This window comes from Robbsia sp. KACC 23696, assembly GCF_039852015.1.
Taxonomy (GTDB): Bacteria; Pseudomonadota; Gammaproteobacteria; order Burkholderiales; family Burkholderiaceae; genus Robbsia.
The window spans coordinates 1,440,755-1,498,425 of sequence record NZ_CP156626.1 but is presented as its reverse complement, the minus strand read 5'-3'; the positions used below and the strand labels follow the sequence as shown (position 1 = coordinate 1,498,425).

Annotated in this window: 36 protein-coding genes, 1 tRNA gene and 1 pseudogene (2 of these 38 running past the window's edge); 14 read left to right on the top strand and 24 right to left on the bottom strand. The window is 63.4% G+C overall.

The features are described 5' to 3' along the window. Positions 1 to 629: the 5' end (the start) of a lipid A export permease/ATP-binding protein MsbA gene (msbA, locus tag ABEG21_RS06205; RefSeq protein WP_347556356.1), read on the bottom strand. The gene continues 1,168 nt to the left of window position 1, outside the view; the window shows 629 of its 1,797 coding nt (coding positions 1-629); it begins with the start codon at positions 627 to 629; its stop codon lies beyond the left edge, outside the window. Positions 630 to 788: 159 nt separating this feature from the next. Here msbA and ABEG21_RS06200 point away from each other — a divergent pair, with 159 nt between their 5' ends. Next, positions 789 to 2,348, top strand: a complete 1,560-nt coding sequence (locus ABEG21_RS06200) for an O-antigen ligase family protein (protein WP_347556355.1) — start codon at positions 789 to 791, stop codon at positions 2,346 to 2,348. An 8-nt stretch (positions 2,349 to 2,356) separates the two neighbouring features. Continuing rightward, entirely contained in the window at positions 2,357 to 3,262 is a 906-nt protein-coding gene (locus ABEG21_RS06195) for a glycosyltransferase family 2 protein (protein WP_347556354.1), read from the top strand. A 61-nt stretch (positions 3,263 to 3,323) separates the two neighbouring features. Here the strand turns inward: ABEG21_RS06195 and ABEG21_RS06190 are convergent, their stop codons facing one another. After that, positions 3,324 to 4,490, bottom strand: a complete 1,167-nt coding sequence (locus ABEG21_RS06190) for a glycosyltransferase family 4 protein (protein WP_347556353.1) — start codon at positions 4,488 to 4,490, stop codon at positions 3,324 to 3,326. 28 nt (positions 4,491 to 4,518) lie between these two features. Further along, a complete protein-coding gene (gene dnaE / locus ABEG21_RS06185) occupies positions 4,519 to 8,322 on the bottom strand; it encodes a DNA polymerase III subunit alpha (RefSeq protein ID WP_347556655.1) in 3,804 nt (1,267 codons plus the stop codon). Between the two features lie 195 nt (positions 8,323 to 8,517). On the opposite strand from dnaE, the gene ABEG21_RS06180 reads away from it, so the two are divergent. Together ABEG21_RS06180 and gluQRS are read left to right on the top strand one after the other, a co-directional pair. Further along, the gene (locus ABEG21_RS06180) at positions 8,518 to 9,366 is read left to right on the top strand and encodes a sulfurtransferase (protein WP_347556352.1); all 849 of its coding nucleotides are present in this window, start codon (positions 8,518 to 8,520) and stop codon (positions 9,364 to 9,366) included. A 37-nt stretch (positions 9,367 to 9,403) separates the two neighbouring features. Next, a pseudogene (gene gluQRS, locus ABEG21_RS06175) lies at positions 9,404 to 10,249 on the top strand (tRNA glutamyl-Q(34) synthetase GluQRS); the annotation flags it as partial. 283 nt (positions 10,250 to 10,532) lie between these two features. Here gluQRS and ABEG21_RS06170 read toward each other — a convergent pair. The 14 genes from ABEG21_RS06170 to ABEG21_RS06105 all read right to left on the bottom strand — a co-directional run bounded on the left by ABEG21_RS06170 (position 10,533) and on the right by ABEG21_RS06105 (position 30,924). Further along, on the bottom strand, positions 10,533 to 12,044 hold the full coding sequence (locus ABEG21_RS06170) for a DEAD/DEAH box helicase (protein ID WP_347556654.1): 1,512 nt from the start codon (positions 12,042 to 12,044) through the stop codon (positions 10,533 to 10,535). A gap of 495 nt (positions 12,045 to 12,539) precedes the next feature. After that, complete coding sequence (purT, locus tag ABEG21_RS06165; RefSeq protein ID WP_347556351.1) at positions 12,540 to 13,787, bottom strand: formate-dependent phosphoribosylglycinamide formyltransferase; 1,248 nt, start codon at positions 13,785 to 13,787, stop codon at positions 12,540 to 12,542. Positions 13,788 to 13,847: 60 nt separating this feature from the next. Continuing rightward, on the bottom strand, positions 13,848 to 14,894 hold the full coding sequence (locus ABEG21_RS06160; RefSeq protein WP_347556350.1) for a peptidase: 1,047 nt from the start codon (positions 14,892 to 14,894) through the stop codon (positions 13,848 to 13,850). A gap of 97 nt (positions 14,895 to 14,991) precedes the next feature. Next, complete coding sequence (locus ABEG21_RS06155; protein WP_347556349.1) at positions 14,992 to 15,867, bottom strand: transglutaminase family protein; 876 nt, start codon at positions 15,865 to 15,867, stop codon at positions 14,992 to 14,994. Positions 15,868 to 15,885: 18 nt separating this feature from the next. Then, positions 15,886 to 16,839: an alpha-E domain-containing protein gene (locus tag ABEG21_RS06150; protein WP_347556348.1), complete on the bottom strand. Its 954-nt coding sequence runs from the start codon at positions 16,837 to 16,839 to the stop codon at positions 15,886 to 15,888. 118 nt (positions 16,840 to 16,957) lie between these two features. Further along, positions 16,958 to 18,379, bottom strand: a complete 1,422-nt coding sequence (locus tag ABEG21_RS06145) for a circularly permuted type 2 ATP-grasp protein (protein ID WP_347556653.1) — start codon at positions 18,377 to 18,379, stop codon at positions 16,958 to 16,960. A gap of 214 nt (positions 18,380 to 18,593) precedes the next feature. Beyond that, a complete protein-coding gene (locus ABEG21_RS06140; RefSeq protein ID WP_347556347.1) occupies positions 18,594 to 20,654 on the bottom strand; it encodes a hypothetical protein in 2,061 nt (686 codons plus the stop codon). A gap of 83 nt (positions 20,655 to 20,737) precedes the next feature. Further along, positions 20,738 to 22,810, bottom strand: coding sequence for a hypothetical protein (locus ABEG21_RS06135; RefSeq protein ID WP_347556346.1), 2,073 nt, complete (start codon positions 22,808 to 22,810; stop codon positions 20,738 to 20,740). A gap of 223 nt (positions 22,811 to 23,033) precedes the next feature. Continuing rightward, positions 23,034 to 23,747 (bottom strand): haloacid dehalogenase type II, encoded by a 714-nt coding sequence (locus ABEG21_RS06130; RefSeq protein ID WP_347556345.1) that lies wholly within the window; start codon positions 23,745 to 23,747, stop codon positions 23,034 to 23,036. Between the two features lie 127 nt (positions 23,748 to 23,874). After that, positions 23,875 to 23,953 (bottom strand) — tRNA-Ile (locus ABEG21_RS06125). Positions 23,954 to 24,033: 80 nt separating this feature from the next. Next, positions 24,034 to 26,109, bottom strand: coding sequence for an RNA polymerase sigma factor RpoD (gene rpoD, locus ABEG21_RS06120; RefSeq protein ID WP_347556344.1), 2,076 nt, complete (start codon positions 26,107 to 26,109; stop codon positions 24,034 to 24,036). 708 nt (positions 26,110 to 26,817) lie between these two features. Next, positions 26,818 to 28,917, bottom strand: coding sequence for a CHC2 zinc finger domain-containing protein (locus ABEG21_RS06115; RefSeq protein WP_347556343.1), 2,100 nt, complete (start codon positions 28,915 to 28,917; stop codon positions 26,818 to 26,820). A 50-nt stretch (positions 28,918 to 28,967) separates the two neighbouring features. Beyond that, positions 28,968 to 29,414, bottom strand: coding sequence for a GatB/YqeY domain-containing protein (locus tag ABEG21_RS06110; protein ID WP_347556342.1), 447 nt, complete (start codon positions 29,412 to 29,414; stop codon positions 28,968 to 28,970). A gap of 88 nt (positions 29,415 to 29,502) precedes the next feature. Continuing rightward, the gene (locus ABEG21_RS06105; RefSeq protein ID WP_347556341.1) at positions 29,503 to 30,924 is read right to left on the bottom strand and encodes an aminoacetone oxidase family FAD-binding enzyme; all 1,422 of its coding nucleotides are present in this window, start codon (positions 30,922 to 30,924) and stop codon (positions 29,503 to 29,505) included. A gap of 97 nt (positions 30,925 to 31,021) precedes the next feature. On the opposite strand from ABEG21_RS06105, the gene tsaD reads away from it, so the two are divergent. After that, positions 31,022 to 32,161, top strand: a complete 1,140-nt coding sequence (gene tsaD, locus ABEG21_RS06100; protein ID WP_347556340.1) for a tRNA (adenosine(37)-N6)-threonylcarbamoyltransferase complex transferase subunit TsaD — start codon at positions 31,022 to 31,024, stop codon at positions 32,159 to 32,161. Between the two features lie 107 nt (positions 32,162 to 32,268). Here tsaD and dxs read toward each other — a convergent pair whose 3' ends face one another. Both dxs and ABEG21_RS06090 read right to left on the bottom strand, forming a co-directional pair. Next, on the bottom strand, positions 32,269 to 34,221 hold the full coding sequence (gene dxs / locus ABEG21_RS06095; protein WP_347556339.1) for a 1-deoxy-D-xylulose-5-phosphate synthase: 1,953 nt from the start codon (positions 34,219 to 34,221) through the stop codon (positions 32,269 to 32,271). Between the two features lie 145 nt (positions 34,222 to 34,366). Then, positions 34,367 to 35,245: a polyprenyl synthetase family protein gene (locus tag ABEG21_RS06090; protein ID WP_347556652.1), complete on the bottom strand. Its 879-nt coding sequence runs from the start codon at positions 35,243 to 35,245 to the stop codon at positions 34,367 to 34,369. A gap of 579 nt (positions 35,246 to 35,824) precedes the next feature. On the opposite strand from ABEG21_RS06090, the gene ABEG21_RS06085 reads away from it, so the two are divergent. Then, positions 35,825 to 36,928, top strand: coding sequence for an aromatic ring-hydroxylating dioxygenase subunit alpha (locus ABEG21_RS06085; RefSeq protein WP_347556338.1), 1,104 nt, complete (start codon positions 35,825 to 35,827; stop codon positions 36,926 to 36,928). Positions 36,929 to 37,068: 140 nt separating this feature from the next. Further along, on the top strand, positions 37,069 to 37,962 hold the full coding sequence (locus tag ABEG21_RS06080; RefSeq protein WP_347556337.1) for a sulfurtransferase: 894 nt from the start codon (positions 37,069 to 37,071) through the stop codon (positions 37,960 to 37,962). A gap of 36 nt (positions 37,963 to 37,998) precedes the next feature. Here ABEG21_RS06080 and polA read toward each other — a convergent pair whose 3' ends face one another. Next, positions 37,999 to 40,794, bottom strand: a complete 2,796-nt coding sequence (gene polA, locus ABEG21_RS06075) for a DNA polymerase I (protein WP_347556336.1) — start codon at positions 40,792 to 40,794, stop codon at positions 37,999 to 38,001. On the opposite strand from polA, the gene ABEG21_RS06070 reads away from it, so the two are divergent. After that, entirely contained in the window at positions 40,795 to 41,553 is a 759-nt protein-coding gene (locus ABEG21_RS06070) for a TIGR00730 family Rossman fold protein (protein WP_347556335.1), read from the top strand. It begins immediately after the preceding gene. 115 nt (positions 41,554 to 41,668) lie between these two features. Here ABEG21_RS06070 and ABEG21_RS06065 read toward each other — a convergent pair whose 3' ends face one another. Then, entirely contained in the window at positions 41,669 to 43,213 is a 1,545-nt protein-coding gene (locus tag ABEG21_RS06065; protein ID WP_347556651.1) for an AMP nucleosidase, read from the bottom strand. Between the two features lie 347 nt (positions 43,214 to 43,560). On the opposite strand from ABEG21_RS06065, the gene ABEG21_RS06060 reads away from it, so the two are divergent. The 3 genes from ABEG21_RS06060 (at position 43,561) to ABEG21_RS06050 (ending at position 46,428) form a co-directional block, all read left to right on the top strand. Then, positions 43,561 to 44,064 carry a hypothetical protein gene (locus tag ABEG21_RS06060; protein ID WP_347556334.1) on the top strand — a complete coding sequence of 168 codons (504 nt, stop codon included), beginning with the start codon at positions 43,561 to 43,563 and terminating at the stop codon, positions 44,062 to 44,064. A 323-nt stretch (positions 44,065 to 44,387) separates the two neighbouring features. Beyond that, entirely contained in the window at positions 44,388 to 45,374 is a 987-nt protein-coding gene (locus tag ABEG21_RS06055) for a homoserine kinase (RefSeq protein ID WP_347556333.1), read from the top strand. Positions 45,375 to 45,597: 223 nt separating this feature from the next. Then, entirely contained in the window at positions 45,598 to 46,428 is an 831-nt protein-coding gene (locus ABEG21_RS06050) for a BPSS1780 family membrane protein (RefSeq protein ID WP_347556332.1), read from the top strand. Positions 46,429 to 46,531: 103 nt separating this feature from the next. Here the strand turns inward: ABEG21_RS06050 and ABEG21_RS06045 are convergent, their stop codons facing one another. Next, entirely contained in the window at positions 46,532 to 48,907 is a 2,376-nt protein-coding gene (locus tag ABEG21_RS06045; protein ID WP_347556331.1) for a UvrD-helicase domain-containing protein, read from the bottom strand. 208 nt (positions 48,908 to 49,115) lie between these two features. Here ABEG21_RS06045 and ABEG21_RS06040 point away from each other — a divergent pair, with 208 nt between their 5' ends. The 3 genes from ABEG21_RS06040 to ABEG21_RS06030 all read left to right on the top strand — a co-directional run bounded on the left by ABEG21_RS06040 (position 49,116) and on the right by ABEG21_RS06030 (position 55,925). Continuing rightward, positions 49,116 to 52,109, top strand: a complete 2,994-nt coding sequence (locus tag ABEG21_RS06040) for a valine--tRNA ligase (protein WP_347556330.1) — start codon at positions 49,116 to 49,118, stop codon at positions 52,107 to 52,109. Positions 52,110 to 52,322: 213 nt separating this feature from the next. Beyond that, positions 52,323 to 53,207 carry a UTP--glucose-1-phosphate uridylyltransferase GalU gene (gene galU / locus ABEG21_RS06035; RefSeq protein ID WP_347556329.1) on the top strand — a complete coding sequence of 295 codons (885 nt, stop codon included), beginning with the start codon at positions 52,323 to 52,325 and terminating at the stop codon, positions 53,205 to 53,207. 498 nt (positions 53,208 to 53,705) lie between these two features. After that, a complete protein-coding gene (locus tag ABEG21_RS06030; protein WP_347556328.1) occupies positions 53,706 to 55,925 on the top strand; it encodes a TonB-dependent siderophore receptor in 2,220 nt (739 codons plus the stop codon). A 63-nt stretch (positions 55,926 to 55,988) separates the two neighbouring features. On the opposite strand, the gene ABEG21_RS06025 is transcribed toward ABEG21_RS06030, so the two are convergent. Both ABEG21_RS06025 and ABEG21_RS06020 read right to left on the bottom strand, forming a co-directional pair. Next, positions 55,989 to 56,867, bottom strand: coding sequence for an amidohydrolase family protein (locus ABEG21_RS06025; protein WP_347556327.1), 879 nt, complete (start codon positions 56,865 to 56,867; stop codon positions 55,989 to 55,991). Between the two features lie 27 nt (positions 56,868 to 56,894). After that, a protein-coding gene (locus ABEG21_RS06020) for an MFS transporter (protein WP_347556326.1) crosses the window boundary here: on the bottom strand, positions 56,895 to 57,671 show its 3' portion. 558 nt of this gene lie beyond the right edge of the window; 777 of the gene's 1,335 nt are visible here — the last part of the coding sequence; its start codon lies off the right edge, out of view; it ends in the stop codon at positions 56,895 to 56,897.

Sequence of the window (57,671 nt, the reverse complement as noted above, 5' to 3'; positions counted from 1 at the left end):
TGGGTCTGGAAGTCGCGGTTCAAACGTCGCAGCCGGCGATTGATCTTCCGCACCAGCCAGGCGATCACCGGCAAGATCACCGCGATGATCAAGGTCAGCCGCCAGTTGCGATAGAACAGCAAGCCGAGCAAACACAGCACCGTCATCGAGTCCCGCACCAGCGTGACCATCACGCCGCTGAGCGTGTTCAGAATGTTGTTCACCTCGAAGACGATCGCGTTGATGATCGTACTCGCGGTTTCGCGTTGGAAAAACGCAACACGCGCGTGCAGCATCTTTTCGAACATCTCCTGTCGCAACTTCAACAGGATCTGCGTGCTGATGCGATTCAACAGATAGCCGGACGCATATTGTGCCGCGCCACGGAGCAGCGCGAGGACGACGACGGCGACCGGGATGACCCATTTCGGCAGACCGTGCGGGTTCGAGCCGAAACCGTCATCGACCAGCGGTTTCAAAAGCCAGGGAATACCGGCCTCACTGGCCGCCACCAGCCCCATCGCCAGGGCCGCGGCAATCAGCACCAGCAGATGCGGCCGAACGTAGGCACGCAGGCGCCGGAACACGGCAGTGTTCGCAATGGGTTTGGCCGTGGTACTGCCGGCGGGAGGAGGAGCGCTTGTGGTCATCGGCTGTCTGTCAGGGAGCCGACCCGCAAGTCTGCTCCGAACGAAAGGAGGCCCATTATATAGGCCCCCCCCTGCGGTGCAATCCCGGCCGGTACGTGCGGACAGGGCAAAGAGGCAATATCGCTCATGCTACACTTGGCGTGCCAAACAGACTCCCGCATGATCCGGAAAACAACATCCCCCTCGACGTCCACGGATACCGCCGAAGCCCCCGCGACGCCGCCGTACTCCTTGCCTGTTCCCCCCACCGGTGCCTTGTCGGCGCACGATACGACCTATGTCGCCGATGCCCGACGAGGCGGCGACACGGGGCGCGCGGCGCATGAGCCGGGCATCGCGAGTCCGACAGGCACGATGCGCCGCCGGCTGTCGATCGGCCTCGTGGTGCTGGCCTGCGCTTACCCCGTCGCCAGCCTGAACGTGCAAGGCGTCGCGAATGGCATGTTGTTCCTGTTTGCCTTGATCGGCTTGTTCTCCCTCCCGACATTGACGGGGCGCGGCATGCCGCCGCAGGTGCGGGGCTCGCTGGTCGGCATCGCCATACTGGGCTGGCTGCCCTTCGTGGCCGCGCTCGCCAACGAGGTCGCCCGTGTGCACTGGGTGCCGCGCAACCTCGATCTGCCGCTCCGCTTCGCCCTGCTGGGACCGTGCATTGCCTGTGCCTGCCGGATCGGTGTACAGCGGGGGCGCCATCTGCAATGGGGGCTGATCGGTGCGTCGATGTTCTGCGGCGCCCGTGAAATCTACGTGAACTTCGGCGTGGCACGGGTCTCCGAAGTCGGCTTGATCAATACGATTCCATACAGCGACGTCACGTTGACCTTCGGTTTTCTGACGCTGATGACGCTCGGTTGGACGCTGGCCGGCCCGCAACGTCCGCGTCTGGCCGCAATCGAGACGCTGCTGAAGGTGCTCGCCTTCGTCGTGGCACTCGGCGGCTCCGTTGCCAGCGGCTCGCGCGGCGGCTGGCTCGCCATCCCCGTCCTGGGCGCCCTGTCATGGTATGCGCTGGCATTGCGCGCCACGCCAGGCAATGGTGCGGCGTGCAGCGATACTCCCATCGTCGCCCACTCCCGCCGCGCGCTGCCCGTCCTCATCGTACTGGGCGCGGCACTCGGGCTCTGGCATGCCTGGCCCCGCTTGACCGAAGCGTTTTCCAATATTGCCGTCTTTCTGCAGGGCGGCCACTTCAATACGCCCATCGGCATCCGCTTCGAGGTGTGGCGCGCATCGGTGATGATGCTCGCGCAGCATCCGCTCGTCGGCGTGGGATACGACCAGTTCATGCCGACATTGGCCGCATTGATCGGCGAAGGGAAAATACCCGCCGTCCTGCTCGGCCTTCCGCACTCCCACAACGATATGCTGTTCGCACTGGCGACGACAGGAAGCCTAGGCGGGATCGCACTACTCAGTCTGTATCTGGTGCCCTTTGGAAAATGTCTCCGCTGGACGCTTGAAGCACGTACGCGCGAAGCGCGTTGCCTTGCCGCGATGGGTACGGCACTCCCCCTGTCCTATCTGGTCTACGGCTTGACGGAAACGATGTTCATCATCTCGATGGATACCGCCCTCTTTGTCTTTATGAGCGCGCTGTTGCTGGCACTGGCGCGTGCGGCCACGCTCGTATCGGTCGCGTCCGACACGTTGCCGGACATCGACGCGCGGCAACGTGATTCGCGCGTCCGCGCAGCCGCAGACCGACGCACCGGGGGATGATGGCCGCGATGCAGAAACCGTCGATTTCGCCCACGCCGAACGGCACGCCGACCACCCGTAGCACGCTCGGCGTGGCCCTGATCACCCGCAATGCCGCACAGCACCTCGCGGCCTGCCTCGACGCGGTGCGTTTCGCGGACGAGATCGTCCTGCTCGACCAAAGCAGCACCGACGGCACCGTCGCGCTTGCCGAGATGCGCGGCGCACGTGTCGTGACCGCAGCCGACTGGCCCGGGTTCGGCCCGCAAAAAAATCGGGCGATCGCCCTGTTGGAGACGGATTGGATTCTGGTTCTGGACGCCGATGAAGTCGTCTCGGAAACGCTGGCAGCGTCGCTCGTGCGCCAATGCCAGCGCGCGAGCACGGATCAGGTCGTCTATGCCCTCGACCGCGTCTCATCGTTCTGCGGCCATTGGATCCAGCATTCGGGCTGGCGTCCCGACATCATTCCGCGCGTTTTCCGCCGCGGTACCGCGCGCTTCTCCGATGACCGTGTCCACGAACGTTTGCTGTACGACACGCCCGTGCAGACGCTGGACGGCGAGTTGTTGCATTACAGCTATGACAACGTCGATACGGTGCTGCGAAAGATCGATCAATATGCGGCCGAAGGGGCACGGCAGCGTTTCGAACGCGCGCCGCATGCACGCCCCCCCACCGTCGCCAAGGCCTGGTGGCGTGCCGTATGGGCCTTTTTCCGTACCTTTGTGCTGAAGCGCGGCTTCCTCGATGGGGGCGCCGGATTATCGATCGCGGCCATGAATGCGCAAACCGTCTTCTATCGTTTTCTGAGACTGCGTGAGCGGCTGGTTGCACCGTCATCGACACGACGCGAAGACGGCGCCTCCAGCTCGACGAGCGCGTCAATCACGTCGACCTTATCGCCAGACCGATCGAACACGACCGCTGACTAGCCACAAAACACAACGTGCCCACTCGCCAGCGGCAGCCGCCGCAGCAGCGCTAACGCGCTACTTAGGCTGTGGCGCGCGGCCGAAACGCCGTGGCGTCGTCATGTTTGCCCACCGGTGTATGCCGACGCGGGCGGATCAACGCCAACAGCGCAGCAACATGGTGATCGATATTCGGGTCATAGCCGACCGGCAGATTGTCCGAACCCGCTGTCAACGCCGCAGGCACGCCAGCCTCGCACGCGCCCACGGCGTTGCGCCGTGCGAGGCATCGCTCTGCCGCCTCACCCACCGCGCGTGCCAGATCGTCGGGGCGATCGCCATCGAAGACATAGCAATCGGCGGGCGGGAGTACCTCGGTACAGGCAATGCGGCTATCCAGCACGACCGGCGTTCCGCAAAGCACGGATTCCACGCCGACCAGGCCGAACGGTTCGTATCGCGATGCGAGGATCGTCACATCGGCGGCACGATAGGCTTCGGCGATGTCCGAGGCATAACCGAGATAGCGAATCGCCTCGCACGCATCGGGGATCGGGCGACCCACCACGGCCAGCACCACCGGCAAGCGCGTGTTCGCAAAAAACGCCGCGAGACGCGCATAGCCTTTACGCTGATGACTGCTCGACGGGAACAGAAAAACCACTTTGTCCTCGCCGATGCCGTGCTTTGCGCGCCATGCCTGGCGCTCGCCTAAGGCAGCGGCGGGATCGAGTGCTTTGAAATGGGTTTGATCGACCGGCGGGTACAACACGTTGATCTTGTCTTGCGGCACCTGATAAAGCTCGTGCAGCTCGTTCGCCATCATGCGCGAGTGCGCGACGACCATCTGCGCGTGCGCATACTGCGACGCTTCCAACGTGATCTGACGGCGATCGCTCCACGTCGCCTCCCGCTCGGAGGCACGCAGGAAGCCCCGATGGGTGCCGCCGCAAATCGCGATCTCGGCGCAATCGGTCCGATTGACGCCCAGCAATAAATCGACACGATATTGCTGACGCAGCGCCGCGACCCGACGCGCGAAATAATGATCGCGCAATTTGCCTGGCAGCCATTTGACATTGATCGGGACCGGCGTAACGTCGTGCGTCTTCAGCAAGCCCTCATCGAAGCTGCGCGCGAAGACAATCGGCCGAACGTTTGCACGATTCAGACCGCGAACGAGGTCGAGCGCGTAGCGCTCCAGGCCACCGCTCTGCTTGAAAGCGTTGCATGCGATTGCAATGTTCATGCTTGCCTCGCGGTTCCGAGAGAGGAGGTCAATAGGAGATTTCCGCTGCATCTCGACCAAATGCCGCCGTCAATGCCGCCATCAATTCGTCGTTCGGTTTCACGCACCAGGCGTGCCCCAAGGCTAACTCGGTCGCAGCATCTCTGCTTGTATAGCGTATCTCAACCCGCAATCCCGTGCGCGCCGGCGTCACATCCCGCGGCTGACGGCCCCGTCCGCCCGTGGCGCCGTTACCACCCCGGCCCGCACCATTGCCGCCACCATTACCACCGTAACCGCCGCCGCCCTGGCGGAAGCCGCCCGCGCTACCCCCACCGCCATTACCGCCACCGTCGGCCCATGCGGCCTCGCCCGACTCGGCCATCATGTCCGGCGCCCGATAGGCGATCAAAATATCCTTCAATCGCCCGATATCGGCCGTCGCCGGCAGCGCGCCCTTCGTTTTGCCGTTCGTCGGGGCGTCGGACTTGCCGTTCTGCGCACCCACCGACTTGTCGGTCGATGCCACGTTCGACGGCGCGTCTTCCACGGGCGCGTCTGCGCCGCGCAGCGACAGACGCACCGACCGCGCATAGCGACTACGCGCCCGCTCCAGATCCATCAGCGACTCGGCGGTGAAGCGCAGACCGCCGGTGAACGCGTCGTTGCGTGCGCTACCGCTGACGACGAGCAACTCGTCCTCTTTCAGCAGCGCGCGATTCGCATCGTATAGCTCGTTGAAAATCGTGATCTCGCACTGTCCGGTCGTGTCGTCGAGCAAGGCCACCACCATTTTGCCGCGCTGCGTCATCTGCGTACGCAGGCTGACGATAATGCCGGCGATCACTTTGTCGCGCCCTTCCGTCAGTTCACCGATGGTCTGACGCATGAAGCGTTTCGCCTCGACCTTATACGCATCGAACAGATGGCCCGACAGGTAGAAGCCCAAGGACGACTTCTCTTCCTGCAAACGTCGCTTGTCGTTCCACGGCGCCGTCTTGACCATGTCATGCGGCGGCGCTTCGCCGCCCATATCGAACAAGCCGACCTGCAAGGCGTTCGCGGCGGCCTGATCGGCGGCTTCCATCGCCAAGGGCACGGAGGCCAGCAACTGCGCGCGGTTGTCGTGCAGCGCGTCGAAGGCACCGGAACGGATCAGCGTTTCCACCGTGCGTCGATTGACGACGCGTCGATCGATACGTTCGCAGAAGTCGAACAGGTCCACGAAGGGCCGTTCCTCGCGCGCCCGAATGATCTCCTCGATCGCATTCTGCCCACTGCCCTTGATCGCGCCGAGACCATAGCGGATCGTGCGCGAACGTTGCAGCGCGCCATTCGCTGCCGGCGGTTCCGCCACCGGCTCGAAACGATACGCGGACAGATTGATGTCGGGCGGCAGCACCTTGAGATTGTTCGTGGCGCTGATGCAGTCCTCGTACAGGATCTTCACCTTGTCGGTGTCGTCCATCGCGAGGCTCATATTGGCCGCCATGAATTCGGCCGGATGGTGCGCCTTCAGCCAAGCCGTGTAATACGCGAGCAAGGCATAGGCCGCCGCGTGCGACTTGTTGAAGCCGTACCCGGCGAACTTTTCCATCAAGTCGAAGATTTCGCCGGCCTTGTCGGTCGTCAGCCCATTCTTCGCCGCACCTTCGGCAAACAAGGCGCGATGCTCGGCCATTTCCTCGGCTTTCTTCTTCCCCATCGCGCGACGGAGCAAGTCGGCGCCACCCAGCGAGTAGCCGCCGATGATCTGCGCCATCTGCATCACCTGCTCCTGGTAGACCATGATCCCATAGGTCTCCTTGAGCACGGTCTCGACGCGCGGGTCCGGGTAATCGACATTCTCGCGACCGTGTTTCCGTGCACAGAAGCTCGGAATCAGGTCCATCGGCCCCGGTCGGTACAAGGCGACCAGCGCGATGATGTCTTCGAAGCGGTCCGGCTGCGCGTCTTTCAACATGCCTTGCATGCCGCGACTTTCCAGCTGGAACACGGCGACGGTATTCGCCTTTTTCAGGATATGAAACGAGGCCGGGTCCGTCAGCGGAACCTGCGCCAGCGACCAATCGGCCTTCGAGGGGTCGAGTCGGCGAATATAGCGTTCCGCCCAATCGAGGATCGTCAGTGTGGTCAGACCGAGAAAGTCGAACTTGACCAACCCGACCGCTTCGACATCGTCCTTGTCGTACTGGCTCACGACGCCGCCGCTTTCGCCGTCCGCGTCGCCGCCAGCGCCCTGCGTGTAGAGCGGACAGAAATCCGTCAACTTGCCGGGCGCGATCAATACGCCGCCCGCGTGCATGCCGACGTTACGGGTCAAGCCCTCGACCCGCTGCGCGAGATCGAACAACTGCCGCACTTCTTCTTCGGATTCGTAGCGCTCGGCCAGCTGCGGCTCTTCCTTCATCGCATCTTCGAGTGTCACGTGCTTGCCCGGCTTGAACGGGATCAGCTTGGCGACGCTGTCGGTGAAGTTATAACCGAGGTCGAGCACGCGACCGATATCGCGCACCGCCGCCTTGGCGGCCATCGTGCCGAACGTGGCGATCTGCGACACCGCATCGGCGCCGTATTTGCGCTTGACGTACTGAATGACGCGATCGCGCCCTTCCTGGCAGAAGTCGATATCGAAGTCGGGCATCGATACCCGTTCCGGATTCAGGAAACGCTCGAACAGCAGGTTGTATTCGAGCGGATCGAGGTCCGTGATGCCCAAGGCATAGGCGACCAGCGAGCCTGCGCCCGACCCCCGACCCGGGCCCACCGGCACACCGTTCGTCTTGGCCCAGTTGATAAAGTCGGCAACGATCAGGAAGTAGCCGGGGAACCCCATCTTGATGATGGTGTTGGCCTCGAAATCCAGCCGCGCCTCATAACGGGCACGCTCCGCTTCGCGCTTCGTTTCGTCGGGATACAGGAAGGCCAACCGCTTTTCCAAGCCGCCCCGAGATTCGGCGACGAGGAAATCGTCCAGCGTCACACCGTCGGGCGTCGGAAACAGGGGCAGCTTCGGCTTGCCGAGTTCCAGCACCAGATTGCAGCGCTTCGCGATCTCGACCGAATTCTCCAGCGCAGACGGCAGATCGGCGAACAACGCCGCCATATCGGCCTGGGTCTGGAAATGCTGCGTCTGCGTGAAGCGCTTGCTGCGCTTCGGATTCGCCAGCAAATCGCCTTCGGAGATACAGACCCGGGCTTCGTGCGCCGTAAAGTCGTCCGGCGTCATGAACTGCACCGGGTGCGTGGCGACTACCGGCAGCGCCAATCCCGCCGCCAGTGCCACTGCCTGGGCAATATAACTCTGCTCGCCCGGCTGTCCGGCGCGCTGCAGTTCGATGTAGAAGGCATCGGGGAAAATCGACTGCCACTGCGCCGCACAGCGACGCGCCGCCTCGGCGTTGCCCGCAGCCAACGCCATGCCGATATCACCGCCCTGCGCGCCGGACAGCGCCAGCAGGCCCTCGGCAAATCCGTTGGCGAGCCACTCGGCCTTGACCTCGGCGCGCCCCTTGTATTGATTCGTCAACGAAGCCCGCGACAACAATTCGCACAGGTTCAGATAACCCTGGCGGTTGCGGACGAGCAGCAACAGGCGGTGCGGCTTCTCCCGGTCGGCGGCATTCGTGATCCAGACGTCGGCGCCGGCAATCGGCTTGACGCCGGCGCCACGCGCGGCTTTATAGAAGCGAACAAGGCCAAAGGCGTTGCTGAGATCCGTGAGCGCGAGCGCGCCCTGGCCGTCTTTCGCGGCGGCTGCAATCGCGTCATCGAGGCGGACGATACCGTCCGCGATCGAATATTCGGAATGGAGGCGGAGATGAATAAAGCGTGGTTCTGACATACCGCGTATTGTACCTGCCACGGAAAACCGGGAACACAATTTCAGTTACAAGCGGTGACGCGCGGGGCGGACGACGCGCCTGCCCCGCGGCAGCCGATGCGTCGCCAGTGCGCCGCGCCACGTCTGCGGGCGGCCCATTCCCGCCCGTGCGCGGCCCGGTTGCGAGATAATGCCGGATTAAGTCCTGATTTCTGTTCCTCTCCGATGCGTATCGTCAATCTGGCCGGCTATCTTTTCGTCTCCATCCCGGATCCTGCCGCGTGGCGTGCTCCGCTACGCGAGCGCTGCGACGCCTTGCAACTGCGGGGGACGATCCTGCTGTCGCCGGAAGGAATCAATCTCTTCATCGCCGGCGAGCAGGCGCAGACCGACGCGCTGCTCGCCTATCTGCGCGACGATCCCCTGTTCGAGGGCAAGCTCGCGCCGCTGACGGTCAAGATTAGCCACTCCGACGACCAGCCATTCAAACGCATGCTGGTCAAGCTGAAGCGCGAGATCATCACGATGCGGCATCCGACGATCCGCCCCGAAGCGGGACGCGCGCCGTCGGTGTCGCCGGAAACGCTCCGCACCTGGCTCGATCGGGGACAGGACGACGACGGCCGACCGGTGGTGCTGCTCGATACGCGCAACGGTTTCGAGATCGATCACGGAACATTTGAAGGCGCAATTGATTGGCGACTGGAGAAATTCGGCGATTTCCCCGATGCGGTGGAGAGCCATCGGCAGACCTTTGACGGCAAGACCGTGGTCTCGTTCTGCACCGGAGGCATTCGCTGCGAGAAGGCTGCGATCCATATGGCCAACACCGGCATTTCGCACGTGTATCAACTCGAGGGCGGCATTCTGGGCTATTTCGAGCATGTCGGCGGCGACCATTACAACGGCGCCTGCTTCGTCTTCGATGAACGCGAGGCGCTGACGCCGACGCTGCAGCCTACCGCCGGGCCCGACGCCGCCCAGACCGGCAATGCGGAGACGACCGCTTCGCGTTCCAGCGCGTCGGCAACGGCACCGGCCACGGGCTCGACGACGAACACGGCCAGCCGCTGACTCGCTCGGACGATGGGTGCAACAGAGGAGCCGGGATTTGACTGAGCCGAATAAGCCGGCGGATCGCCCCCGCGCCGCGGCACCCGCCTATTGCGGACGGTTCGCGCCCTCTCCTACCGGCCCCCTGCATGCCGGCTCCCTGATCAGCGCGCTGGCCAGTTGGCTGGATGCGAAAGCGCACGACGGCATATGGCTGGTACGGATCGAGGACGTGGATCGGCCACGCACGGTGCCGGGCGCCGACCATGACATTTTGGAGACACTGGCAGCATACGGATTACACGCCGATGCGCCGCCCGTCTGGCAGCGTGACCGCGATGCCGCTTACGCAGCCGCATTCGCGCAACTGCAGCAAGCCGGCTTGGTCTACCCATGCGGCTGCACGCGCCGGGAAATCGCCGAGGCCTTGGCGCAATCGTCGGTACATCGACGCCACGCGACGTTGGCCTACCCCGGCACCTGTCGCGACGGGCTACAAGGGCGCGCACCGCGCGCATGGCGCCTGCGCGTCCCGGACGGTCCCGCTGCCCGATTCGGTTTCACCGATCGCTTTCACGGCACGGTCTCGCAGGATCTGTCGTCCGAGGTCGGCGACTTTGCCTTGCTGCGCGGGGACGGCCTGTGGGCCTATCAACTGGCGGTCGTCGTCGACGACGCCGAGGCCGGTGTAACCGATATCGTGCGCGGCGCCGATCTGCTCGACTCCACGCCACGGCAGATCTATCTGCAGCAGTGCCTCGGCCTGCCAACGCCGCGCTATCTGCACGTGCCCGTCCTGAACGACGCCCACGGCGACAAGCTCAGCAAGCAAACCGGCGCACTGGCATTGCCGCGAGACCCAGCCGGCATCGACGCTGCGCTACGCGATGCCTTGCGTTACCTGCAAACCCGAATGCAGTTGCCGACGATTCCGGCGCTGGACGCGCATGCCGGGCCAACGGCAATGGTCGGCACGCGATCGGCAGCGCGTGATGTCGCAGAGGGGAAAATCGAGGGGAAAGCGGCGCCGCGAACCGCGCTGTTACAGCAGGCGCTGTCCGCCTGGCGGCAGCGCTTCGTCGATGCGGGCGCCCCACCTGCCGTTCCGCGGTAAAACGACAGCCTGGCGGCAGCGGCCGCCGGCCCGACAGCAAGGATCCCGCCAGCGCCCGCTGCCCGATGGACGCTCAGTCAGGCTTGCGGGGCATGCCCAAGCCACCGAGCAAGGCCGCCAGCGGACGCTTTGCCGCCGCGCGCTTGTTCGACTCGGACGCGTCCGACGACGATGACGATTTCTCGAAATCGGCCGGCTTGACCGAGGGCTCGTACGGACGGGTGAAGATATCGTCGATCGGTGCCGAGCGACGCGGGCGGCGATCCGCGCCACGGCTAGCGGCATCGCCGTAGATACCGCGATTGGGATAGCCGGGCGTGGCATCGCGACGGGCGCGGCTGTCGGCGCCATCACGCGGCGTGTCGCGGCTCGCGCTAGGGCGTGCATCCCGTTCACCGCGACGCTCGCCGTCACGCTCGCTTCGTTCACTGCGTTCACCGCGTTCGCGTCGTGCGGGCAAGGTCAGCGCTGCGCGTTCGAGCGGCCGCTCGATCAACCGCTCGATATCTGCGAGCAGACGCAGATCTTTCGCGGAGCAGAGCGACAAGGCATCGCCCGACGCTCCGGCACGGCCGGTCCGGCCGATACGGTGCACATAATCTTCGGCGTTGAACGGCAGATCGTAGTTGATCACGGCCGGGAGATCGGTGACATCGAGACCGCGCGCGGCGACATCGGTCGCGACCAAGGCCGTCAGCGTGCCCTTCTTGAAGGACTCCAGCGCCTGCATCCGCTCCGTCTGCGACTTGTCGCCGTGAATGGCGGAGGCGATGATGCCGTCGCCTTCGAGCGTCCGCGCAAGGCGCCCCGCCCCTAGCTTGCTGTTGCAGAACACGATGACCTGCTTTAGATCGCGCTCGCGAATCAGTTGCGTCACCGCCCGCGGCTTGTCGGCTTCGTCGACTTCGAACAGGATCTGACGAACATTCGTCGCCGTGGCGTTTCGGGCGACTTCGATCGTCGTCGGATCGGTCAGATAGGTGGCGGCGAGCTTCTTGATGTCGTTCGAGAACGTCGCCGAAAACAGCAGCGTCTGACGGCCGGCCGGCAACAGGTTCAGGATGCGCTGCAAGTCCGGCAGGAAGCCCATATCGAGCATCCGGTCCGCCTCGTCGAGCACCAGCATCTGGACTTGCCCCAACTGGACGTTTTTCTGCTGCACGTGATCGAGCAGTCGGCCTGGCGTCGCGACGAGAATCTCGACGCCGCCGCGCAGCGCTTGAGCCTGCCCCTGCATGTCGATGCCGCCGAAAACGACCAGACTGCGCAGGTCCGTATGCTTGGCATAGGCCGCGACGTTGTCGGCGACCTGATCGGCCAACTCACGCGTGGGCGTCAGGATCAAGGCCCGCACCGGATGCCGTGCCGGCGACGTGCTGCTGTTCGCATGCGGCATCAGCCGTTCGATGATCGGCAGCGAGAAACTGGCGGTCTTGCCGGTTCCGGTCTGCGCCGCGCCCATCAGATCGCTGCCCGCCAGCACGACCGGAATCGCCCGCGCCTGAATCGGCGTCGGCTTGGTATAGCCTTGCTCGGTCACCGCCCTCAGGATCTTCGCGTGCAGACCGAAGGTCGCGAATGTCATATCGTCCGGCACAGCGGCAGGCACGATGGCGACGGGCGTCTCGAGGGTCGGGGCCGACTCGGCGGCTGGCGCAGCGTCGGCGGACGTAACGGAAGCAACGGACGCAGTGTCATCGCGCGGCGGTGGCGACGCGGGCGAAGCGGCCGACGGCGTGGGGGAAGCGGAGAATTCGGGCAAGGCGGACGGGGTATTCGATGCGGACGTCGTGGATACGGCATTCGCGGGACTGGCCTCGGACGGCGCGGCAGATTCGCCGTTGCCGTGGGCCGGAAAGGTTCCTGACTCGGACATGGAAATAGGTATCGGGCGGTCAGCGGTGGATCGGAGACGCTTCACAGTCGAAGCGAGAAAAGATCGGCGCCGGCCCTGAAATCATCGAAATTGCGCGCCATCCAGCCGGATGGGCGCGGGCATGCCGTCGGCATGCGGGATATGCCGCTATTGTAACACCGGCATTTTCAAATACTTGCGAGCGCGGGTATTCGCCGATGCCGATCAATCGGCGCGCCTGGGTTTCACGCACGCCGCCGCCGCACGGGCGCGCTCACGCGCCTCGTCGGTAGTCGCACCGGTGGCGACGGCCACGCCCATGCGTCGCTTCTTGAAGCTTTCCGGCTTGCCGAACAGACGCAAGTCCGCGCCCGGCACCTTCAAGGCGTCGACCAAGCCGTCGTAGACGATGCCTTCCGCTTCCATGCCGCCATAAATCACCGCCGACGCACCCACTTCGCGCAGCGAAGGATCCACCGGCAGACCCAGAATCGCCCGTGCATGCAAATCGAATTCCGAGTAGCGCTGCGTGCAGAGCGTGACCAGACCGGTATCGTGCGGGCGCGGGCTGACTTCGGAGAACCAGACGTCGTCGCCCTTCACGAACGCTTCCACCCCGAACAGACCAGAGCCGCCCAGTGCCTCGGTGACCTTGTGCGACAGATCGCGTGCCTTGGCCAAGGCCACCGGGCTCATCGGCTGCGGCTGCCAGGACTCGACGTAGTCGCCATCCACCTGGCGGTGTCCGATCGGCTCGCAGAAGAAGGTTTCGACACCGCCCGAGGCACCCACCGCACGCACCGTCAATTGCGTGATTTCATAGTCGAAATCGATGAAGCCCTCGACGATGATGCGGGTGCCCGCCACGCGACCACCCGCCATCGCGTATTGCCAGGCGCTGTCCAGATCGGCGGCGGAGCGCAGGACCGACTGTCCCTTGCCCGACGACGACATCACCGGCTTCACTACGCAGGGATAACCGATGCCGGCATTGATCGCCGCTTCCAATGCTTCGCGGGTATCGGCGAAAGCATACGGCGACGTCGGCAGCGCCAGTTCCTCGGCGGCCAGGCGGCGGATGCCTTCGCGATTCATCGTCAATTGCGTCGCGCGCGCGGTCGGCACGACGCGCGCCAGGCCATCCCGCTCGATTTCAGCGAGCGTATCGGTCGCGATCGCCTCGATTTCCGGGACGATCAGATGCGGACGCTCGGCTTCGACCAAGGCACGCAGGGCGGCACCGTCCGTCATCGCGATGACGTGCGAGCGATGCGCGACCTGATGCGCCGGCGCATTCGGATAGCGATCGACGGCGATGACCTCGACGCCCAGCCGCTGCAATGCGATAACGACTTCCTTGCCCAGTTCCCCGGAACCGAGCAGCATGACCCGCAACGCGGACCCGCTCAGCGGCGTGCCGAGCGCAGGCAAGGCGGGGGACGACGGGGCGGAGGCGTTCGGCAATTGGCTCATGGCAGCGATAGCGTGATCAAAGTGTTTCGGAATGGGCGGATTGTACCCGCTCCCGAACGATCAGTACTGAACCGGTGGTTCCTGATCGGATTGCGCGAGGGTCTGCGCCGGGGCACTGTCCGCTTCGCCGCTGGCGTGCGCACCGGCCGGCACGGCGCCGTCCTGCCCCCCGCGTCCGGTATGCGAGCGCAGCGCCTGACTCACGCCTCCATCGAGCCGTTCATGAAACGGCGCGCTCGCGACATCGGTCCAGACCGGGTTGGGAATTTCGCCGAAGACCTGGCGCAGACGCTCGCCCCAGCTACGGTGGATCATTTGGTAGTAGGCATTGTCCTGGTCGAGCACGGCAAAGCGGCTGACCCGCAACGCATCGCGTTCGTAGACCAGCAAATCGAGCGGCAGCCCGACCGACAGATTCGAGCGCAGCGTCGAATCCATCGAGATCAACGCGCACTTGGCCGCTTCGTCCAGCGACGTCTTGGGCGTGACCACGCGGTCGATGATCGGTTTGCCGTATTTCGATTCGCCGATCTGAAAAAACGGACAGGCATCGGTCGATTCGACGAAGTTGCCGGCCGCATAGATCATGAACAACCGCGGCTTCTGCGTGCCGATCTGGCCGCCCAGAATGAAGCTGCAATTGAATTCGACATGAAAATCCGACAGGGCCTGTGCATCGCGCTTGAACACGTCGCGCACCGCCTGCCCGACGACGCGCGCCGCTTCCACCATCGACGACGCGGTCCATAACGTGGCCGCCGGCGCAGCTCCTGCCGCGTCCGCGGCGGGGACGTTCGTCCGTTGCGCGGATGCAACGCGCACGTCGGCCGCATGGCTGTTCGCAGCGCTGTCGAGGCATGCTCCCTGCCCCGCTGCGCGCCCCGCATCCTGGACTACCTCGACCGAAGCCCCTTCGGTCAAACGCTGGACGACCGACTGAGTCAACGCCAGATTTCCGGCGCACAGCAGCGTGAGCACCCGGTCCCCGGGCTGCTCGAATACCGCCATTTTTCGGGCCGCGCTGACATTGTCCACGCCCGCATTGGTGCGCGTGTCGGACAGGAAGACCAAGCCCTCATCCACACACAGCGCCACACAATATGTCATTTCCGCCTACCTCACCGCCAACATTCGATCAATCATTGTACGGCGGCAGACAGGCAGCTTACCGACGCGATGTGTCACACCCTGCGTTCGGTGACGATCACTGTTGCGCCATGCCGACGCTGGCCGCCATTCCATTGCCGAGGCCAGAATCGGATCCGTTGCGGGGGGTGCCGTTGACATCGACAAACACTGATACATCAAGTGTTTCATCTCGACCGCCGATGCGAGAGCCGCGCACCGGGGACGCCGGCTGAAAATCGCGGGCCACGGCAAGGCGACAATACCGCTCGCTGGCGAATACCGCGTGCGTGACATCGACCGTCACCCAGCCGGCGCCCTGAGGGCCACCGTCGAGCCAGACATCGACCCAGGCATGACTGGCCGCGTGCGGGACATCGCCCGGATCGATATAGCCGCTCACGTAGCGCGCCGGCACGCCCAATTGGCGGCAGCAGGCCAACATCAGATGCGCGTGGTCCTGGCATACGCCATTCCCCAGCGCCAGCGCCTGGGCCGCGGTGCTGGTGACCATCGTGATCCCGGGCATATAGCGCACCCGTCCCGAAATCGACTCGGCCAAGGCAAGCAGATCCGACGGCGTCTTCAATGTCCGCTGCGCATGCGCCAGCGCACGAATCGGATCGTCGGCCTCCGTCAGCGGCGTGGCGCAAGTGTAGTGTTCGATCGGGATGCGCCCGGGGCCGTCCGACAACCAGCCGTCGCGCAGCGGCACTGTCTCCACCTCGCCGCTGACGGCGAACACAATCTGGTCGTGCGGCCGGTTCAACACCAGCGTGTGCAATACATTGCCATAGGCGTCGCGCGTGGCGTCGAGCTTGCCGGGCGCATCGATCGACCAGTGACGCACATGTTGCGCACTATTCGTCTCCGGCGTCAGGCGCAGTTGCTGGATCGAGTACTGGACCGGCGTGGCATAGTGGTAGCGCGTATCGTGACGAATATTCAACTGCATGGTTCCGTCTCCTGTCGCTCAGACCAGTGGCAACATCAAATAGGTGCGCATGACGCGCATGCCCAATTCATCGACGTGTTTCAAGAATTGGGTCAAATAGGTGTGCAACCCGGTGGCGTAGATCTGCTGGATATCGGTGTACACCAGATCGGCGCGCAGCTTTCCGGCAAAGCGCTCGCAATCGGCCGAGCCCGGCGTCCGCAACAACGCCAGCATCTCGCAGACGACATCGAGCGATGCCAGCAACGATCGCGGCATCTGCGCATTGAGGATCATCAACTCGACCACGCGCGACGGGGTTACGACATCCCGGTACACCTTTCGATAAATCTCCAGCGCCGACACCGAACTCAGCACCGACGTCCAGTAATAGAAGTCTTCCAACTGCCGCGCGTTATCGCGGGTCAAGGTGCTGTCGGACAACCGTACATCCAGAATCCGCGCGGTATTGTCGGCGCGCTCGAGGAAGGTGCCGAGCTGGATGAAATACAGCGCATCGTCTTTCAGCGCCGTGGCCGACACCACGCCACGCGTCAGATGCGAGCGGTATTTGACCCACTCGAACAAGGCGTCCGGGTTCGCCATCAACTCGCCGTTCTTTAGGCGATCGGCGAAGTCTAGCCAGGTGAAATTCAGCGTCTCCCAACTCTCGGTGGTCAAGGAGCCGCGCACCGCGCGCGCGTTTTCACGCGCGGCAAACAGGCAGGAGCGGATGCTCGACGAATTGGACGCATCGGCGACCATGAATTCGAGGACTGCCGCCGAGGTCGGCGGCGCATCACCATGACGCTCCGCGAACGCACCCTCCAATTCCGAGATACGAAGCATCTCGCGTTGCGCCTCGGCCTCCGCTTCTGGCGTCTGCGGCAACAACGCACCCTTCATATGGATGTCCAGCATCCGCGCCGTGTTTTCCGCGCGTTCCATGTAACGCGCCATCCAGAACAAATGATCCGCCGTTCGGCTTAGCATGGTCGTCTTCCCTGTCTTTATGCTTTGTCGTTGCGAAGGATTGCGCGTGCCGACCGAGGACAGCGCGCTTAGCGAAACGGGCCTGCGGCACGATGGCACGGCAGCGCCCCGAATCGGATCAATCCACCATCCAGGTATCCTTCGTCCCGCCGCCCTGCGACGAGTTGACAACCAGCGATCCCTCTTTCAGTGCCACGCGCGTCAGACCACCGGCCACCATCGTCACATCGCGACCCGACAGGACGAAGGGCCGCAAATCGATATGGCGTGGCGCGATACCGCTATCGACGAAGGTCGGACAGGCCGACAACGACAGCGTCGGCTGGGCGATATAGCCGGCCGGTTTGGCGAGCAGCAAGGCGCGGAACGTCTCGATTTCCTCACGCGTCGATGCCGGTCCGACCAGCATCCCATAGCCTCCCGCGCCATGGACTTCCTTCACCACCAACTCCGGCAGGTGCGCCAGCGTATACGCGAGATCATCGGGCTTGCGGCATTGGAACGTCGGCACGTTCTTCAGAATCGGCGCCTCGTTCAGATAAAACGCGATCATGTCCGGGACATACGGATAGATCGACTTGTCATCGGCGATACCGGTACCCATCGCGTTCGCCAGCACCACCTTGCCCGCACGATAAGACGTCAGCAAGCCCGGCACCCCCAGCGCCGAATCGGGACGGAAACCCAACGGATCCAGAAAATCGTCATCGATTCGCCGGTAGATCACATCGACCCGACGCGGCCCCTGCGTGGTGCGCATGAAGACGTAATTGTCTTCGGTGAACAGGTCCTTGCCTTCGACGAGCTCGACGCCCATCTGCTGTGCCAGGAACGAGTGTTCGAAATAGGCCGAGTTGTACATGCCCGGCGTCAGCACGACGACGACCGGGTCATCGACGCCCGGCGGCGCCACCGAGCGCAGCGTCTCGAGCAACAGATCCGGATAATGCGCGACCGGCGCCACGCGGTTCTGTACGAACAGCTCCGGAAACAACCGCATCATCATCTTCCGGTTCTCGAGCATGTACGAGACACCGGAAGGGACACGGAGATTGTCCTCCAGGACATAGAACTCGCCGTCGTCGCCATTGCGCACGACGTCGACGCCGGCGATATGCGCGTAGATGCCCAAAGGAACATCCACCCCTTGCATCTCGGGACGATATTGGGCATTGGTGAAGACCTGTTCCGCCGGAACGATCCCCGCCTTGACGATTTGCGCCTCGTGGTAGATGTCGTGGATGAACAGATTGAGCGCCTTGACGCGCTGGCGCAGTCCCGCTTCGAGCCGGCGCCATTCGTGCCCTGGAATGATGCGAGGAATCATGTCGAACGGAATGACCCGCTCGGTGCCCTGCAGATCGCCGTTCATCGCGAAGGTGATGCCCACGCGCCGGAACAGCAGATCCGACTCCGCCCGTTTTCGGGCGATGGTTTCGGCTGGCTGCGACTTCAGCCAGCGCTGGAAGCGCTCGTAGTGGGGACGAATCGCCCCGCCCGCCTCCGTGGCGCCCCCCTCAGCGGCGCCGTTCTCCTGCATTTCGTCGTAGATTCGCATCGTAACGCCTTTGGCCATCGGCCTGCCTTGCATGGAGAGTTCAAACTAAGCGAAAGGCATGCCCGCGTGAGCACGGCATCGATTCGCCAAAATGGGGCATGTTTGCGCTGCTTGACCTCGTTGGTGAGAGCGTCGAATGGAAATTGGCGGCTTACTGAAATGTAGGATGAATTGGCGTGGCGCGCAACGCACCAATTTAGTGCTCTTGCCGAAATCGATGCGCGGCCTCGAATCGTCTCATCGTGGACCAGGCGTCCGCGACCGATGGCGTCTGCCCCACAAAGGCATCGGCGGGCAATCCTGACAGCCAGCTGTCCATGGCTGCGTCGGAGATCGTGTCGTCGAGCAGCAAGTCGACCCAGCGCACCAGGACGTCGGGGGGCTCCTCCGTCAGCAAGCGTTGGCGGGCCAGCGCGGTCCAGCGCGATAACGCGCGTGCGCGGCGGTCTCCCAGTCGGGCGCTGAACATGGCGAACGAATCGATCCCAAGTACCGGACCCGGCCCGGCCAGGCTTCGGGCCCCCATCCAGCCCGTGTAGTAACGATCGGTCAGTAAGGTGAAACACGCCCGTTGTTGCCAGAGCCGACCCAACGTGTCCGGGGAGATCGACAGCAAGCCGATCCAATCGACTGGTGAGGGGGTGAGATCGGTACCGGTTTCGATCATATCGTCGACGATCAAGACGATCTGGCTATTGAACGGCGCGACGACCGGATCCACCAAGACGGTTTCGTACCACTGCAGGCTGTAAGCCAGATTGCACATCGCCGGGACGCGTGAGTGGCGAAGAGCAAGAAGGCCGCGGGACAGATGTAGACGCGCGATCGGCTCCGTGGTCTCGCGCAACAAGATGATTTCGAGCAACCGAAACTGGCTCTCCGCCGTGCGAGACGCGACATCGGGCCGCCTCACGGCACCGCGCGTCTCATCCCCCTGACGCGCGAAAGCCGCGAGCCAGGGCGCATCGTCCGCCAACGCCTCGTCGACGACACCATCGCGATAGGCGTCCGGATAGACGCCGACGCGAAGGTCTGGTCCGATGGCCCGCATCAGCCGATATTCACGTTTTAGATGCGCATCGATGTCGGCGAGCCGCAGCCGACCTGCGATGAAAAAATCACGATGGGACAGTGCTACGGGCAGCAGCGGCAGCAGCGCCGCGGACCGCCAGATCTCACACTGCCGCCATATCGTATCGATGCGGGTGGCGTGCACGCCATCCGCATCGCGTAAAGCGTCGTGTAGCGCATAGACGATGCGGAACAGGTCGGCGTGACCGGCGGCGGCGTGCACGGACAGCGGGCGAAGCGGCGCCAGCGCCATCAAGACCGTGTCCGCACGTTGCAGCCGCCGCGCCTGATCGTGGCGCCGGGTCAGCGCCTTGCCCAGCGCCGACACGCCCGACTGCCCGGCGCCGATATGCGCCAGCAATGCCGCCGACAGCACGTCGCCCAGACAGGCGACACTGCCGCTGAGCGACCACGTCGCGATGCACGCGCGCAATGCCAGGACGCTAGGGCGATGTTCGAGGTCTACGCCGAAGACCGGTCCCAAGGCCTCGAACAACGTCTCTCGCCCGACCTCGTGCAGCGGCATCGGTACGCCACGCAAGGTCGCCGCAACGTCACGGAGGCGCGTCTGATTGCGCTCCCGGGCAAGCGCGTCGAGATGATCCGCGATATCGGATGCGGTTACGGCGCCGTCGGCAAACGCGTAGCGCGCCGGAATGATCGCCGACAACAGCGTCAACGCGTCGCTTAGTCGCCACGACTCGATCTGTCGCCACGCCCTCTCTCGTGCCGTACGGTCGCCGACGGCATCCTCGAGCAGTCCCGCCCAGGCATCGCGGAGGGCGCCGCGCTCCGCAAGCGTCGCATCTCGTGAACGCGCATAGTGGGACACGGCGTGCGCCGCCGCATCCAGACGGTCGATCCTGACGGTGCGATCTTCGGCCAATTCGACGAGGTCTCTGGTGAAGACGGGAACCGCTTGATGTAACGCGATGCGTGAGGCCAGATCCGATCGCGTCGCATCGTGAATCACGCGCCCCAGATAGCGGCGAACATGCTCCACGCGCAGCACAGCCGCGCCGGCGCATGTATCGGCGCCGGCGCGCGCCTCCGCAGGCACACGCCCCCGCACCACGCTCTCGGCGACATACGGACCGCCCCCGGTTTTCTCGGCTGCGCATTGCGCGCTTGACCCTGTCGGACACGGTCGATGCCGGTCCGGCCGGCGGCTGTTATCTCTCTCCATCGCGTCTTCGTTTCCTCTTCCTCGTTGCATTCGGTGCGTTGCCGGCGCGTTGGCGGTGCGTTGCGTGTCCCGTCATCAACGACTCAGGACGCTGCTGTCGAACCGCGCGCCCCGCGGCGAGGTCGCGTGGGACGTGTCGCGTCGAACCATGCCATCGTCCCGCGTGTTTCATCCGGCGACGGCATGCCGTCGGCGAACGTCCGATCATCGGTTCCTGCCAACCAGGCATCGACCGCCGCATCGGAGATCGATCGGTCCAACAGCAGATCGACCCACTGCCGGACCACCACCGGGGCAAGGTCCGCTATCGCGGCCGGCACGGTGCGATCGACCCAGCGCGACACCGCTTGTACGCGACGGTCACCGATACCGGCAGAGAACATCAAATAGGCGTCCACGCCGATGTCTGGAGAATCGATCTCGGTCGGGGTTCCCGCGCCGCTGCGATATCGGTCGGTGAGCGTGCGAAATGCCGCACGCTGGCGCCATATGAGGGAGAAGGTCCGCGGTGATATCTGCAACACGCCCACCCAATCCGGGCTCTGACCATCGATATCGACGCCCAGCGCCAACGACTCGTGCAGTATCGCGATGTACTGCACATTGAAAGGCGCGATGGTCGGATCGAGCAAGAGCGTCTCGTACCAGCCTGCGGCGAAACCGGCATCGAACATCGCCAGCAACGGCGAGTGCTGCAACGCGTCGAGGCCGCGTCGTAAATACGTTCGCGCGGCGGCATCGGTCGTTTCACGCAGCAGGATGGTCTCCATGATCCGAAACTGATGCTCGATCGACCGGCCATCGACGTAGGACGCCAGCGCGAGCGGCGACGCCTCATCGTCCTCGGACCATCCTATCGGCGGCCCCGTCTCCGATGCTTCGTCATCGGTGCTTACGTCGTCGTACACTTCCTCGTAGAAACCGTCCCGAATCCCTCGCGGCAGCGTCCGCATCAGCGCGAATTCACGCGATAAATGCGCATCGATATCGGCGAGTCGCAAGCGACCGTCGAGATAGAAATAATCGTAGATCGTCGCGGCGGAAAGCAATGGCAGCCAGCCTGCGGTCCGCCATATCTCGCACTGCGCGGCGATCGCGTCCACCGTCGCGGACGGCCTGTCCTCCTGGTCGCGCAACGCATCGTGCAGCGCGTAGATCATTCTGAATCGCGGCTGTTCCGCCAGCGGCGCATCGGCGTCGACCAAGGCCAGCGCCTGTGCCGCGTCGTAGACCTCTTCGGCACGTACCATCCTTTGCGTATAGCGGTGCCTGCTGCGCAACCCTTCGCCAAGGTGCGCGATGCCTGCCAATCCATGGCCTCGCGGCCCGATCTCCAGCGGCAATGCCGCACGCAACGACGTCAGCCACCCGCCGCGTTGCCATAGCGCCACCTGATTGCACAGGTGCGCGGCGCTGGGCCCATGTCTCAGGTCCACGCGATACAAGGCGGCCAAGACATCGATCAGTGCCTCGCACAGCGCGGCGCGACGGCCCGGCATCGGCGGGGTGACCGTATCGCTCAGCGCCGATGCCACCCGCCGCAAGCGCGCGTTATTGCGCTCGCCGACGCGGGCCGCCAGTTCCGCCGCAATATCGGGGGCGCGAACGAGCCCATCGAGAAAGGCCGCCGTTTGCGGCAGCGCCGAGGCGAGCCAGGGCAAGGCATCGGTGACGTGCCACACGTCGATTTGTCGCCTTGCCAATGTGCGGGCCGCCTGCCGACTCGGCGCGCTGTCGAGCAGCGCGGCCCAGGCTTCGCACAAGCGATCCTGCTCTGTCAAGGTGACATCGCGGGAATGCGCATAGCGCGCGAGCGGCCCGGCCGCCTCTGTCAGCGCCAATAGTTGCCCTTCGCGCAAATCGAAGAGCTGGACGAGATCGGACGTCAACGCCGGAACGGCGCAATGCACGGCGACGCGCGACACGATATCGTCGCGCGTCGTCGCATGAATGAACTGTCCCAGATAGCGTCTGATATAGGCGTTTTGCAATACGGCGGCGCCCGGGTTGCGCGTGTTTGCCGCCGTATCGGAGGCATCCTGCGCGGCGTCGTTTCGCGCCGCTCGCACTGCGCGTCCCGTTCTGCTGCCGCGTGACACCGTGCGTCCCGCGCGGTGTCGCGGCGCGTCCCGCCGCCCCTGCTCGTCCCTTTCCATCGCTCACCTCGTACAGCGCCGCCGAATGCCGAGGATCGTCCCACCCTCGCGCGTCGCCCACATAATCCGTGCAGGCACTCTCGCATTCCATCACGTAGGAGACCGAATGAATAGGAGTTTGATGCGATTTATCCGTCCGCAATATGCGTGGACGCGAGCGCCGCCCATTCATTCGGCCCCTTTCAGGCAGAGCCATGTCGGCGAAAATCGCGGCGCCAGGCGCTCAGCCGCCGCGGTGCGCGCCGGCCAGATCGCCCATGCTGTTGAATCGGAAATCGTAGGGAGGCAGCGTGCCGGGATGCATCGTCGCGCCGAAGCCCTCCTGGGCATGGCGGCGATAAATCCAGCAAGACGCCAGGCCGGCATCCTTCGCGGGGCGATGGTCGTGGAACATGCTTTCTGCCGTGTGCAAAATACGGTCCTTCCGCACGCCCATCGTCGCGAGCTTTTCCAACATATAGTCGAAATTCCGCATCGACGGCTTGTACGAGCCGATGTCCTCCGCCGTAAAGACGGCATCGAACGTGATGCCTAATTTGGCCTGGCTGTGCGCGAAGCTGTCGTTATCGACGTTCGACAGGATCACCAGCTTGTAGTGCTGCTTCAGGTAGCGCAGCGCCTCGGCGGAGTCCGGGAAAGCCGGCCAGTCGCGAACGGACCGTCCGTAGGCCGCGCATTCCTCGACAGTAACGGGGCAGCCCCACTCTTCCGCCATGCGCTTGTAGACGATCGGCAGCAGGTCGCGATAGCGCATGCCGGGCGTGTATTTCTGTTGCCCGGATTCATGCCGTGCATGGGCTTCCAGCACATCGTCGCGGCTCAAGGTCCGTTGCACTTTGTCGAGCAGCGGCCGCAGGCCGTTGAAGATACCGGTTTCCCAGTCGATCAGCGTGCCATAACAGTCAAACGTCAATGTGTCGAAATCCTGAAGCCGCATGCGTCACTCCGTGTCGTCGAGGTCTATTTGCCTGAATCGGCGTTTCACCTTAGCACGAAGGAAACCGCGGGACGACCCATAAAAGAAAACGCGGGTTGCACGAATATCGCGCAACCCGCGTGGGTACTGGTGGGCCTCCCGTGAGTCGAACACGGCACCAACGGATTATGAGTCCGCTGCTCTAACCAAGCATGAGCTAGAGGCCCGGGGCACGCATTATCGCACGGGGTGGGCGCTTATTCCAAGCAACTGCCCCATGCCATACGGCCGAGAGATCTACCAGGCCTCAATTTCCTTCAAGGAAGGACTTCAGCTTGTCCGAACGGCTCGGGTGACGCAGCTTGCGCAACGCCTTGGCTTCTATCTGACGGATCCGCTCGCGGGTCACGTCGAATTGCTTGCCGACTTCCTCGAGCGTGTGGTCCGAGCTCATTTCGATACCGAAACGCATCCGCAGCACCTTCGCCTCACGCGGCGTCAGCGAGTCCAGCACGTCCTTGACGATGTCGCGCATGCCCGAATGCAGGGCTGCGTCCGACGGCGCCACGGTGTTGCTGTCCTCGATGAAGTCGCCCAAATGCGAATCGTCGTCGTCCCCGATCGGCGTTTCCATGGAGATCGGTTCCTTCGCGATCTTCATGATCTTGCGGATCTTGTCCTCCGGCATCTCCATCTTCTCGGCCAGCGTCGCCGGATCCGGCTCGAGACCGGTTTCCTGCAGAATCTGACGCGAGATCCGGTTCATCTTGTTGATCGTTTCGATCATGTGAACCGGGATACGGATCGTACGGGCCTGGTCGGCGATCGACCGCGTGATCGCCTGACGAATCCACCACGTCGCATACGTCGAGAACTTATAACCCCGACGGTACTCGAACTTGTCCACGGCCTTCATCAGACCGATATTGCCTTCCTGGATCAGATCCAGGAACTGCAGGCCGCGGTTCGTGTACTTCTTCGCGATCGAGATCACCAGACGCAGATTCGCCTCGGTCATTTCGCGCTTGGCCTGACGCGCCTTCAGCTCGCCGGACGCCATCTGACGATTGGTTTCCTTCAAATCGCCCAGCGGCAGCACCACGCGCGCCTGCAAGTCGATCAGCTTCTGCTGCTGCTCGCGAATCGCCGGAATGTTCCGCTCCAGCACCGCGCTGTAGGCATGACGCTCGTCAACGATCGCCTGCGCCCATTCCAGATTGGTTTCGTTGCCCGGGAAGCGCTGGATGAACTCCAGGCGCGGCATCCCGCAGCGATCCACCACCGTGGACAGCAATTGACGCTCGACGCTGCGCACTTCCTCGACCTGCGCACGCAAGGTATCGCAGAGGCGCTCGACGGTACGCGCCGTGAAGCGAATCGCCGTCAGTTCCTGCTGGATGGCTTCCTGCGCACGCAGATAGGCCGTCGACTGATAGCCTTCCTTCTCGTAGGCATCGCGCATCGCCGAGAATTCGGTGCTGATCTTGCTGAACTTCTCCAACGCAGCACGCTTCAGCGCTTCGAGTTGGGCCGCATTCGCCGAGGCCTGGCGCGCACCTTCGTCGCCATCTTCCTCTTCTTCAGCGTCTTCCGCGTCGTCGCCGTCTTCCTCGTCCTCGTCGCTATCCTCGTCCGACTCTTCAGCCGCGAGTTCGGCTTCACTTGCCGCCGCTTCCGCTGCTTCGGCGTCGAGCAGGCCATCGACCAGTTCGTCCACGCGAATCTCGTCGTTCGCGACGCGCTCGGCCATGCCGAGGATGTCGGCGATCGTCGTCGGACAGGCCGAAATCGCCTGCACCATGTTCTTCAGGCCTTCCTCGATCCGCTTCGCGATCTCGATCTCGCCTTCGCGCGTGAGCAACTCGACGGTGCCCATCTCACGCATATACATCCGGACCGGATCGGTCGTCCGGCCGAATTCGGAGTCCACCGTCGACAGCGCGACTTCGGCTTCTTCCTCGACTTCATCGTCGCTGCTCGCGGCCGGCGCATTGTCGTTCAACAACAGCGTTTCCGCGTCGGGCGCCTGCTCGTACACGCGCACGCCCATGTCACTGAACGTACCGATGATGCCTTCGATCGCGTCGCTTTCGACGATGCCGTCCGGCAAGTGATCGTTGATTTCCGAGAACGTCAGGAAGCCACGCTCCTTACCCAGCTTGATCAGCGCACGCAATTTGGTGCGGCTTTCTTCAAGCTCTTCGGCCGTGCCCGGCTGATGCGACGCCAACGCGTCCTTCAACAGCGTCTTTTCTTTCGCACGACGATCACGCGCCTTGGGAGGAGCAGGAGTGGGAGATGCCGGCTTTTCTGCCTTCGCGGAATCTTCCACGGGCACCGCGACATCTTCTACAGTGGACACTTCGTTCAACGTTTTTTTCATGGAGTTCGCCATAGCGGCCTGCCTCTCATACGCTTTTGCATATGTCGATCGGCCCTGGGTTCCTTGGGTTGCACGTGCCGCGAATCGCCGCAGCCGCCCGTTTGTCGCATGCTTCGCACCGATGTGCTGTCCATTCGAAAACGGGCTGGCCGCACGCGCCGACAGCCGCCGCGTGACAGATTTACCGTGCGTTTCGTGTCGGCCATCCTCCCCGCGTTTCGCGAGACCGAAAAGGCAGCAACACACGCATTGCGTTGATGAGTGGCATCGGCCCGCGTGGTCCCCGTCCCGGCGAGAAACTCGCCGCGTACGACGCCACACGGACCAAAGCCCGCCGGCAAATCTTTCGCAGATATCAGAAACGCGGGGCGGCGCCTGCTACGCCTTCGATGCGCTACGGGGGGACCGCAGCACGCCCATTTGCCTATAAGAACCCGGCCTGTTTGTTGGCTGTCGGGGTTCCAGCAAGCGTTTCTGGTTCATCCTTCCTTGCTACTACATCCTGCTATCTGGTACCGAATTCCGTAAAATCAAGTACTTGCTCTGCTTAACTCAGCCAGCCTCTGATTTTACCGTTACCGTAAACCCGAAAGTATAGCAGCAGAAACGGTAAAATGCACGGCACACATCGATTTACCGGCGCCAACCCGCTTTGCAGCCAGCCGAATGGCGTCACATTTACCGAATCGCCCGATGAGCCGGCCGTGCTCAGGCCTCGCCGTCCTGCTCCGCGCCCCGGGCCGCCGCGGCCTGCTTCAACTCTGCCATCTGCCGGAACAACGCCGACATTTCCGCCACTTGCTCCGGCGTCAGCGGCGACTGACGCGACAATTGGTCGAGTCGCTTCGCCACATTTTCGCTGCGCATCGTCGCCAACGCCGCCAGCACTTCGGCACGGGCCCCGATCTCGGCCGCTTCCATCCGCTCCCGCGCCTGCTCCGCGCGTCGCGCGGCCAGCGCGACGGCCTGCTCGTCCTCGGGCTCGTCGGCCGCACCGGCGCCTGCGATGCCCATCAGATCGCGCACGTTCTCGTCGTAGTGCAAGATTTCCTTGAACACGTCATCGAACATGGGGGCATATTCCGACTCTCTCAAGACGTCCGATAAGAATCGGAACTCCGCCTGAGGACCCAAGGCCCGCGCATGGGTGATGACTTCCTCGAACAGCTCGCGGTGTTGCGCGCATTCGGCGATCACGTCCAGCGCTGCTTGATCGAGTACCGAGACGATCCGGGGGTACATCACCAGATTACGCAAGGCCCGCTGCTCGTTACCGGTTACCCGCCGACGCGCCGCGATCGGCGGCGCCTTCGGTCGCGCCGGCACGGCCCGCGCATCCACCGCGCACAAGGCGGCCACTTCGCCGACCGAGACGCCGAGCCGGTCCGCCAGCGCGTGCATGATCTGCAAGCGCAAGGCATTCGCCGGCATGGCCTGCAACAAGGGCTTGGCGTCGTACATCGACTTTGCCCGGCCCTCGGGCGTCCCCAGGTCCTTCCCGCCGCACACTTCGGACAGCAGGAACTCGGACAAGGGCATGGCCCGCGCGACGGCTTCGCCGAAGCCGTCGGTGCCGAACTCGCGGATATAGCTGTCCGGATCATGCTTGTCCGGCAGGAATAGGAAGGCCATCTCTCGATTGTCCGCCGCGTGCGGCAGGCTGGCTTCCAATGCGCGCCGCGCGGCGCGACGGCCGGCCGCGTCGCCGTCGAAACTGAAGACGATCCGTTCGGTCTGGCGCACCAGTTTTTGCACGTGGATCGGCGTGCACGCCGTGCCGAGCGTGGCGACCGCGTTCGGAAAACCGAGCTGCGCCAGTGCGACGACGTCCATATAGCCTTCGACGACCAGGACGAAACGCTTTTCCCGGATGGCCAGGCGTGCCTCGAACAGGCCGTACAGCTCATTGCCTTTGCTGAACAGCGGTGTCTCGGGCGAATTCAGATACTTGGGTTCGCCCTTGTGCAGGACGCGGCCGCCGAACCCGATGATATGCCCCGCCGCATTGCGGATCGGGAACATGATCCGTTCGCGGAAGCGGTCGTAGCGTCGCGCATTGCGATCGATCGGCACGGCCTCGCGGCTCTCGCGCGGATCGACAGGTGCGCGCGGCGCGCCGTCGTCATGACCCGTGGCGCCATCTTCATGACGTGCCTCGCCGCGCTCGGCGACGTCGTGCCCGGCACTCGACTCGGCGTCGCGGCCGTCGCGTTTATTGGAGACGATCAGCAGCCCCGTTTCGACCAATCGCGGATCGCGATAATCGTCGAACGCGGCCTCCAGATTCTGCCAGCCGCCCGGCGCATAGCCGAGACCGAAACGCAGCGCGATCTCGCCGGTCAGCCCCCGCCCTTTCAGATAATCGATGGCCTCCGGCGACTGCCGCAGCTGTGCGCGATAGTAGTCGCAGGCGGTGCGCATCACGTCGGAGAGCTTCTTCGCGGCCTGCCGATTATCGCTGGGCGATGCCCCCCCGCCACTGCCGCCCCGATAACCCTGCCCCTGATTCGGCCCCGGTTCGTTCGGCACATTGATGCCGAGCGATTGCGCCAGCGACTCGACGGCCTCCGGAAACGGCAGGCCGGCATGGTCCATCAGGAAACCAATGGCGGTCCCGTGCGCGCCGCAACCGAAGCAGTGAAAAAACTGCTTCGTGGGACTGACGGTGAACGACGGACTTTTCTCGTTATGGAAGGGACAGAGGCCCGAGAAGTTCGCACCGGTCTTCTTCAACTGCACGTAACGACCCACCACCTCGACGATGTCGACGCGGTCAATCAGGTCTTGCAGGAAAGCGTGCGGAATCACGTCTCAACCAATGGCACCGGGCCAGGAAAAAGTGAACCCTTCCAGCCGGATCAACTTGCCAGAGCGGCCTTGACCCGTGCGGAGACCTTCGTCATGTCCGCGCGACCGGCGAGCGCCGGCTTCAGACGGCCCATGACCTTGCCCATATCCTGCGGACCGGCAGCGCCCGACGCGGCAATGGCGGCAGCCACTTCCGCATCGATCGCGGCATCGTCGAGTTGCGCCGGCATATAGGCTTCGAGGATGACCGTCTCGGCCTGCTCGACTTCGGCCAGATCCGTGCGGCCGGCATTCGTGTATTGCTCGATCGAATCGCGGCGCTGCTTGATCAGCTTCTCGACCACGGCGGTAACGGCCGCGTCATCGAGCGTGATGCGCTCATCGACTTCACGTTGCTTGATGGCCGCCAGCAGCAAACGGATCGTACCCAGACGCTCCGTCTCGCGCGCGCGCATCGCCGCTTTCATGTCATCCGTGATCTGATCCTTCAAGCTCATCGCGCATCCACCTTGCAAACTGAAATCCGACATCCAACAGGGAAGCCCGATCCACGCCAATCGCGCGGTATCGGGCCGCGTTATGTTATCACACGAGGCCCGCCGCCACGGCAGCGCTTTCCGCCGCCGCCTGACCCGCGGCCACCCCCGACGCCCACGCCCACTGAAAGTTATAGCCCCCCAGCCAGCCGGTCACGTCGACGGCCTCGCCGATAAAATACGCCCCCGGTATCGCCTTGACTTCCATCGATGCCGAAGACAGCACGCCAGTGTCGACACCGCCGCGCGTCACCTCCGCCTTGCGCCATCCTTCTGTACCGGCCGGGAGCACGCGCCAATCGTTGAGACGACGTCCCAGGTCACGCAGCGCCCGGTCGGCGATATCGGCAAGGCGCGCATCGGCGGCGAGACCCGCGGCCTGCTCGCATGCCGCTTCGGCGCGCGCACCAGTCACCGACCCAGACTCACCGGCGCGTGACTGGCCACGCCAATCGTCGACCCAGGCTTCGGCAAGCCGCGTCGGCAACCATTCCGCCAAGACGGTGGCCAGCTGCCGACGCGAGCCGGATTTCTGCGCCAGCAGCGCCTCGGCGGCATCGACACCCGGAAGGAGATCGATCGACAATGCCGCCGGCGCACGCCAGTAACTGGAAGCCTGCAGCACGCCCGGTCCCGATAAGCCGCGATGCGTCAGCAACAGATCCTCGAGGAAACGCGGCGGCGCATCCGCGGCGCCCCGCTTGCCTTTGCGGGCGCCGCCCGACACGCTCGCACCGACGCCATTCCCGGCACCATTGCCCCCCTCACCTCCGACGACCGTGATCCCCACTTCGAGCGACAGGCCGGACAAGGCGGCAAATGGCGCCCACTGCGTGGCGGCGAACGTCAACGGCACCAGGGCCGGCTCGGTCGTCACTACCGGCAAGCCCCACTGCGCCGCGAGGTCGAACGCGAATCCGGTCGCGCCGATCTTCGGAATCGACAGACCGCCCGTCGCGATCACCACCGCATGGGCCGCGATGTCGCCGGCATCGGTGACGATGACGAAGCGGGGCGCGGCGACGCCGTCGGGCACGGCATCGGTCGGCAGCGCCGCATCGAGGCGGCGCACGGCGGCGATCCGTACCGGATGACGGACCGACACGCGACCATTGGCGCATTCCGCCAGCAGGACATCGATGATTTCCTGGCTGCTGTGATCGCAGAAAAGCTGGCCGCGATGTTTTTCGTGCCACTTCACATGGTGGCGACGCAGCAGCGCCAGGAAGTCCGTCGGGGTATAGCGGCTCAGGGCGGAACGCGCGAAATGCGGGTTGCGCGACAGGTAATTCGCCGGCGCGGCATCGCGGTTCGTGAAATTGCAGCGCCCGCCCCCGGAGATCCGGATCTTTTCCCCGATGCGGTCGGCATGGTCGAGCAACACCACCCGCCGGCCTTGCTGGCCGGCAACGGCAGCGCTCATCATGCCGGCCGCGCCGGCGCCGATCACGGCGATATCAAAATATTCCATGGACGGATTGTAGCCGCCCCGCTGCTATACTGGCGGCGCTTTGCCCCTCCCCGCTGTCCGATTCGTTTTTGCACTGGCCTCGCGCCAGGTTTCCCCCATGTTAGTCCTTGGCATAGAAAGTTCCTGCGACGAAACCGGTGTCGCGCTGTACCGTCATCCGGACGCCGCTACGACAACCGCACCGCTGCCCGATATGCGCGCCGGCCTGCTTGCCCATGCGCTGCACTCGCAGATCGACATGCACCGCGAATATGGCGGTGTCGTGCCGGAACTCGCCTCTCGCGACCACATCCGGCGCGCGCTGCCCTTGCTGGAGACGGTGCTGCGCGACGCCGGCGTGACGAGTGCCGAGATCGATGCGATCGCCTACACGGCCGGCCCCGGCCTGGCCGGTGCGCTGCTGGTGGGTGCCAGTGTCGCCAACGGGCTGGGGTTCGCCTGGCGCAAGCCGGTCATCGGCATCCACCACCTGGAAGGGCATCTGCTCTCGCCGCTGCTGGCTGAAACGCCCCCCGCCTTCCCCTTTATCGCCTTGCTGGTCTCGGGCGGCCATACGCAGTTGATGAGCGTACGGGGCGTCGGCGAATACGAGATTCTCGGCGAAACGCTCGACGACGCCGCCGGGGAAGCATTCGACAAGACCGCGAAATTGCTCGGCCTCGGCTATCCGGGCGGCCCCGCGGTGTCCGCCCTTGCGATGCAGGGGACGCCGGGCGTGGTCGTGCTGCCCCGCCCGATGCTGCATTCGGGCGACCTGGATTTCAGCTTCAGCGGCTTGAAGACGGCGGTGCTGACGCAGGTAAAGCAGCGCATCGGCGCGATCGATCATCGCGGTAATGTCGAAAGCGCGGCGCCGACCGACGGCGACGACCCGCACGCACAGGCGCGCGCCGACATCGCGCGCGGGTTTGTCGATGCGGCCGTGGACGTGCTGGTCGCGAAATCGATCGCCGCGCTGAAGCGCACCGGTATGAAGCGGCTGGTGGTGGCCGGCGGCGTCGGCGCGAACCGGCAACTGCGGGAAGCGCTAAACACCGCGACGCAACGTCGCGGCTTCACCGTCCACTATCCGGAATTGGCGTTGTGCACCGACAACGGCGCGATGATTGCGCTCGCGGGCGCACTGCGCCTCGCACGCTGGCCGCACCAGGCGGCGTACGACTATCGCTTCTCCGTCAGTCCACGCTGGGAACTGGGGCAGGAGCGCGAAGAGAAGCGCGTCTCGCCGCAGCCTTGACGAGCATCGCGCCGGAATGAAAAAGAGCGGAATCCCGTAAAGGATCCCGCTCTTTTTTTCGCCGTCGCGTCCACCCTGAAAGCGAACGCGACGAACGCAACACCTTATCAGGCGACCAGCTTGGCCTTGTTGCCCTGCTGTGCCGTCGCCGCGCCATCGGTCGTCACTGCCGCGTCGAGAAAGCGCGTCTTGATCGATGCCGTGATACCGGCCGCGTCGAGTCCGCACAGGGACAGCAGCTTGGCCGGATCGCCATGGTCGATGAACTTGTCCGGCAGACCAAGTTGCAGCACCGGCAACGCCGCGCCGATCGACGCCAGGTACTCGAGGCAAGCCGAACCGGCGCCGCCCATCAGGCAGCCCTCTTCCACCGTCACGATGGCGTCGTGCGTGGCCGCCAGCGAGGTCAGCAATTCGCCGTCGATCGGCTTTACGAAACGCATATTGACGACGGTCGCATCGATCGCCTCGCCTGCCACGATACTCGGCGCCACCATCGTGCCGAATGCCAGGATCGCGATCTTCGGCGCCTGCCCGGCCTTGCCGTTCGCGCCCCGTTGCGGCAACGTCGACTCGCGACGCACCTGACCCTTGCCTACCGGTACGCCAGTCATCTGCTTGACCGTCGCCACACCGGCGCCGGCACCGCGTGCATAACGCACGGCGGCCGGCGTGCCCATTTGCGTCGCCGTGTAGAGCATCTGACGACATTCGTCCTCGTCCGCCGGCGCCATGACGGCCATGTTCGGAATGCAGCGCATGAAGGCGATATCGTAGGCGCCCGCATGCGTTGCACCGTCGGCGCCCACCAGGCCCGCGCGGTCGATCGCGAACACCACCGGCAGATTCTGCAGGGCGATATCGTGAATCAACTGGTCATAGCCGCGTTGCAGGAAGGTCGAGTAGATCGCGACGACCGGAATCATGCCTTCCGTCGCAATCCCGCCGGCGAACGTCACCGCGTGCTGCTCGGCGATGCCGACATCGAAATACCGTTCCGGGAAACGACGCTCGAATTCGACCATGCCCGAGCCTTCCCGCATGGCCGGCGTGATGCCGACGATGCGCTGGTCCAGCTCGGCCATGTCGCACAGCCATTCGCCGAAGACCTGCGTATAGGTCTTCTTGCCGGCCGGCGCAGGCTTGATCCCTTCGGCCGGATTGAACTTGCCCGGGCCGTGGTACAGCACCGGATCGGCCTCGGCCAGCTTGTAGCCCTGACCCTTCTTCGTCACCACGTGCAGGAACTGCGGCCCCTTCAAGGCCTTGATGTTCTGCAACGTGGGGATCAGCGAATCCAGATCGTGGCCGTCGATGGGCCCGATATAGTTGAAGCCGAATTCCTCGAACATCGTCGCCGGACCGACCATGCCCTTCGCATGCTCTTCGAAGCGACGTGCCAATTCCAACACCGGCGGCGCCACGCGCAACACGCGCTCGACGCCCTTGCGCGCGGCCGCGTAGAACTGCCCGGACATCAGACGGGCGAGATAGCGGTTCAGCGCCCCCACCGGCGGCGAGATCGACATGTCGTTGTCGTTCAGGATGACCAGCAGCGGCAGGTCGTCCGACACGCCGCCGTTGTTCAACGCTTCGAACGCCATGCCGGCCGTCATCGCGCCATCGCCGATCACGGCGATCGCGGTCCGATCTTCGCCTTTGATGCGCGCCGCGGTCGCCATCCCGATCGCCGCCGAAATCGACGTGCTCGAGTGCGCGGTGCCGAACGTGTCGTACGGCGACTCGTCGCGCTTCGGGAAACCGGAAATGCCGCCGAACTGCCGCAACGTCGGCATCGCGTCGCGACGGCCCGTCAGAATCTTGTGCGGATAAGTCTGGTGACCCACGTCCCAGACGATGCGATCGTCGGGCGTATTGAACACATAGTGCAAGGCGATGGTCAGCTCGACCGTACCGAGATTCGACGACAGATGCCCGCCGGTCTGCGACACGCTTTGCAACACGTATTCGCGTAATTCGTCGGCGAGTGGACGCAGCGCGCTCACATCCAGTTGGCGCAATGCAGCCGGGTCGTCGATGGTTTTCAGCAAGTCGTACATGACAGTTTTCGTTTGGCGCCGCCCTCTCGGCGGCTGTGAAGCAAGGGACCCGCTATGCGATATCACTGCCTAAGTGCTTGGCAGGACGCCGCAATTCGCCCGTTGCCGCAGTGCAGCAACGGCAATTCGCCGTAGCGGAAAGCGCCTAGTATGCGCGCTGAACCACTAATTCGGCCAGTTCAGACAAACGCTGCGCGCGCGCGCCGAAAGGCAGCAAGGCCTGATTCGCCTCCGCCTGCAGCTGCCGCGCCAACGCCCGCGAGGCGTCGAGGCCCAGCAGCGAGACATAGGTCGGCTTGTCGGCGGCGGCATCCTTTCCGGCCGTCTTGCCCAACGTGGCGGAATCGGCTGTCACGTCGAGGATATCGTCGACGACCTGAAACGCCAGGCCGATCGCACTCGCATACACATCGAGGGACGCCAATGCCGCATGGCTGGCCGTCGCGTCGGCATCGGACGCACCGCACATCGCACCCAAGCGGACCGCCGCGCGCAACAGCGCTCCGGTCTTCAAGCGATGCATATTTTCCAGCTGCTCGCGCGTCAGCTTCAAGCCGACCGATGCCAGATCGATTGCCTGACCGCCCGCCATGCCTTGCGAGCCGCTCGCCATCGCCAGCTCGGCAACCAGGCCGGCACGACGCGCGGCCGGGATCGCCTCGTCGCAGAGCGTCAAGAACGCTTGCGTCTGCAATGCATCGCCCACCAGCAGACCGGTCGCATCGTCATATTGGACGTGCACGGTCGGCTTGCCGCGACGCATCGCGTCGTTGTCCATCGACGGCAGGTCGTCATGCACCAGCGAATAGACGTGAATCATTTCGAGCGCTGCGGCGGCCGCATCCAAGGCCGCCACCGGTGCATCCAACGCTTCGCCGGCGGCGTGGCACAGCAGCGGCCGCACGCGCTTACCGCCGCCCAATGCGGCATAGCGCATTGCTTCGTGGAGGCGTTCCGGCGCCTGCGTCGCGGCCGGCAGATAGCGGTCCAGCGCCGACTCGGTCCGTGCCTGTACATCCTTCATCCAGTCATTGAAAGACTGGGCGGCGCGCGCCCCGCTGGATTCGTTCATCTGTTGCGTCATCTCGTCGTCGCTCCGGCAGGCCGCGTCGACGGTAGTGCTCATGCCTGTTTCGGCTTGCATCGCTTCGTCCCGCGGCGCTATCCGCCTGTTTTTGCCTGTTTTTCTACCGCGTCGGCGCCGCGCCGCACGCACCGCCGTGTATCGTGAGTTTCGTCCCTTGGCCTTTCGCCGAAGACCGTCCGCGCGGTCGAAAATCGCCGCTTCCTGACGGGCAGTAAGGGATAAATGCGGCATTTTACGGCAAACACGGATCGCCCGTGCGGTTGCCCGCTTCGGCAAGGATGCAACACCAAAGTGCGTCGCGGTCGTTTTTGCGGAAAAGTGCCTCGATACAACGGCCCAATCGAATCAACTATTGCCCACGCATCGATAAAAGTCGATCAATATCAGACCGATGTCACACGTTAGAATAGAACGTGCTGGCGCGAATCCCTCTCGACGATTATAATCTCCGGTTCCCTAAATCGAATTTTCGATGGTTGGGTTGTTCGCTGCTTTCCACGTTTTATGGGAGTGGGAATGTCCAATCTCAGTAATACCCCGGAGCTGAAAGCGGTTCCGTCGCAACTCCCCGTCTCGGCGTACTTTGATGAAGCACTGCTGGCACGGGAGCAACAAGCGTTGTTCGCCAAAGCCCCTCGCTACATCGGTCATGAGCTGATGGTCCCGGAACCGGGCGATTATTTCGCCCTTCCCGGCGAAAACGAAGGGCGCCTGCTGGTCCGAAACCAAGATGGCACGATTGCGCTGCTGTCGAACGTCTGTCGGCACCGTCAGGCCATCATGCTCAACGGTCGCGGCAACGCGCAGAATATCGTCTGCCCGTTGCATCGCTGGACCTACGACCTGAACGGCACCCTGCTTGGCGCGCCCCATTTTCCGCAGACGCCATGCCTGAATCTGGGCAGTACCCCGCTCGTCAATTGGAACGGCCTGCTGTTCGAGGCGAACGGGCGCGACGTCCATGCGGATTTCGCCGGCCTCGGTCCGATGCGGCAGTTCAATTTCGATGGCTATCGCTTCGACCATGTCGAGGTCCATGAGTGTCGCTATAACTGGAAGTCCTTCGTCGAGGTCTACCTGGAGGATTATCACGTCGTGCCGTTCCATCCGGGGCTCGGCAGCTTCGTTTCGTGCGACGACTTGACGTGGGAATTCGGCCGCGAGTACAGCGTCCAGACCGTCGGCGTGCATAAGGGCTTGTCGAAGCCGGGCACGCCGACGTACCGAAAATGGCACGATGCCATCCTGTCGTTCCATGGCGGGAAGGAACCGCCGCATGGCGCGATCTGGATGCTCGCGTATCCAAATCTGATGCTCGAGTGGTATCCCGGCGTGCTGGTCGTGTCGACGTTGATCCCGCGGGGACCGCAACACACGACCAATATCGTCGAGTTCTATTACCCCGAGGAAATCGCGCTGTTCGAGCGTGAGTTCGTCGAGGCCGAACGCGCCGCCTATATGGAAACCGCCCGCGAGGACGATGAAATCGCCGAGCGGATGGATGCGGGGCGCAAGGTCTTGATGGATCGGGGCGTATCGGAAGTAGGACCGTATCAAAGTCCGATGGAAGACGGCATGCGCTGCTTCCATGAATACCTGCGCAACCGCCTGACTTACTGACAGTGCATGGCGCAGCGGCTTGCGCCAGGGCGGCGCGCAGTGCGGCCGGGTTCGCCTCGTCGTCCTCTCTCGAGACGACGGATCCTGTACCGCCTGTCCCGCCGCCGACTTCGCCATGCCGTGTCTTTGGAGAATGACGCATGACATCCAGCCAGACGCCTAGCCTGCCGAAATACACGACGTTGATCGATGCCACCGACTTGGCGGCGCGCATCGTCGCCGATGCCGCATCCTTATTGATCATCGATTGCCGCGCGGATCTCTCCGATCCGGAAGCCGGCCCACGCGCCTTCGCCGAGCGCCACCTGCCCGGCGCACGCCATCTCAGTCTGGACTTCGACCTGTCGGGTCCGAAGACGCCGGGCAGCGGTCGCCATCCGCTGCCGGATCGCGACACCCTTGCGGCGACGCTGGCCCAACTCGGCATGCGTGCCGACACGCAAGTCGTCGCCTACGATGCGCAGGGCGGCATGTACGCCGCCCGCCTGTGGTGGCTGCTGCGATGGCTCGGCCATGACGCGGTCGCGCTGCTCGATGGTGGCATGCCGGCCTGGGAGTCACATGGCGGCCTGGTCGAGTTCAGCGCGCCACGGGCGGCCGTAGCGGGGGACTTCGTCGCCGGTGCGCCCTTGGTGTCGGTGGTCGATACGGCGGCCGTCTTAGCCAACGTCGACGATAATGCGCGTCTGGTGGTCGACGCGCGTGCGCCGGACCGTTACCGAGGCGAGAATGAAACGCTGGACCCGGTAGCCGGGCACATTCCGGGCGCACGCAATCGCTTCTTCAAGGACAATCTGGACGAGCGCGGCCAGTTCCAGTCCCCTGCCGCCCTGCGCGCCGCCTTTGTCGCCGTGCTGGAAAACACGCCGCCCGAGAGCGCGATCATGCAATGCGGCTCGGGTGTCACGGCCTGCCACAATCTGCTGGCGATGGAAATCGCCGGCCTGCCGGGCGCGGCGCTGTATGCCGGCTCGTGGAGCGAATGGGTGGCGGACCGCAGCCACCCGATTGCCACCGGGCCTTCGCCTCGCTGAGCATTCGAGGGGGCGCATTAGCCGCCCCCCTTTTCTTCAGTGCGCCTCTTCCCAGTTGGCGCCGGCACCGACTTCGGCCACCAGCGGCACCTTCAATTCGGCGACGCCGCACATCAGCGCAGGCAACTGTGTCCGCACTTCGTCGTACTCGGCCTCGGGCACTTCCAGCACCAGTTCATCGTGTACCTGCATGATCATGCGGCTTTGTCGTTGTTCCCGGTCGAGCCAGTCCTGCACGGCAATCATCGACAGCTTGATCAGGTCGGCGGCTGTCCCTTGCATCGGCGCATTGATCGCCGCACGCTCCGCGGCCTGACGACGCGGACCATTGCCCCCGTTGATCTCAGGCAACCATAGACGTCGCCCGAACACCGTTTCGACGAAACCGTCTTCGCGCGCACGCATGCGCGTTTCCTCCATATACCGCGCCACACCCGGGTAACGGGCAAAGTAGCGATCGATATACAGCTTCGCCGCGTCGCGCGTGATGCCGAGGTTTGCGGCCAGACCGAACGCGCTCATGCCGTAGATCAGCCCGAAGTTGATCATCTTCGCGACACGCCGCTGGTCCGGTTGCACCTCGGCCAAGGGCACATTGAAGATTTCCGACCCCGTTGCTTTGTGGATATCCTCTTCGGCTGCGAAGGCGCGCAACAGACCTTCGTCCTCGGAGATATGCGCCATGATGCGCAATTCGATCTGCGAATAGTCGGCCGATACGATCTTGCAACCGGGGGTCGCGATAAACGCTTCACGAATACGCCGGCCCTCGGCGGTGCGTACCGGAATGTTCTGCAGATTCGGCTCGTTCGACGCCAGTCTTCCCGTGACCGCCACCGCCTGCGCATAGGTCGTATGCACCCGATGCGTCTCGGCATTGACCATCCGCGGCAGCTTGTCCGTGTAGGTCGATTTCAGCTTTGCCAGACCCCGATAGTCGAGCAGGACCTTCGGCAACGGGAAATCCTCGGCCAACTTCTGCAGCACCTCTTCATCGGTCGACGGCGATCCGCTCGGCGTCTTCTTGACCACCGGCAACTGCAGCTTCGTAAAGAAGATTTCGCCAATCTGCTTCGGTGAATTCATATTGAACTCACCACCGGCCAATTCATAAGCCTGCTTTTCGAGATCGAGCAACTTCAAGCCGATTTCATGGCTTTGCTTGCCCAGCAGGTCCGTATCGACGAGTACGCCGTTGCGCTCGATGCGGCACAAGACCCGTGAGACCGGGACTTCCAACTGCCGGTACACATAATCGAGGCCTTTATGCGGCGCGATCTGCGGATACATCGCGTAATGCAGACGCAGCGTGATATCGGCGTCTTCGGCGGCGTAGTCCGAAGCCTGCTGCACATCCACTTCGTCGAAGCCGATCTGTGAGGCACCTTTGCCGCAGATCGCCTCGTACTTGATCGTCGTCACGCCCAGATGCCGGCTCGCCAACGTATCCATATCGTGCTTGTGATGCGATTCGAGCACGTAGGACTGCAGCAAGGTGTCATGCACGACGCCCTGCAAGGCGATGCCGTAATTCGCCAGCACCTGCTCGTCGTACTTCATATGCTGACCGACCTTCGGCTTGTCCCGGCTTTCGAGCCAGGGGCGCAACCGCGCCAGCACTTCGTCGAACGGCAGTTGCTCGGGCGCGCCCGGTCCGCAATGCGCGAGCGGCAGATAGGCCGCCTGCCCCGGCGTCACGGCGAACGACATCCCGACAAGGCGTGCCACCATCGGATCGAGTGCCGTCGTCTCCGTATCGAAAGCCGTCAGCTCGGCGGCATCGATGCGCTGCAGCCAGCGATCGAACGTTTCCCAATCGAGAATCGTCTCGTATTCACGTTCGATATCGACCGAGGCGCCGACGACCGGCGCCGGCAGCACCGCATCGACTTCATCGCCGAACAGATTGCCGGATGCCGTCGTGCTGCCGCCTGCGCCGCTCGGACCTTCGGCGGCCTCGACTTCGCGCAACCAGGTGCGAAAGCCGTATTTGGCGAAGACGTCGCGCAGCTCGCCGTTGGCTTCGGGCCGTGCCGGCAGGCTTTCGTCGATCGACACCATATGCTCGGTCAGATCGCAGGCGGTCTCCACCGTCACGAGCTTGCGGGCGGTGGGCAGCCATTCGAGCGCGCGGCGCAGATTGTCGCCCACCACGCCCTTGATCCCGTCGGCGTTGGCCATGACGCCATCCAGATCGCCATACGCGGTCAGCCACTTAACGGCCGTTTTCGGGCCGCATTTCTCGACGCCCGGCACGTTATCGACGGTATCGCCGATCAGCGACAGGTAATCGACGATCAAGCGCGGCGGCACGCCGAATTTCTGCTCGACACCCGGCACGTCGAGCGTCTCATTGCTCATCGTGTTGACCAACGTCACCTGCTCGTTGACCAGTTGCGCGAGATCCTTGTCGCCTGTGGAGACAATGACTTTCATGCCTTGTTCCGCGGCGCGGCGGCACAGCGTGCCGATCACGTCGTCGGCTTCGACGCCGTCGACCATCATCAGCGGCCAGCCCAGCGCGCGCACCGCGTGATGAATCGGCTCGACCTGGGCCGCGAGGTCTTCAGGCATCGACGGACGATGTGCCTTGTAGTCCGCAAACATCGCATCACGGAACGTCTTCCCCTTCGCGTCGAACACGCACGCGCTATACTCTGCAGGGTACTCGCGCCTTAAGCGGCGCAACATATTGATGATGCCGTACAGCGCGCCGGTGGGTTCCCCGCCAGGACCGCGCAGATCGGGCATCGCATGAAAGGCCCTGTACAAGTAGCTCGATCCATCTACCAATAACAGGACCTTGCCGTCCAGAGTGTGTTGTTCCGACATATGAACGATAGAAAAGTGATTCCGAGTCTGCGCTCCGTCGCGGATCTCGACCGCGCGACGGCCAAGAAGGCACGAGCCTCATGGCAGATGTTCACGATTATGGCAGAGTTCGTCGAAGCCACCGAATACCTGTCCGAATTGCGGCCGGCGGTGAGCATTTACGGCTCGGCCCGCATCAAGGCCAAGGACCCGTATTTCAAGCTGACCGAGAAGATCGCGAAGAAGGTGTCCGACGCCGGCTTTGCCGTGATTTCAGGCGGCGGCCCCGGCATCATGGAAGCGGCGAATCGCGGGGCGCATCGGGGCAAGTCGCCGTCCGTCGGTCTGAATATCGAATTGCCGCATGAGCAGTCCGGCAACGCGTTTCAAGACATCTCGCTGCGCTTCCGCCACTTCTTCACGCGCAAGGTGACCTTCGTCAAGAATTCGGACGCGGTCATCGTCATGCCGGGCGGCTTCGGCACGCTCGACGAGCTGGCCGAAGTGCTGACGCTGATCCAGACGAAGAAATCGCGTCGGGTGCCGATCATTCTGGTGGGCGCCGAGTTCTGGCAGGGTCTGCTGGACTGGTTCAAGAACACCTTGCAAACGCGCAAGCTGATCGGCGAGAACGATGTCGAGGAGCTGATCCAGGTCCTCGACGATCCCGACGAGATCCTCGCCGCCATCGTGCAATTCTACGAAAGCGGCAAGGATACGAAGGCCGAGGACGAACGCGTCAAGGCCAAGTCCGAAGACGACCAGATGTTCTACCTCTGAGCCTCGGGCCTCTTCGATCGGAGGACGGCAGCGTCGTTCGATCGAAGAGGCCGACAGCGCATGGCCTGCGCCTCGATCGCGTCCGACACAGACCCGATTGACACGCGCGCCCGCCTTATTGAAACGCGACCTCGGCAAAGCTGCGCAACTTGCGGCTATGCAGTTTTTCAAGCCCGTTTTCGCGCAGCAATTCCATCGCCCTGATCCCGATCTTCAAGTGCTGGTTCACTTGCTCGCGATAGAACGAATCCGCCATGCCCGGCAGCTTCAATTCACCGTGCAGCGGTTTGTCCGACACGCAGAGCAAGGTGCCGTACGGCACGCGGAACCGGAAACCGTTTGCCGCAATCGTCGCCGACTCCATGTCCAAGGCGATCGCCCGGCTTTGCGACAAGCGCTGCACCGGCTCGCGATAATCCCGCAACTCCCAATTGCGATTATCGACGCTCGCCACGGTCCCGGTACGCATCACGCGCTTCAGCTCCCGCCCTTCCAGGCGCGTCACGTCGGCAACGGCCTGCTCCAGCGCCACCTGAATCTCCGCCAGCGGCGGCACAGGCACCCAGAGGGGCAGATCCGCATCAAGGACGTGATCCTCCCGCACATAGCCGTGCGCCAGTACATAGTCGCCGAGTCGCTGCGTATTGCGTAAGCCGGCGCAGTGCCCAAGCATCAGCCAGGCATGCGGGCGCAGCACCGCGACGTGATCGGTGATCGTTTTGGCATTCGAGGGCCCCACGCCGATATTGACCATCGTGATGCCACTGCCATCGGCGCGCTTCAAGTGATAGGCCGGCATTTGCGGCAGCCTCGGCGGCGGCATGCCACTGGCCTGGCAATCCGCCGGCAACGTCCCTTCGGCGCGGTTCGCATTCGGCGTGATCACGTCGCCGGGCTCGACGAATGCCGTGTAGGCGGCGCGGCGTGCCTGCTCTGCCGGATCGTCCACGCGCTCCATCAAGTCACGTCCCATCCGCACGAATTCGTCTATATAGAACTGGTAATTCGTATAAAGCACATAGTTCTGAAAATGCGTCGGCGAGGTGGCCGTGTAGTGCCGCAGCCGATGCAGCGAGAAGTCGACACGGGGCGCGGTGAAGAGCGCCAAGGGCTGCGGTGCGTCGGGACCCGGATCGTGCGTGCCGTTGACGATCGCATCGTCGAGCTGCGCGAGATCGGGCGTATCGAAGTGCCGGCGCAAGGTGCGCAGATGCGCCTGATCCAGTTCGCCTTCCAGGTGGATTCCCTCGGCAAAGGCGAAATGCAAGGGCATCGGCTGGTCCGACATGCCGACTTCGATGACGCCATCCGGATGATTGCGGCGCAGCAGCGTCAGTTGTTGCGTGTAGTAGTGGTCGAACAGGTCCGGGCGCGTCACCGTGGTTTCGAACACGCCGGGCCCGGCGACAAAACCGAACGAGCGACGCGAATCCAACTCATTAGCGGCATCCACCGTCACGCGCAGCATCGGATAACAGGCCCGCACTTTTCCGGGCGGCAGCGTCTCGCCGCGCTTGAAGCGCCCGAACGCGGCCTGCAAGGTCTGCGTACTTTCCGCGTACAGCGCATTCAAACGCGCCAGGGCCGCCGCGGGATCATCGAAGCGGGTCCAGCGCTGCGCCGATGCTGCGTCGTGAGGTGAGGACGATGCCCGTGGCATCCCCGTGTTTGTGCGCACGTCTTCCTTCATCGTTCTGCCATCCTTGTTCTGCCAAGCCAAGCGACATTCTGCCCGCTGTGTGGTGACTCCATCCTGGAATGTCCTTCCGCATGACGGCGCGTTGCACCACACCGCTCGATCGATGATCGACGCCGGTGCGGCGGCGCCCGTTGGGGCCACAGTACCACGGAAGCGAGCACGTCCGCGCGGGCCCGATCATCCGTTCACGATGGCCTCACCGTGACACGGACACGACACCTTGCAAGGAACGCGCCGGACGTCACAATGACTGCCATCGCAACAGGCTCACAGTTTGCTAGAATTCCGCAAGATTCTGGAGATCCGCTATGAAATCCCTCGCGGCCGGCCTTATCGCCGGCGCCTTGATGTGCTCGGGTGCCGCTTTTGCACAATCCCCCGCCACCCCTGCCACGTCGGGCGTCTCCGATGCGCCGCCGACGCTGTCCGACAGCGCGCCGCAGGATAGCCGCACGGCCGCGCAAGCCGCCGCGGCTGAAAACGCAGCCGCGGCCCGTCAGGCCGGTGCCGCCCATCCGATGTCGGCAAACGAGGCAGCGGGCTTGCCTGACCTCGAACAGATCAACCGTCCAGGCGCGGTCGTGTCGTCGAGCGTCGAACTCAACACGATCCGCGAGCCGAGCTTCCACACCCGTGATCGCTCCGGCACCGAAGTAACCGAGTACCGCGACAAGGGCAAGCCGACCGAGATCGATGTCCGATCCAACTTCGGCACCCGCTATTCGATGTCGAACCCGGTGGACAACTCGCCGCATGTGCCGAGCAATGGCGCACCGAACGGCCGCATCCCGTCTATCAAGCTGTCTTACTGACGCTGGCCGCGAGCGGGCGAGCATGCTGCACGTCCCGCTTACCTGCCATCCCATCGCGCATTCGAACGTTTGAATCGCTTCGCGGATCGCCCTTTGCGCCGATACCCGCTCGACTCCTGCGCCGCCCGTGCCACCGGCAGCGTACGGCACGACCCCTCGCCTGAACCGCTATTTATTTGTACACGGTAATACGTCCAGTAGGCCTTATCGGCGTTCACCTGTACTGATCAATGATTGCTTGCGCGCGATCCACGGGGTACGCTGTACGTCGTTTCCGATTTGCGACTTTTTTCCCTCCCTTCTGCCTCCGGTTTTTTTCACGCATGGCCGTCTTCACGTCTGTTTCCGATCACGATATCGCCGCGTGGCTCGCCGACTATCCGTTGGGGCCCTCGTTGGGTTTGCGCGGCATCGCGTCCGGCATTGAGAACAGCAATTTCTTCCTGACCACGGCGAACGGCGAGTACGTACTGACCATTTTCGAAAAGCTGCGTCCGGACGAGTTGCCGTATTACCTGAACCTGATGCGCCATCTCGCGGGTCATGGGATCAGCGTCCCGGATCCGGTGCAGCGCGCGGACGGCAGCCTCTTCGGGCTGCTGCACGGCAAGCCCGCCGCCATCGTGACGCGCTTGCCGGGCAGCGCCGAACTGTCGCCGGCCCCCGCGCATTGCGCCGAAGTGGGTACGATGCTCGCGCGCAGCCATCTGGCCGGACAGGATTTCGGCGTCCAGCAACCGAATCTGCGCAGCCTGTCTTGGTGGCGCGAGGTCACGCCCCTGCTGCACCCCTTCCTGACAGTCGATCAAGCGCAGTTGCTGGCCGATGAAATCGCGCATCAAAGCGCGTTCTTTGCTTCGGACGATTATCGCGAACTGCCGGGCGGTCCCTGCCATTGCGATCTGTTCCGCGACAATGTCCTGTTCGTCAACGATCCGGCCGATGCGACACCGCGCCTGGGCGGCTTCTTCGACTTCTACTTTGCCGGCAACGACAAATGGCTGTTCGACCTGGCGGTCACCGTCAACGACTGGTGCGTCGATCTGGACAGTGGCGAATTGGACATGCCGCGCGTCACCGCCATGCTGCAGGCCTATCAGCAGGTCCGCGCCCTCACCGCGGTCGAACGGCGCCATTGGCGCGACATGCTGCGTGCCGGCGCGCTGCGGTTCTGGACGTCGCGACTCTACGATTTCCACCTGCCGCGCAGTGCGGCCCTGTTGCAGGCGCATGATCCGCAACGCTTCGAGCGGACGCTGCGCGCCCGGATCCGGGCGCAGGATGCGACGATCGACGGCCCTCTGTCCTAAGCGCTCCGCGCGCCGCCAAGCCCTCGCGGCGGCCGATAAGCGACCATCGCGCCGCGGTTCCTGTTATGCTGCGGATCGCCCGAAGCGTTGCGTGAGCGGTTTCACGCACGGCGTCTTACGCGGTCGGACCGCGCTGGTGCATACGACGATTGCCTGCCGCATCAGACGACGACACGCTTCGGTAGCACCCCATTTCCGCCTGTTTTAGCTGATTCGCGACGTCATGCAACTGAAACACGTCACTGCCAAGGACGGCGCGTTGTGGTTCCGCCAGGGCTTGGGTACGTTCCGCCGCAGCCCCCTGCTGTTCCTCGCGCTGTCTTTCGCCTATTTGCTGCTGATGCGCCTCGTGTCGCTGCCGCCCGTCATCGGCACAGTGATCATGCTGATGGTGCTTCCCGGTGTCACGGTGGGTTTCTTCGCCGCGAGCCGCGAGGTGCTGTCGGGCAAACCGGCCTTCCCGAATATCCTCGCTGCCGCCTTTCTGTCCGGCTCGGTGATCGCGCGGCGTTTGCTGGTGCTGGGCGTGGTCTACTTCATCTGCATCTGCGCCGTGTTCGCCCTGTCGGCCTTGGGCGACGACGGCACCTTCGCGCAGATGATGTTATTCGGCAATATGCCGTCCGAACAAGAAATCCGCGCCGGCGCGATGACGACCGCGCAGCAGGCCATGCCGATCATGATGCTCGGCTATCTGGTCGTCGCCGTCATCTTCTGGTTTGCGCCGGTGCTGGTGGCCTGGCACGACGTCCCGCCACACAAAGCCTTGTTCTTCAGCATCTATACGCTGTGGCGCAACAAGATCGCCTTCATCGTGTATGGCGGCTTGTGGTTCCTCACGATGCTGGCATTGTGGGTCGCCGCCTTGCTGTTAACCGCGTTGGCCGGCACCGGCATGGCTGGCACGATCATGGTGATGATGATGGTCGTCGCGGTCTTCGTGACGATGTTCAACTGCTCCTTGTACGCGACCTACCGCGGCTGCTTCGCCGTCGAAGGCCCCCCGATGCCGCCGCAGAAACCGGCGACAAGCCCGACAGCGCCGACGCGCTGATCCACCGTCTGACAATGCGTCGCGACACCGCGTAACCCCTCGCACGCGCGACCGCTTTTCAGACTGGCGGCTGCAAATCGACAGCCGCCCCGCCAAAGCCCCTTCAGTCGTCGATCCGTTGCAGCTTCGCGACCGCGAGTGCCAGCCACTTCGCACCGTGCCGCTTGAAGTCGACATGGGCGCGCGCATCGACGCCGGCCCCTTCCAGCCCGATCACCTTGCCTTCGCCGAACTTGGTATGAAACACCGGCTCGCCGACACGGAAGCCGGTATCGGCCTCCTTGTTCTTCGTCGCATAGGACGGTAGCGGCGCCGGATCGGGACGATAGCTATCGTCGCGAACACGCTCGGTCCCGCCACTCCCCTCGCTCTTTGCGCCGCCGCGCCCGAACCAATCGCGCCCCCAGCCGGCGTTATCGGCGCGACCGCCCCATCGCGCAGCCGGCTCGACCTTTGCCGTCAGCCATTTGAGTGCGCCCTCGGGCAATTCATCGAAGAAACGCGAACGCAGGTTGTAGCGCGTCTGACCGTGCAACATACGGCTTTGCGCGAACGACAGGTAAAGGCGTTCCTTCGCGCGGGTGATCGCGACGTACATCAGTCGCCGCTCCTCTTCCAGTCCCTCGCGCTCCATCGCACTGTTCTCGTGCGGGAACAGGCCTTCCTCGAGACCGGTGATGAACACGGCCGTGAATTCCAGGCCTTTCGCCGCGTGCACCGTCATCAGCTGCACGGCGTCTTGACCCGCCTGGGCCTGGTTATCGCCCGCCTCCAGCGAGGCGTGCGACAGGAAGCCGGCAAGCGGGGTCATCGCCACCGTTTCCGGGGCGCCCGGTATCGGCGCGTCCAACACGTCGACGCCGTCGCCCTCGACGATCGGTGTCGCGGCGCTGGCGCCCGGCGCCATCGGCACCATGCGCGCCGGCGCGTCGCGACGCAGCCCTTCCTCGCCCATGTAAGCGCTGGCCGCATTGACGAGTTCTTCCAGATTCTCCAGCCGCTCCTGCCCTTCCCGTTCGGCCTGGTAATGCGTCTCCAAGCCGCTCGCCTTGACCAGATGGCGTACGAGATCCGGCAGATTCATCGACTGCGTTTCGGCACGCACCTGCTCGATCAAGCGCAGAAAGTTGCCGAGCGACGTGCCCGCTTTACCCGTCACGTAGGGCACGGCCGCCGCCAGCGGGCAGTTGTAGAGGCGGGCCATGTCGCTGAGCTGCTCGATCGACCGGGCGCCGATGCCGCGCGCGGGAAAATTCACCACGCGCAGGAAGGCGGTATCGTCGCCCGGATTATCGATCAGGCGCAGGTAGGCCAGCGCGTGCTTGATTTCCTGACGCTCGAAGAAGCGCAGGCCGCCATACACGCGATACGCCACGCCCGCCGCCATCAAGGCATGTTCGACCACGCGCGACTGCGCATTGCTCCGATACAGCACGGCGATTTCCTGACGCGCCTGGCCCTGGTTGATCAGGGCACGGATCTCCTCGACGATCCAATTCGCTTCCTGGGTATCGGTGGCGGCCTCGTAGACCCGCACCGGTTCGCCATGACCGGCATCGGTCCGCAGGTCCTTGCCGAGCCGCTGCGAATTGTTCGAAATCAGAATGTTCGCCGAGTCCAGGATATGACCGTGGGAACGGTAGTTCTGCTCCAGCTTGATCAGGTGCCGCACATTGAACTCGCGTTCGAAGTCGCGCATATTGCCGACATTCGCGCCGCGGAACGCATAGATGCTCTGATCGTCGTCACCCACGGCGAAGATCGCGTTGTGCTCGCCCGCCAGCATCTTCAGCCAGGCATATTGCAGGCGGTTCGTGTCCTGGAACTCGTCGACCAGGATATGCGAAAAGCGGGCTTGATAATGCTTGCGCAACGCATGATCGCGCTGCAGCAGCTCATAGCTGCGCAACAGCAATTCGGCGAAATCGACGACTCCCTCACGCTGGCACTGCGCTTCATAGGCTTCATAGAGTTCGACGAAGCGGCGGTTGAACGCATCGTTCGCCTCCACCTGCGGCGGGCGCAATGCCTCTTCCTTTGCGCCGTTGATGAAGTACTGCAGATTCTTCGGCGGATACTTTTCCTCGTCGACGTTCAGACCCTTCAGCAGACGCTTGATCGCCGAGAGCTGATCGGCGGTATCCAGGATCTGGAATGCCGGCGGCAGCCCGGCTTCCCGATGATGCGTACGCAGCAGCCGGTTGCACAGACCGTGGAAGGTGCCGATCCACATGCCGCGCGTGTTGATCGGTAACATCGTCGACAGGCGCGAGGTCATCTCGCGGGCGGCCTTGTTCGTGAACGTGACGGCAAGGATGCCGGACGGACTCGCCTGACGCTGACCGATCAACCATGCGATACGCGTGATCAGGACGCGGGTCTTGCCGCTCCCGGCGCCGGCCAGGATCAAGGCCGCCTCGTTCGGCAGCGTCACCGCGGCTAGCTGTTCGGGATTCAGGTTGGCAAGCAGATCGGACATGGACGGGGCGGGATCGGAACGTAAAAAAGGGCGCGATAGAGGCGCAAACCCGCCGCAACGACCGCGGCGGAAAAAACGGCCTTCATTATAAGCGCGACGCAGCTTTCGGACCTAAGCCGCACGGAAGCTGCTCCGCGCCTTGTACACGCCGTATAATCGGCGGTTTACCTTTGCATTACCGCACCAGTAAACCGATTCCAGGCACACCATGAGCGACAGCGATCAACGCCCGAATGGCCCCATCGACGGCCAGCAGACCGGCCAGCGGGCCAGCACGCCGCAAGCAGATTCCCCAACGACGACGCCCTTAGCCGCCACGGCGGCCCGCGAGACCGACGCCGCCAGCGCGGCGAACGCCTTGGCCAAGAGCTTCGACCCGGCCCAGATCGAATCGACCTGGGGCCCGGAATGGGAACGCCGCGGCTATGCCAAGCCGACGCTGGATGCCGATCGTCCCGACTTCTCGATTCAGTTGCCGCCGCCGAACGTCACCGGCACGCTGCATATGGGCCACGCGTTCAACCAGACGATCATGGATGCGCTGACGCGTTATCACCGGATGCTCGGGCATAACACGCTGTGGGTCCCGGGCACCGATCACGCCGGTATCGCGACGCAGATCGTCGTCGAGCGACAATTGGACGCGCAGGGCCTGAACCGTCATACGCTCGGCCGCGAGAAGTTCGTCGAGCGCGTGCACGAGTGGAAGGAACAATCGGGCTCGACGATCACGCGCCAGATCCGACGCCTGGGCGCATCGATCGACTGGTCCCGCGAATACTTCACGATGGACGAGAAAATGTCGTCCGCCGTGCGCGACGTGTTCGTCACCTTATACCGTCAGGGCCTGATCTATCGCGGCAAGCGCCTGGTCAATTGGGATCCGAAGCTGCTGACGGCGGTTTCGGACCTCGAGGTGGTTTCCGAGGAAGAAGAAGGTTCGCTCTGGCATATCCGCTATGCGCTGACCGACGGCAGCGGCACGTTGACAGTGGCCACCACGCGCCCTGAAACGATGCTGGGCGACGTCGCGCTGATGGTGCATCCGGAAGACGAGCGCTATGCGCCGTTGATCGGCAAGACGGTGCGCCTGCCCTTGGTGGGCCGCGATATTCCGATCATCGCCGACGACTATGTCGACCGCGAGTTCGGCACTGGCGTGGTCAAGGTCACGCCGGCGCACGACTTCAACGACTATCAGGTCGGCCTGCGCCACCAATTGCCGCAGATCGAGATCCTGACGCTCGACGCGCATATCAACGACAACGCGCCGGAAGTCTATCGCGGGCTGGAACGCTTCGAGGCGCGCAAGCGCATCGTCGCGGACCTCGACGCCGGCGGTTTCCTCGAATCCGTCAAGCCGCACCGTTTGATGGTGCCGCGTGGCGATCGGACGAACTCGGTCATCGAGCCGATGCTGACCGACCAATGGTTCGTCGCGATGAGCAAGCCGGCACCGGCCGATGCCTTGCATCCGGGCAAGTCGATCACCGAAGTGGCGCTGGATGTCGTACGCGACGGCCAGATCAAATTCGTCCCGGAAAACTGGACGACGACCTACTACCAATGGCTCGAAAACATCCAGGATTGGTGTATCTCGCGCCAATTGTGGTGGGGCCACCAGATTCCCGCCTGGTATGACGAGCAAGGCGGCATCTATGTCGCGGCGTCCGAGGACGAAGCGCTGGCGCAAGCGCGCGCGGCCGGCGTGAGCGGTCCGCTGCGGCGCGACGAAGACGTGCTCGACACCTGGTTCTCGTCGGCGCTGGTGCCCTTCTCCTCGCTCGGCTGGCCCGAGAAGACGCCGGAACTGTCGCATTTCCTGCCGTCGTCGGTGCTCGTTAGCGGCTTCGACATCATTTTCTTCTGGGTCGCGCGCATGGTCATGATGACCACGCACTTCACGGGGAAGGTGCCGTTCGAGACCGTCTATATGCACGGCCTGGTGCGCGATGCCGAAGGCCAGAAGATGTCGAAATCGAAGGGCAATACGCTCGATCCGATCGATATCGTCGACGGTATCGCCTTGGATGCGCTGGTGGCGAAGCGCACCACGGGGCTGATGAACCCGAAGCAGGCGCAGCAGATCGAGAAGAAGACGCGCAAGGAGTTCCCGGAGGGCATCGCCGCCACCGGCACCGACGCGCTGCGTTTCACGTTCGCCTCGATGGCAACGCTGGGTCGAAACATCAATTTCGACCTCGCGCGTTGCGAAGGTTATCGGAATTTTTGTAACAAACTGTGGAACGCCACCCGCTTCGTTTTGATGAATTGCGAAGGCCATGACTGCGGCGTGGACACGTGCAAATCAGACTGCGGGCCCGATGGCTATCTGGACTTTTCGCAGGCGGACCGCTGGATCGTGTCGGCGTTGCAGCAGACCGAGGCCGATATCGCCAAGGGTTTCGCCGATTACCGTCTCGATAACATCGCCGGCGCGATATACCGCTTCGTCTGGGACGAGTACTGTGACTGGTACGTCGAGTTTGCCAAGGTGCAGCTGCAGTCCGGCACGCCGGCCCAACAGCGTGCCACTCGCCGCACCTTGCTGCGCGTGCTGGAGACGATCCTGCGCCTGGCGCATCCGGTGATCCCTTTCATCACCGAGGCGCTGTGGCAGAAGGTGGCCCCGCTGGCCGGCCGTTACCCCGAAGGCGCGCAGCCGGAGGAGGCGTCGATCATGACGCAGGCCTACCCGCTGGCGGCCCCGGAGCGGATCGACGCCGCGGCCGTGGCCTGGGTTGCCGAGTTGAAGGGCCTGATCGATGCCTGCCGGAATCTGCGCGGCGAGATGACGATTCCGCCGTCGAAGCGTGTGCCGCTGCTGGCCAGCGGCGACGCCGCGCGGCTGGCGACGTTCGCGCCCTACGCGCAAGCACTCGCACGTCTGTCGGAAGTGCAGATTCTCGACAGCGAAGCAGCGTTGGACGCCCGCGCCGCCGGCGCGCCGGTGACCGTCAGTGGCGCAAGCAAACTGGCCTTGGAAGTCGAAATCGACGTTGCCGCGGAGAAGGAACGACTGGGCAAGGAAGTAGCGCGGCTGGAGGCCGAGGTGCAAAAGGCGCGCACCAAGTTACAAAACGATAGCTTTGTTGCAAGAGCACCTGAAGCGGTCGTAGAACAAGAGCGGAAAAGACTGGCAGAATATGAGACGACATTGGCGAAGCTCGCGACCCAACTGGGACGCCTGAACGCTGCTTGACTGTCGCCTGAGTCGCCTGACCATCCGTTTCGTACTTGAGCATCGTCCGTCGTGCAGTGCTTTTGGGGGAGATGCGGACGCGGTCAGGCGACATTGCAGTGTCACCGAACACCCTAGGAAGGTCAACCGCCCGAGGTGAGCGCGAACACCGCCGCATTTGTTTGCGATATTGTATTTATCGGTCTTTTTAAATTAGCCGCGGGGGTTTCATAAATGCTAAAAGTCACTAAAGCTGTTTTCCCCGTCGCCGGTCTTGGAACACGCTTCCTGCCCGCGACGAAAGCCAGCCCGAAAGAAATGCTGCCCATCGTCGACAAGCCGTTGATCCAATACGCGGTTGAGGAAGCGGTTGCGGCTGGCATCACCGAAATGATCTTCGTGACCGGCCGCAGCAAGCGCGCGATCGAAGATCACTTCGACAAATCGTACGAAGTGGAAGCCGAGCTGGAAGCGCGCGGCAAGGAAAAGCTGTTGGCGCTGGTACGCAGCATCAAGCCGGCAAACGTGGACTGCTTCTATGTGCGCCAGCCGGAAGCGCTGGGCCTGGGTCATGCGGTAATGTGCGCGGAAAAACTGGTGGGCGATAATCCGTTCGCCGTGATCCTCGCGGACGACTTGCTGTATGGCAAGCCGCCGGTGCTGACGCAGATGGTGGAGAAGTTCAACCGCTTCCACAATTCGATCATCGGCGTGGAAGACGTGCCGCCGTCGGAAACGGCGTCGTACGGTATCGTGACGCCGGATCAACAGCTCGGCGACGATGTGATTTCGCTGTCGGGCATCGTGGAAAAGCCGAAGCCGGAAGTCGCCCCGTCGACGCTCGGCGTGGTGGGCCGTTACGTGCTGAAGCCGGCAATCTTCAAGCACCTGCGTGCATTGAAGCCGGGTGCGGGCGGTGAGTATCAACTGACCGACGCGATCGAGTCGCTGATGCGCGAAGAACAAGTGCTGGCCTATCGCTATCACGGCACGCGCTTCGACTGCGGCAGCAAGCTCGGTTATTTGAAGGCAACGGTTGAATTCGCGCTGCAACACCCGGAAGTCCGCGAGCAATTCGCCGAATACCTGCGGACGCGCTCGCCGGTTCTGGAAAGCTGATCGATCTGCGCAGCATGTCGATCTGATCGGCGTGCGGGATGGAAAGCGGTGCCCTGCACTGTTTTCCGCGTCCCGTATGCCGATTTTTTTTCGCCTTTTTTCAGGCGATCAGCGAATTACGCTGTCACATCCCCGCTTCGCCTCTTCCCGCTGCTGCTGGCCCCTGCGCCCTTTTTGTCTTTTCTCCCTCGCCAAGGCGTTGCCGGGGCACGCTGTCTGAAATCACGGACAATCGCGATTTGAGTGGCCCCCTCGCCTTCGCCCGTCAAGCCCGGAAATACGGGCGTCCCCCCCACACCACAGAAATTTCCTGCAAGAAAACAGATTATTCAAAAATGATTACGGCTGACTTAACAGGAACTATAATCGCAACGATTCTCATTTAGATGAGCGTTGGGGACGTCGGGAAGTACTTGATACGGCATCTTTTTATCACGCATTTCCACGACGGCGCGCTTGCATTCGCCTGCTTTTTACACACTGATCATTCGACACTTTATGGCTGCTCTCGATTCGAACCGGCATATCAGACCGGTCCTGTCCGTCTCTGCTTCTGCTGTCCGCCGCGCGTTGTTCCTGTTGTCGATGCCGATCGCGTTCGGCGCCGGCGTCGCACACGCTCAGTCCTCGACCGATACGACCGGCGATACGAAGACGCAGAGCGCCTTGCCCGGCGTGGCGGTGTCGGCATCAAGCGCTCCGGTAGCGCCCGAACAAGCGACGTTCGGCGGCGGACAGGTCGCAAAAGCGACGTCGCTCGGCGTGCTGGGCACGCAGCAGCTAATCAATGTTCCTTTCAGTGTCACCAGTTACACGGCGAAGGCGATTCAAAACAAGCAATCGCAGACGGTCGGCGACTTCCTGCAAGCGACGGATCCGAACGTTCGCGTGTCGATGAACTCGGGACAGTTTGCTGAGAACTATACGATTCGCGGATTCCAGCTGTATTCAGATGATGTATCGATCAACGGCTTGTTCGGTCTGACGCCGCGCCAGATGGTTCTGTCCGATGCGGTCAGCCGCGTCGATCTGTTCAAAGGCACGAATGCGTTTGTCAATGGCGCTCCCGCCGGTGGCACCGGCGTGGGCGGTGGCGTCAACGTCGAACTCAAGCATGCCGACGACAAACCGCTGACCGAAGTCACGACCAAGGTGTCCGGCTCGGGCCAGGTAGGTGCGCATCTGGACGTGGGTCGTCGTTTCGGCAGCAACGATCAATTCGGTATTCGCTTCAATCAGTCCGATGACGGCGGCGAAACCGCGGTCGACAAGCAAAAGCAATACAACAAGACGACGGCGGTTGGCCTCGACTGGCGTGGCGAGAAGTTACGCCTCACAGCGGACTTCCTGTACCAACGGATGAAGATCGACCAAGGTCGCACGACGTTCACCGCGACCGGTGCGGTGCCGTCGGTCCCGTCGGCAACCTCGACGTTTGCGCAGCCGTGGACCAACTCGAATCTGGAAGATACGATCGGCATGGTCGGCGCCGAGTATGACTTCGCACCGGGCTGGACCGCCTATGTCAAGGGCGGCGCCCGCCACGGCAACGAGCACGGCAGCTACTCGAGCCCGGCCTACAGCGGAGCGACAAATACCGCGACCGCTTATCGTCTGACCACGGCGTTCAAGGAAGATTCGACGTCTGCAATGGGCGGCATCCGCGGCAAATTCAACACCGGCCCGGTCTCGCACCAATTCAATTTGGGCGGCTCCATTGTCAGCGTGGACCAGAAGTCGGCGTACACGTTCAGCGCTTTCCCTGCGTTCAACACGGATTTGTCGAACGTCGTCGACGTACCGCGACCGGCTGACGCGTCGGGCGCCGGTAATTTGGGAGATCCGGGTACGATCGAGCAGGTTGTCAATCGCAGTATCTCGGTATCGGATACGCTCGGTTTCCTGAACGATCGCGTACTGCTGACGGTGGGCGCACGCCGCCAGGAACTGCGCCAGCAGACCTACGGCTATACCGGCACGCAGTCGGGCATGTATGACCAGTCGGTCACGACGCCGATCTTCGGCCTCGTCGTCAAGCCGCAGGATAATCTGTCGGTGTACTTCAACCGCGCGGAAGCGCTCGTGCAAGGCGGCGTGTCGTCGTCCGCTGGCAATATCGGCCAGGTATTCGCCCCGTACCGCTCGCGTCAGTTGGAACTGGGATCGAAGTACGATCTCGGCCGTTTCGGCACGAACGTTGCCCTGTTCCAGATCGAACAACCGGCCACCTATACCGATCCGACGACCCTCGTGACGAGCCAAGGCGGCAAGCAACGTAACCGCGGCGTCGAAGTCGGCTTCTACGGCGAGCCGATCAAGGGCCTGCGTCTGACCGCTGGCGCGTCGTATACCGATGCAAAGCTGCTGAAGGCCTCGACGGCAGCGAACGACGGCAATACGGGCGTGGGCGTGCCGGCCTGGCTGGCGAACATCAGCGCCGACTACGATATCCCGCATGTGCCGGGCCTGGCAGTGAACGCCGCCTGGATCTACACGAGCCGCCAGTACCTGGACGAGGCCAACACCTTGTCGATCGGCGCATGGAGCCGCTTCGACGTGGGCGCGCGCTACGCAACGCAGGTATTGGGCAAGGACGTGACTGTGCGCGCTACCGTGCAGAACGTCGCCAACCGCTCGTACTGGGCCTCGACGTACGGCGGCTACCTGTCGATGGGTAACCCGCGTACGTTCTGGCTGTCGCTGACGACGGACTTCTAAGAAAGCCGTCCCCCTAGTCGCGCGGCGCTCTCGTAACACCTGAGGGCAGCGCGCGACGCCCCATCAAAACCCATACAACCGCGCGGGATTCTTCACCAGCAGCTTTCGCAGCGCGTCGGCATCGCCGCATAGCGGCAACACATCGACGAGATCGGCATCGTCGTCCACGGCATTGCGCGGATTGGGATGCGGAAAATCCGTGCCCCACAGGACCCGGTCCGGCGCGGCGGCTAGTAGCGCGCGCACATAGGGCACCGTATCGGTAAAGGGGCGCCCTGTCGCCGAGACCCGATCGATCGCCGACACCTTGATCCAACATGCCTCGCGCTCTGCCCACGCAAGCAGGTTTTTAAAACCTGGCTGCGCCAAACTGGCAGCGTCGGCGACATCGACACGCCCCATGTGATCGATGACGAAGGGCACCGGCAAGTCGTCGAAATACGGCTGCAGCGTCTCCAGATCGGATGCGTTCACGTGCACGGCGATATGCCAGCCGAACGCCGCGATCTTTGCCGCCACCAGCCGAAAGACTGCACGCTCGGGAGGCGTCCACAACTTCGGGATAAAGCCGAAACGCACGCCGCGAATCCCGCCTTCGTGAAGGATCTCCAGCTCGGCCTCGCTGATCGACGCATCCACCAGCGCAATACCCCGCCGCGAATCTGGCCGATCGGCAATCGCGTCGAGCACGATGCGGTTGTCGGTGCCATACACGGTGGCCTGGACGATCACCGAGCGATCGACGCCCAGTCGCGCATGGAGCGCGCTCAGGACCCATTTATCTTTTTCTTCCGGCGTGTAGTGACGCGCATCGGCGTAGGGAAATCGATCGATCGGGCCGAGGACATGGCAATGCGTATCGCAGGCCCGCGACGGCATCTTGTAATGCGGCATGCGCAACGAGGACAGCCCTGCATTGACTGCTGCTATTTCTTGCTCCACGGTGGAAGTCTCCATGTGGCTAAAGGGTCAGGCCGAATGCGTCTGCGCACGCACGCGGGCACCACGGACACGATCCGATGCGTTTCTGCGCGGCGCCGCCGACGCGCCACCATCGGGCATCCACCGCGTGGTGTTCCACAAGCTGATCAGAATCAACAACGCCGCGCTCCCGATGATGAACACGGCGATCGCCGTCGGCAACCCGATCAACGGTGCCGAGCGCGCAATACCATACGGTGCGATCGAACTCGCCGCCGTCATCGCATAACTGATACCGACGCCCGTCGCCCTCCCTTTCGTGGAAAACCGGCGCGCCTGATACAAAGGCAGCACGCCGAACAGCCCGCTTGCAAAAAGCCCCATCAAACAAGCGCCCAAGCCCAGCAGCCAGACGTCCGATACCAAGGTGTAAAGCGCGGTCAGCGGAATCACCGCACACAAGAAAAAGAGAACGGTGCGGCGCTCGCCAAACACGCTGGTCGCATAACCGCACAACGGCTTCCCCGAAATCGATCCGACCGAATAGGCAATCAGGAAAGGATAGATCCGATTGGCATCGAAGTGATGCACGGTAATGAGGAAGGTCGGATACAGCACCTGCACCGACCACAGCAGAAAATTAATCGCGCCGGAGAACAGCCAGGCCTGCAATACCGCCGGATTGAATTCGAACGCATCACGCGCACGCCGACACGGCCGGCTTTTCTGATCTTCGAGCCAAGCCGGCGACTCCGCGATATTGCGACGAATAAACACCGTCAACAATGCCGGTACCGCACCCAGGACGAACATCCAGCGCCAACC

Bases quoted from the DNA above. Each gene is read 5' to 3' on its own strand.
- ABEG21_RS06045 (WP_347556331.1), bottom strand. From the start codon at position 48,907: ATGTCCGATCTGCTTGCCAACCTGAATCCCGAACAGCTAGCCGCGGTG.
- tsaD (WP_347556340.1), top strand. From the start codon at position 31,022: ATGTTAGTCCTTGGCATAGAAAGTTCCTGCGACGAAACCGGTGTCGCG.
- ABEG21_RS06170 (WP_347556654.1), bottom strand. From the start codon at position 12,044: ATGACATTCGCGACCTTCGGTCTGCACGCGAAGATCCTGAGGGCGGTG.
- ABEG21_RS06150 (WP_347556348.1), bottom strand. From the start codon at position 16,839: ATGCTAAGCCGAACGGCGGATCATTTGTTCTGGATGGCGCGTTACATG.
- galU (WP_347556329.1), top strand. From the start codon at position 52,323: ATGCTAAAAGTCACTAAAGCTGTTTTCCCCGTCGCCGGTCTTGGAACA.
- ABEG21_RS06055 (WP_347556333.1), top strand. From the start codon at position 44,388: ATGGCCGTCTTCACGTCTGTTTCCGATCACGATATCGCCGCGTGGCTC.
- ABEG21_RS06040 (WP_347556330.1), top strand. From the start codon at position 49,116: ATGAGCGACAGCGATCAACGCCCGAATGGCCCCATCGACGGCCAGCAG.
- ABEG21_RS06130 (WP_347556345.1), bottom strand. From the start codon at position 23,747: ATGCGGCTTCAGGATTTCGACACATTGACGTTTGACTGTTATGGCACG.
- ABEG21_RS06105 (WP_347556341.1), bottom strand. From the start codon at position 30,924: ATGGAATATTTTGATATCGCCGTGATCGGCGCCGGCGCGGCCGGCATG.
- ABEG21_RS06070 (WP_347556335.1), top strand. From the start codon at position 40,795: ATGAACGATAGAAAAGTGATTCCGAGTCTGCGCTCCGTCGCGGATCTC.
- ABEG21_RS06060 (WP_347556334.1), top strand. From the start codon at position 43,561: ATGAAATCCCTCGCGGCCGGCCTTATCGCCGGCGCCTTGATGTGCTCG.
- rpoD (WP_347556344.1), bottom strand. From the start codon at position 26,109: ATGAAAAAAACGTTGAACGAAGTGTCCACTGTAGAAGATGTCGCGGTG.
- purT (WP_347556351.1), bottom strand. From the start codon at position 13,787: ATGAGCCAATTGCCGAACGCCTCCGCCCCGTCGTCCCCCGCCTTGCCT.
- ABEG21_RS06155 (WP_347556349.1), bottom strand. From the start codon at position 15,867: ATGCAGTTGAATATTCGTCACGATACGCGCTACCACTATGCCACGCCG.
- ABEG21_RS06190 (WP_347556353.1), bottom strand. From the start codon at position 4,490: ATGAACATTGCAATCGCATGCAACGCTTTCAAGCAGAGCGGTGGCCTG.
- ABEG21_RS06030 (WP_347556328.1), top strand. From the start codon at position 53,706: ATGGCTGCTCTCGATTCGAACCGGCATATCAGACCGGTCCTGTCCGTC.
- ABEG21_RS06080 (WP_347556337.1), top strand. From the start codon at position 37,069: ATGACATCCAGCCAGACGCCTAGCCTGCCGAAATACACGACGTTGATC.
- ABEG21_RS06200 (WP_347556355.1), top strand. From the start codon at position 789: ATGATCCGGAAAACAACATCCCCCTCGACGTCCACGGATACCGCCGAA.
- ABEG21_RS06090 (WP_347556652.1), bottom strand. From the start codon at position 35,245: ATGAAGGATGTACAGGCACGGACCGAGTCGGCGCTGGACCGCTATCTG.
- polA (WP_347556336.1), bottom strand. From the start codon at position 40,794: ATGTCGGAACAACACACTCTGGACGGCAAGGTCCTGTTATTGGTAGAT.
- ABEG21_RS06195 (WP_347556354.1), top strand. From the start codon at position 2,357: ATGCAGAAACCGTCGATTTCGCCCACGCCGAACGGCACGCCGACCACC.
- ABEG21_RS06110 (WP_347556342.1), bottom strand. From the start codon at position 29,414: ATGAGCTTGAAGGATCAGATCACGGATGACATGAAAGCGGCGATGCGC.
- ABEG21_RS06135 (WP_347556346.1), bottom strand. From the start codon at position 22,810: ATGGAAAGGGACGAGCAGGGGCGGCGGGACGCGCCGCGACACCGCGCG.
- dxs (WP_347556339.1), bottom strand. From the start codon at position 34,221: ATGTACGACTTGCTGAAAACCATCGACGACCCGGCTGCATTGCGCCAA.
- ABEG21_RS06065 (WP_347556651.1), bottom strand. From the start codon at position 43,213: ATGCCACGGGCATCGTCCTCACCTCACGACGCAGCATCGGCGCAGCGC.
- ABEG21_RS06050 (WP_347556332.1), top strand. From the start codon at position 45,598: ATGCAACTGAAACACGTCACTGCCAAGGACGGCGCGTTGTGGTTCCGC.
- ABEG21_RS06145 (WP_347556653.1), bottom strand. From the start codon at position 18,379: ATGCAGGAGAACGGCGCCGCTGAGGGGGGCGCCACGGAGGCGGGCGGG.
- ABEG21_RS06160 (WP_347556350.1), bottom strand. From the start codon at position 14,894: ATGACATATTGTGTGGCGCTGTGTGTGGATGAGGGCTTGGTCTTCCTG.
- ABEG21_RS06140 (WP_347556347.1), bottom strand. From the start codon at position 20,654: ATGGAGAGAGATAACAGCCGCCGGCCGGACCGGCATCGACCGTGTCCG.
- ABEG21_RS06180 (WP_347556352.1), top strand. From the start codon at position 8,518: ATGCGTATCGTCAATCTGGCCGGCTATCTTTTCGTCTCCATCCCGGAT.
- ABEG21_RS06085 (WP_347556338.1), top strand. From the start codon at position 35,825: ATGTCCAATCTCAGTAATACCCCGGAGCTGAAAGCGGTTCCGTCGCAA.